General features: G+C 66.8%; 49 protein-coding genes. 30 read left to right on the forward strand and 19 right to left on the reverse strand.

Going from position 1 to position 51,623, the window contains the following annotated elements; all coding sequences use genetic code 11:
• Nucleotides 1-8: 8 nt before the first annotated feature.
• Both RT697_RS05325 and ompR read right to left on the reverse strand, forming a co-directional pair.
• A complete protein-coding gene (locus RT697_RS05325; RefSeq protein ID WP_313697351.1) occupies nucleotides 9-1,436 on the reverse strand; it encodes an ATP-binding protein in 1,428 nt (475 codons plus the stop codon).
• A 4-nt stretch (nucleotides 1,437-1,440) separates the two neighbouring features.
• Nucleotides 1,441-2,175, reverse strand: coding sequence for a two-component system response regulator OmpR (gene ompR, locus RT697_RS05330; protein WP_003813882.1), 735 nt, complete (start codon nucleotides 2,173-2,175; stop codon nucleotides 1,441-1,443).
• A gap of 131 nt (nucleotides 2,176-2,306) precedes the next feature.
• Here ompR and tsaB point away from each other — a divergent pair, with 131 nt between their 5' ends.
• Entirely contained in the window at nucleotides 2,307-3,563 is a 1,257-nt protein-coding gene (gene tsaB / locus RT697_RS05335; RefSeq protein WP_313697317.1) for a tRNA (adenosine(37)-N6)-threonylcarbamoyltransferase complex dimerization subunit type 1 TsaB, read from the forward strand.
• Complete coding sequence (locus tag RT697_RS05340) at nucleotides 3,560-4,588, forward strand: uracil-DNA glycosylase family protein (RefSeq protein ID WP_313697318.1); 1,029 nt, start codon at nucleotides 3,560-3,562, stop codon at nucleotides 4,586-4,588. Before tsaB ends, RT697_RS05340 begins: the two co-directional genes overlap by 4 nt.
• Nucleotides 4,589-4,661: 73 nt before the next feature.
• Here RT697_RS05340 and lplT read toward each other — a convergent pair whose 3' ends face one another.
• Nucleotides 4,662-5,975, reverse strand: coding sequence for a lysophospholipid transporter LplT (lplT, locus tag RT697_RS05345; protein ID WP_056568239.1), 1,314 nt, complete (start codon nucleotides 5,973-5,975; stop codon nucleotides 4,662-4,664).
• 264 nt (nucleotides 5,976-6,239) lie between these two features.
• Here lplT and smc point away from each other — a divergent pair, with 264 nt between their 5' ends.
• From smc to ligA, 3 genes are read left to right on the forward strand one after another with little or no spacing between them, the layout of a single operon-like run.
• Nucleotides 6,240-9,773: a chromosome segregation protein SMC gene (gene smc, locus RT697_RS05350; protein WP_313697319.1), complete on the forward strand. Its 3,534-nt coding sequence runs from the start codon at nucleotides 6,240-6,242 to the stop codon at nucleotides 9,771-9,773.
• Nucleotides 9,774-9,819: 46 nt separating this feature from the next.
• Entirely contained in the window at nucleotides 9,820-10,893 is a 1,074-nt protein-coding gene (locus RT697_RS05355) for a cell division protein ZipA C-terminal FtsZ-binding domain-containing protein (protein WP_313697320.1), read from the forward strand.
• Complete coding sequence (gene ligA / locus RT697_RS05360) at nucleotides 10,893-12,992, forward strand: NAD-dependent DNA ligase LigA (RefSeq protein ID WP_313697321.1); 2,100 nt, start codon at nucleotides 10,893-10,895, stop codon at nucleotides 12,990-12,992. Before RT697_RS05355 ends, ligA begins: the two co-directional genes overlap by 1 nt.
• Before the next feature lie 319 nt (nucleotides 12,993-13,311).
• On the opposite strand, the gene RT697_RS05365 is transcribed toward ligA, so the two are convergent.
• Genes RT697_RS05365 through msrB form a run of 4 tightly spaced genes read right to left on the reverse strand, consistent with a single transcriptional unit; the run spans nucleotide 13,312 to nucleotide 15,364 of the window.
• Complete coding sequence (locus RT697_RS05365) at nucleotides 13,312-14,088, reverse strand: peptidylprolyl isomerase (RefSeq protein WP_056568229.1); 777 nt, start codon at nucleotides 14,086-14,088, stop codon at nucleotides 13,312-13,314.
• 17 nt (nucleotides 14,089-14,105) lie between these two features.
• Nucleotides 14,106-14,375, reverse strand: coding sequence for a BolA family protein (locus RT697_RS05370; protein WP_313697322.1), 270 nt, complete (start codon nucleotides 14,373-14,375; stop codon nucleotides 14,106-14,108).
• Nucleotides 14,376-14,381: 6 nt separating this feature from the next.
• Nucleotides 14,382-14,966 carry a septation protein A gene (locus RT697_RS05375; protein WP_313697323.1) on the reverse strand — a complete coding sequence of 195 codons (585 nt, stop codon included), beginning with the start codon at nucleotides 14,964-14,966 and terminating at the stop codon, nucleotides 14,382-14,384.
• Nucleotides 14,966-15,364, reverse strand: a complete 399-nt coding sequence (msrB, locus tag RT697_RS05380) for a peptide-methionine (R)-S-oxide reductase MsrB (RefSeq protein WP_056568221.1) — start codon at nucleotides 15,362-15,364, stop codon at nucleotides 14,966-14,968. The genes RT697_RS05375 and msrB overlap by 1 nt, the downstream gene beginning before the upstream one ends.
• A gap of 52 nt (nucleotides 15,365-15,416) precedes the next feature.
• Between msrB and RT697_RS05385 the strand changes: the two genes are divergently transcribed.
• The 7 genes from RT697_RS05385 to RT697_RS05415 all read left to right on the forward strand — a co-directional run bounded on the left by RT697_RS05385 (nucleotide 15,417) and on the right by RT697_RS05415 (nucleotide 22,527).
• Nucleotides 15,417-16,094: an ABC transporter ATP-binding protein gene (locus tag RT697_RS05385; protein WP_313697324.1), complete on the forward strand. Its 678-nt coding sequence runs from the start codon at nucleotides 15,417-15,419 to the stop codon at nucleotides 16,092-16,094.
• Nucleotides 16,091-16,687, forward strand: coding sequence for an energy-coupling factor transporter transmembrane protein EcfT (locus RT697_RS05390; RefSeq protein ID WP_313697325.1), 597 nt, complete (start codon nucleotides 16,091-16,093; stop codon nucleotides 16,685-16,687). The genes RT697_RS05385 and RT697_RS05390 overlap by 4 nt, the downstream gene beginning before the upstream one ends.
• A gap of 38 nt (nucleotides 16,688-16,725) precedes the next feature.
• Entirely contained in the window at nucleotides 16,726-17,283 is a 558-nt protein-coding gene (locus RT697_RS05395; RefSeq protein ID WP_313697326.1) for a biotin transporter BioY, read from the forward strand.
• A 262-nt stretch (nucleotides 17,284-17,545) separates the two neighbouring features.
• On the forward strand, nucleotides 17,546-18,709 hold the full coding sequence (locus RT697_RS05400) for an ABC transporter substrate-binding protein (RefSeq protein ID WP_313697327.1): 1,164 nt from the start codon (nucleotides 17,546-17,548) through the stop codon (nucleotides 18,707-18,709).
• A gap of 177 nt (nucleotides 18,710-18,886) precedes the next feature.
• Complete coding sequence (locus RT697_RS05405; protein WP_313697328.1) at nucleotides 18,887-19,924, forward strand: branched-chain amino acid ABC transporter permease; 1,038 nt, start codon at nucleotides 18,887-18,889, stop codon at nucleotides 19,922-19,924.
• Between the two features lie 6 nt (nucleotides 19,925-19,930).
• Nucleotides 19,931-21,766: a branched-chain amino acid ABC transporter ATP-binding protein/permease gene (locus RT697_RS05410; protein WP_313697329.1), complete on the forward strand. Its 1,836-nt coding sequence runs from the start codon at nucleotides 19,931-19,933 to the stop codon at nucleotides 21,764-21,766.
• Nucleotides 21,766-22,527 carry an ABC transporter ATP-binding protein gene (locus RT697_RS05415; protein ID WP_191576773.1) on the forward strand — a complete coding sequence of 254 codons (762 nt, stop codon included), beginning with the start codon at nucleotides 21,766-21,768 and terminating at the stop codon, nucleotides 22,525-22,527. Before RT697_RS05410 ends, RT697_RS05415 begins: the two co-directional genes overlap by 1 nt.
• 83 nt (nucleotides 22,528-22,610) lie before the next feature.
• Here RT697_RS05415 and RT697_RS05420 read toward each other — a convergent pair whose 3' ends face one another.
• The 3 genes from RT697_RS05420 to RT697_RS05430 all read right to left on the reverse strand — a co-directional run bounded on the left by RT697_RS05420 (nucleotide 22,611) and on the right by RT697_RS05430 (nucleotide 25,770).
• Nucleotides 22,611-23,327, reverse strand: coding sequence for an IclR family transcriptional regulator C-terminal domain-containing protein (locus tag RT697_RS05420; RefSeq protein ID WP_313697331.1), 717 nt, complete (start codon nucleotides 23,325-23,327; stop codon nucleotides 22,611-22,613).
• 19 nt (nucleotides 23,328-23,346) lie between these two features.
• Nucleotides 23,347-24,243: an NAD(P)-dependent oxidoreductase gene (locus RT697_RS05425; RefSeq protein WP_313697332.1), complete on the reverse strand. Its 897-nt coding sequence runs from the start codon at nucleotides 24,241-24,243 to the stop codon at nucleotides 23,347-23,349.
• Between the two features lie 72 nt (nucleotides 24,244-24,315).
• Entirely contained in the window at nucleotides 24,316-25,770 is a 1,455-nt protein-coding gene (locus tag RT697_RS05430) for an aldehyde dehydrogenase (protein ID WP_313697333.1), read from the reverse strand.
• Nucleotides 25,771-25,943: 173 nt separating this feature from the next.
• Between RT697_RS05430 and RT697_RS05435 the strand changes: the two genes are divergently transcribed.
• The 18 genes from RT697_RS05435 (at nucleotide 25,944) to RT697_RS05520 (ending at nucleotide 43,070) form a co-directional block, all read left to right on the forward strand.
• A complete protein-coding gene (locus RT697_RS05435) occupies nucleotides 25,944-26,912 on the forward strand; it encodes a tripartite tricarboxylate transporter substrate binding protein (protein ID WP_312430450.1) in 969 nt (322 codons plus the stop codon).
• A 75-nt stretch (nucleotides 26,913-26,987) separates the two neighbouring features.
• Nucleotides 26,988-27,968, forward strand: coding sequence for a tripartite tricarboxylate transporter substrate binding protein (locus RT697_RS05440; protein WP_312430449.1), 981 nt, complete (start codon nucleotides 26,988-26,990; stop codon nucleotides 27,966-27,968).
• A 105-nt stretch (nucleotides 27,969-28,073) separates the two neighbouring features.
• Nucleotides 28,074-29,561 (forward strand): acyl-CoA carboxylase subunit beta, encoded by a 1,488-nt coding sequence (locus RT697_RS05445; RefSeq protein WP_409517402.1) that lies wholly within the window; start codon nucleotides 28,074-28,076, stop codon nucleotides 29,559-29,561.
• 20 nt (nucleotides 29,562-29,581) lie between these two features.
• Nucleotides 29,582-30,940, forward strand: a complete 1,359-nt coding sequence (locus RT697_RS05450) for an acetyl/propionyl/methylcrotonyl-CoA carboxylase subunit alpha (RefSeq protein ID WP_313697335.1) — start codon at nucleotides 29,582-29,584, stop codon at nucleotides 30,938-30,940.
• A gap of 56 nt (nucleotides 30,941-30,996) precedes the next feature.
• Nucleotides 30,997-31,209: an acetyl-CoA carboxylase biotin carboxyl carrier protein subunit gene (locus RT697_RS05455; protein WP_105237757.1), complete on the forward strand. Its 213-nt coding sequence runs from the start codon at nucleotides 30,997-30,999 to the stop codon at nucleotides 31,207-31,209.
• A 7-nt stretch (nucleotides 31,210-31,216) separates the two neighbouring features.
• Nucleotides 31,217-33,304 carry a 3-hydroxyacyl-CoA dehydrogenase NAD-binding domain-containing protein gene (locus RT697_RS05460; RefSeq protein WP_313697336.1) on the forward strand — a complete coding sequence of 696 codons (2,088 nt, stop codon included), beginning with the start codon at nucleotides 31,217-31,219 and terminating at the stop codon, nucleotides 33,302-33,304.
• A 51-nt stretch (nucleotides 33,305-33,355) separates the two neighbouring features.
• Nucleotides 33,356-33,754 (forward strand): Zn-ribbon domain-containing OB-fold protein, encoded by a 399-nt coding sequence (locus RT697_RS05465; protein WP_313697337.1) that lies wholly within the window; start codon nucleotides 33,356-33,358, stop codon nucleotides 33,752-33,754.
• Nucleotides 33,754-34,926, forward strand: coding sequence for a thiolase (locus tag RT697_RS05470; protein WP_313697352.1), 1,173 nt, complete (start codon nucleotides 33,754-33,756; stop codon nucleotides 34,924-34,926). Before RT697_RS05465 ends, RT697_RS05470 begins: the two co-directional genes overlap by 1 nt.
• 19 nt (nucleotides 34,927-34,945) lie before the next feature.
• Nucleotides 34,946-35,638, forward strand: coding sequence for a 3-oxoacid CoA-transferase subunit A (locus tag RT697_RS05475; protein ID WP_056568172.1), 693 nt, complete (start codon nucleotides 34,946-34,948; stop codon nucleotides 35,636-35,638).
• On the forward strand, nucleotides 35,628-36,299 hold the full coding sequence (locus tag RT697_RS05480; RefSeq protein WP_313697338.1) for a 3-oxoacid CoA-transferase subunit B: 672 nt from the start codon (nucleotides 35,628-35,630) through the stop codon (nucleotides 36,297-36,299). The genes RT697_RS05475 and RT697_RS05480 overlap by 11 nt, the downstream gene beginning before the upstream one ends.
• Before the next feature lie 164 nt (nucleotides 36,300-36,463).
• Nucleotides 36,464-36,859, forward strand: coding sequence for a hypothetical protein (locus RT697_RS05485; RefSeq protein WP_313697339.1), 396 nt, complete (start codon nucleotides 36,464-36,466; stop codon nucleotides 36,857-36,859).
• Nucleotides 36,856-37,704 carry an alpha/beta hydrolase gene (locus tag RT697_RS05490; RefSeq protein ID WP_313697340.1) on the forward strand — a complete coding sequence of 283 codons (849 nt, stop codon included), beginning with the start codon at nucleotides 36,856-36,858 and terminating at the stop codon, nucleotides 37,702-37,704. Before RT697_RS05485 ends, RT697_RS05490 begins: the two co-directional genes overlap by 4 nt.
• 49 nt (nucleotides 37,705-37,753) lie before the next feature.
• On the forward strand, nucleotides 37,754-38,917 hold the full coding sequence (locus RT697_RS05495; protein ID WP_313697341.1) for an ABC transporter substrate-binding protein: 1,164 nt from the start codon (nucleotides 37,754-37,756) through the stop codon (nucleotides 38,915-38,917).
• 18 nt (nucleotides 38,918-38,935) lie between these two features.
• Nucleotides 38,936-39,805, forward strand: a complete 870-nt coding sequence (locus RT697_RS05500) for a branched-chain amino acid ABC transporter permease (protein ID WP_291381271.1) — start codon at nucleotides 38,936-38,938, stop codon at nucleotides 39,803-39,805.
• Between the two features lie 3 nt (nucleotides 39,806-39,808).
• Entirely contained in the window at nucleotides 39,809-40,783 is a 975-nt protein-coding gene (locus RT697_RS05505; RefSeq protein ID WP_313697342.1) for a branched-chain amino acid ABC transporter permease, read from the forward strand.
• Nucleotides 40,780-41,562, forward strand: coding sequence for an ABC transporter ATP-binding protein (locus RT697_RS05510; RefSeq protein WP_313697343.1), 783 nt, complete (start codon nucleotides 40,780-40,782; stop codon nucleotides 41,560-41,562). The genes RT697_RS05505 and RT697_RS05510 overlap by 4 nt, the downstream gene beginning before the upstream one ends.
• Nucleotides 41,549-42,262: an ABC transporter ATP-binding protein gene (locus RT697_RS05515; RefSeq protein WP_313697344.1), complete on the forward strand. Its 714-nt coding sequence runs from the start codon at nucleotides 41,549-41,551 to the stop codon at nucleotides 42,260-42,262. Before RT697_RS05510 ends, RT697_RS05515 begins: the two co-directional genes overlap by 14 nt.
• A gap of 1 nt (nucleotide 42,263) precedes the next feature.
• Nucleotides 42,264-43,070 carry an N-acyl homoserine lactonase family protein gene (locus RT697_RS05520; RefSeq protein ID WP_313697345.1) on the forward strand — a complete coding sequence of 269 codons (807 nt, stop codon included), beginning with the start codon at nucleotides 42,264-42,266 and terminating at the stop codon, nucleotides 43,068-43,070.
• 11 nt (nucleotides 43,071-43,081) lie between these two features.
• Here the strand turns inward: RT697_RS05520 and RT697_RS05525 are convergent, their stop codons facing one another.
• From RT697_RS05525 to rsxB, 9 genes are all read right to left on the reverse strand, one after another.
• Nucleotides 43,082-43,927, reverse strand: coding sequence for a branched-chain amino acid aminotransferase (locus tag RT697_RS05525; RefSeq protein WP_313697346.1), 846 nt, complete (start codon nucleotides 43,925-43,927; stop codon nucleotides 43,082-43,084).
• Nucleotides 43,928-43,997: 70 nt separating this feature from the next.
• The gene (locus tag RT697_RS05530) at nucleotides 43,998-45,020 is read right to left on the reverse strand and encodes an ABC transporter substrate-binding protein (protein WP_313697347.1); all 1,023 of its coding nucleotides are present in this window, start codon (nucleotides 45,018-45,020) and stop codon (nucleotides 43,998-44,000) included.
• A gap of 112 nt (nucleotides 45,021-45,132) precedes the next feature.
• The gene (locus RT697_RS05535; protein WP_175122984.1) at nucleotides 45,133-46,116 is read right to left on the reverse strand and encodes a branched-chain amino acid ABC transporter permease; all 984 of its coding nucleotides are present in this window, start codon (nucleotides 46,114-46,116) and stop codon (nucleotides 45,133-45,135) included.
• Nucleotides 46,113-47,000, reverse strand: coding sequence for a branched-chain amino acid ABC transporter permease (locus RT697_RS05540; protein ID WP_313697348.1), 888 nt, complete (start codon nucleotides 46,998-47,000; stop codon nucleotides 46,113-46,115). Before RT697_RS05540 ends, RT697_RS05535 begins: the two co-directional genes overlap by 4 nt.
• Before the next feature lie 99 nt (nucleotides 47,001-47,099).
• Nucleotides 47,100-48,314: an ABC transporter substrate-binding protein gene (locus tag RT697_RS05545; RefSeq protein ID WP_056568137.1), complete on the reverse strand. Its 1,215-nt coding sequence runs from the start codon at nucleotides 48,312-48,314 to the stop codon at nucleotides 47,100-47,102.
• A 64-nt stretch (nucleotides 48,315-48,378) separates the two neighbouring features.
• Nucleotides 48,379-49,089 carry an ABC transporter ATP-binding protein gene (locus RT697_RS05550; RefSeq protein WP_062840538.1) on the reverse strand — a complete coding sequence of 237 codons (711 nt, stop codon included), beginning with the start codon at nucleotides 49,087-49,089 and terminating at the stop codon, nucleotides 48,379-48,381.
• The gene (locus RT697_RS05555) at nucleotides 49,086-49,859 is read right to left on the reverse strand and encodes an ABC transporter ATP-binding protein (protein WP_175122982.1); all 774 of its coding nucleotides are present in this window, start codon (nucleotides 49,857-49,859) and stop codon (nucleotides 49,086-49,088) included. The genes RT697_RS05550 and RT697_RS05555 overlap by 4 nt, the downstream gene beginning before the upstream one ends.
• 352 nt (nucleotides 49,860-50,211) lie before the next feature.
• Complete coding sequence (gene nth, locus RT697_RS05560; protein WP_312430407.1) at nucleotides 50,212-50,847, reverse strand: endonuclease III; 636 nt, start codon at nucleotides 50,845-50,847, stop codon at nucleotides 50,212-50,214.
• Nucleotides 50,844-51,482, reverse strand: a complete 639-nt coding sequence (gene rsxB, locus RT697_RS05565; RefSeq protein ID WP_313697349.1) for an electron transport complex subunit RsxB — start codon at nucleotides 51,480-51,482, stop codon at nucleotides 50,844-50,846. The genes nth and rsxB overlap by 4 nt, the downstream gene beginning before the upstream one ends.
• Between the last annotated feature and the right edge of the window lie 141 nt (nucleotides 51,483-51,623).

The following is a 51,623-nucleotide window of genomic DNA, read 5'->3' on the forward strand; positions in this document are numbered from 1 at the left end:
ATTCTACGCTATGGATTATCGTTGTCTAATTGATAATTCCTAAACTTGGCTTTGGGCAGCTCTATCCGTGCGGTCAGTCCGCCGCCCTCTCGGGGCAGCATTCGAAGCGATCCGCCGACGTGCTTGAGCAGGCGTTCGACGATGGCCAAACCCAGACCCGCGCCGCTGACGCCGGTGCGCGCCGCCTCGCCGCGCGAGAACGGGCGAAGCAGGCGGTCCACGTCCTCAGGCGCGATGCCGGGGCCGCGATCGGAGACCTCGATGACGATCATGCTGCCTTCGGCCTGCAGCGTCATGTTCAGGTGCGCCATGCCGTCGTCGGACGAGCGGCCGTAGCGGCGCGCGTTCTCGATCAGGTTGCTGACGATGCGCTTCAGGTCCAGCGCGGTGATGCGGGCGCGCAGGCCGGGTTCCAGCGCCGCGTCCAGCTCGCCGCCCAGCGAGGCAGTGTGGCTGCGCTCGCGTTCGTACAGTTCGGCCAGCACGGCGGAAATGTCGGTGGCAAGCTGCGGCAGGGTGCCGGCGGGACGGGCGTACTCCATGAGCTGCCCGATGCTGTGGTCGATCTGGCCCAGGTCTTCGTCGATGGCCTGCCGCGCGTCTTCCGACACGCCGCTCAGCTCGATTTCCAGACGCATCCGGGCAAGTGGCGTGCGCAGGTCATGTGAGATGCCCGCCAGCATGAGCTCGCGGTCGGCCTCGGCCTGGCGCAAGTCCTTGGCCATGCGGTTGAACGACGCATTCAGATCGCGGATTTCCAGTGGTCCTTGTTCGGGCAGGGCCGCTGGCGTTTCGCCGCGCGACAGCACCTGCGCGGCCCGCGCCAGCCTGGATAGCGGACGGTTGACGAAGCCCACGCTGACCGCCGCGCCGACCAATGACAGCAGCAGCGCGGTGGCGCCCCAGCCCAGCCACTCGATGCCGCCTGTCAGGCCGATCTGCTCACGCTCGAACACCAGCCAGTACAGGTCCTTTTCGATCTGGAAGCTGACCCAGAACCCGGGCACCTGGTTCACGCCCCACGCAATCTGCGTTTCCGGGCCGAAGCGCGTGCGGATGTGCTGCGCCACACGCTGCCAGTAGTCGTCGTCGGGGAGGGCTTCGGCGAAGTCGGTGACCTCGCGCGGATAGACCTGGATGCCTTCATTGGTGGCCAGGTCGAGGAGGAGCTTGCTGCGTTCGCCGTTATGCGAATAGATCAGCGCGGTGCGCGTGATGTTGACGGCCGTGATCACCCGCTGCGCCATCTGATTGGCGCGCGGTCCCAGCTCCATGCTGAAAAATACTTGAAGCCACGCGCCCAGGCTGACCAGCATCAGCGCGGCGAGCAAAAGGAACGTGCGGCCGAACAAGCCGAGCCGCAAACGTGATGTCAGGTTCCTGAATGTTCTGCGCAAGCGCGGCACGACGCTGCGCTCCTGCACTGGGCGGGCCAGCCGATCAGCTACCACCGTCCGGAACGAACACGTACCCCAGACCCCAGACGGTCTGGATGAATACGGGCTTGGACGGGTTCGGCTCGATCAGTTTGCGCAGACGCGAGATCTGGACGTCGAGGCTGCGATCGAAGGCTTCGTATTCGCGGCCGCGGGCCAGTTCCATGAGTTTGTCGCGCGACAGGGGAATCTTCGGATGGCGCGCAAAGACCTTGAGCACCGAGAATTCACCCGTGGTGATGGGCACCTGTTCGCCGTTGCGCGTGAGCGTGCGGGTGGACAGATTCAGCACGTAGGGGCCGAAGGCGATGGATTCGTTTTCCTGGCTGGGCGCGCCGGGGTGTTCCTCGGTGCCGCGGCGGCGCAGAATCGCATTGATGCGCGCCAGCAGTTCGCGAGGATTGAAGGGCTTGGACAGGTAATCGTCCGCGCCCATCTCAAGGCCGACGATGCGGTCGATTTCTTCCGCCTTGGCCGTGAGCATGATGATGGGGGTATTGTCGTGGCCACCGCGCAGCCGGCGGCAGATGGACAGGCCATCTTCGCCGGGCAGCATCAGGTCCAGCACGAGCAGGTCAAAATGCTCACGTTGCCAGAGTTTGCCCATCTCTTTGGCGTCTTCGGCGACGAAAACGTTGAAACCCTGTTCGGACAAGTACCGGCGAAGCAGATCGCGCAAGCGCGGATCGTCGTCAACGACGAGGATTTTTCGGGTGGGGGTGGTGTTTTGCGTATTCATGGCCGGAAATGTAACAGTGACAAGAACCGGGGGCTAGAGGGCGTTCACAAGATATTACACATTGCGAACCCTGGTTGAAATCCCCCTTACACCCGGGGGTAACAACGGCTTATTTCGTACAATCTGCATCTATGGAACTAAACCTGCTGGCACTGGAAACTTCGTCGTCACGTTGTGGCGTGGCCCTTTTGCGGGCGGTCGGCGGCCGCCTGGAGATCAGCGTTCGCGAACACGAGGGATCCCAGGAACACGCCGAGCGCCTACTGCCTATGGCCGATGCGCTGCTCGCCGAGGCCGGCATCGCGCCGTCGGGGTTGCATGCCGTGGCGTTCGGGCAGGGGCCCGGCGGCTTCACCGGGCTGCGCGTGGCCTGCGGCGTTGCCCAGGGCATGGCCCTGGGGCTGGGCATCCCGGTGTTGCCTATTGTTTCGCACCAGGCCGTGGCGGCCGACGTCGACGGCACGTCCGCCGACGCCGTGGTCGTCGCCCTGGACGCCCGCATGAACGAGGTCTACCTGGCAGTCTACCGCCGCGGCGACGCCGCGGGCGATGAATCTGTCTGGGAAACGCTCCAGGCCCCGATGCTGATTGCCGCCGCCGAGGTCGTGCCGTGGACGGCGCACCATCTGCCGAATTGGTCGGCCCGGGCTGGCCAACCGCTGACACCGCTGCTGGCCGGCGATGCCTGGGAAGCCTATTCGGCCGACATGTCCGCGCCCGCCGAATGGCGCCGAGCCGCCGAGGCCCAGCGGCCACAGGCGGCCAGCGTGGCGCGGCTTGCCCGCCAGGGCTGGCTGCGCGGCGAAATGCTGGCCCTGGAGCTGGCCGCGCCGCTCTATGTGCGCGACAAGGTGGCGTTCACCACCGCCGAGCGCCTGCGCGGCGAGGGCGGCAATCCCAAGGCCCGGCCGTCGCTCACCCCGCCGGTCCCGCAGCCCATGACGGATGCCGACCTGGACGAGGTCGTGGCGCTGGAGGCGCAGGTGCAGGCCTTCCCCTGGACCCGCGGCAATTTCACGGACGCGCTGGCGTCGGGCTATGGCGCCTGGACGCTGCGGCGCGAAGGCAAGCTGGCCGGTTTCTGCATCCTGATGTTTGCGCCGGACGTGGCGCATCTGCTGGTGATCGCAGTGGCGCAGGACTTGCATCGCCAGGGGCTGGGCGGCGTGATGCTCGACTGGTGCGAGCAGCAGGCGCGCGAACGCGGCCTCGAAGGCCTGCTCCTGGAAGTGCGGCCGTCCAACACGTCCGCCATCAGTTTCTATAAGGGCCACGGCTATCTGCAGATCGGCATGCGCCGGGCCTATTACCCGGCCGAGAAGGGCGGTCGCGAGGACGCCATCGTCATGCAGAAGCGCTTTGGCGAACCCGGCGGAGCACCGGCATGAGCCCGATGGACGCCGCGCCGCGCCCTGCGCCGCCCCGCATCAACCCGTTGCAGCGCATCTGGCTGCGCGAGCTCGGCATGGAGCGGCTGTGGCTGCGCACGCCGCCTGCCGTGCCGGTCGCCAAGACGGCTGTCGCAGGGTCTGGCGCCGTGCCGGGCCAGGCGCCGGCTGGCGTATCCCCTGGCGGTCCGAACGCTGCACCGCATTCCCCCATCGTCGCGCCGTCTCCCGTCGAAGCGCGGCGCGACGCCCCGGCTGCGCCGGTTGCTGAAGCCGCCCCGGACGCCACGCCCGCCGTTGTCCCCGCCGTTGCGCGCGCCGCCCCGGCAGAGCCGGCAACGGGCCGTGCATCGGCTATTCCGGCTTCTATCCTGAACCGCACCGGTCCCCCGCCGCGTCCCGCGCCGAAGGTCGAAGTCCAGGAAGAGGCGCCGCCGCCCATTCCGGTGGCCGAGGCCGTCAAGGATGCCAATCTGGAGCAGTTGGCGGCGCAGGTCGTGGCCTGCGCGGCGTGCGGCCTGTGCCAGGGACGCCGCCATGCGGTCGTCGGGCAGGGCGCCCAACCCACTCGCTGGCTCGTGGTGGGCGAAGCCCCGGGCGAACAGGAAGACCGCCAGGGCCAGCCTTTTGTGGGGCGGTCCGGCCAGTTGCTGGACGCCATGCTGGCGGCGGTGGGCATGAGCCGCGAGCGTGACGTTTTCATCACCAACGTCATCAAGTGCCGTCCGCCGGGCAACCGCAATCCCAAGCCCGAGGAAATCGCGGCCTGCAGTCCGTACCTGATGCGCCAGATTGCGTTGCTGAAACCCGAGCGCATCCTGGTGCTTGGCCGGTTTGCGGCGCAGACGCTGCTGGGCACCGACGCCACCATCGGCAACCTGCGCGGCCGCGTCCATCATCTGAAGACGGATGAAGGTGCTCAGATTCCGGTCATTGTCAGCTACCACCCCGCCTATCTGCTGCGCAGCCCGTCCGAGAAGGCGCGCGCCTGGCAGGATCTGAAGCTGGCCGCCCGCGAACTGTAGCGGGCAGCGGGCAAAAAAAACCGGGCGTCTGCCCGGTTTTTTGTTGCTGCATCAAGCACTTGGCGCGTTTGCCTCAGTGCGTCGAATCCAGCGCGCGGCCGTGGCCTTCCTGGCCGATCTGGTCATGCAGGTCGGGGTTGGCCTGCATGTTGCGCTTGCTCCAGCGCATGAACACCACCATCAGCACGGCCACGACGGTGCCGAAGATGACGATGATGACGTTGATCGGCAGTTGCAGCCACAGCAGCAGCGTGTACATCGCCACCATGAGCAGGATGTTGAGCTGTTCGTTGAAGTTCTGCACGGCGATCGAATGGCCCGCCGACAGCAGCACGTGGCCGCGGTGCTGGAGCAGGGCATTCATCGGCACCACGAAGAAGCCAGCCAGGCCGCCCGTCAGCAGCAAGAGGAGATAGACGCTCCAGGGCTGATAGACCAGCGGCATCAGCAGCACGACGAGACCCATCATGGCGCCGACCGGCAGCACGGCGAGCGCGCGGCGCAGTGGAATGCGGCCGGCCAGGATCGACCCGACCACCGTGCCCAGCGCCGCCACGCCCATCAGCATGGACGCCTTGTCGAGCTGGTAACCCAGATGGCTGCGGCCCCATTCGATGACGATGAGCTGCAGCGTGGCGCCGGCGCCCCAGAACAGGGTGGTGACGGCCAGGGAAATCTGGCCCAGCTTGTCCTTCCACAGCACGCAGACGTAACCCCAGAAGGTGCGGATCAGGCGCACCGGGTTCTTCTGCTGGGGCGGATAGCGCACGTGCGTGCGCGGGATCATCAGGTTGCACAGCGCGGCCAGCAGGTAGACGAAGGCGATGACCAGGATCGCGGCTTCGGCCGGCGTGTGGACCAGGCTGCCGATGAAGGAATGGCTGAGCAGGGCGGTGGACACCGACGAGGAAATCAGGAGGCCGCCCAGGACCGTGCCCAGGATGATGGAGAAGACCGTCAGGCCCTCGATCCAGCTGTTGCCCTTGACCAGCATGGTCGGCGGCAGCATTTCGGTCACGATGCCGTACTTGGCCGGGGAGTAGGCGGCTGCGCCGATGCCCACCACGCCGTAGGCGGCGCAGACCAGCCATGTTTGGTATTCGGGGGCGACACCGATGCTGGCGTACGAGAACATCAGCAGACAGCCGGCCACCTTCAGGGCATTGGTGGAGAACATCACGCGGCCCTTGGGATAGGAATCCGCGATGGCGCCGACGAATGCGGCCAGCACGACATAGGCCAACGCGAATGACCATTTCATCATGGGCGCCAGCCAGTCAGGGCCGTGCAACTCCTGAATCAAGGCGATCGCTGCGATGAACAACGCGTTGTCCGCCAATGACGAGAAGGCCTGCGCCGCCATGACCAGATAGAAACCACGTTTCAAGAATGTCCCCGTTCTTCGGCCAGAGCCTGGCCAGTCCGCGTGAAAATTATGTGTCGTGCCAAAAAGTGTCAGGGAGTATAGCCGGAGCATTGCGGCCAGCCATTGCGCGTTTGCCCGCGGGTTGCCCGACCCCAACGTCTGGGTTCAGACCGCCTGCGGTATCATACGACCCATATGAGAGCCGGCCCTTCTTGGGCCGGTTTGCAATCTGTGCGGCAGGTCCGTTAACGCCTTTCGTTCAACCCACCCCGTCGTCATCGTACTGTGCGCCTTACTCAGCTCAAACTCGCCGGCTTTAAGTCCTTCGTCGATCCCACCGTCATCCCCGTGCCCAGCCAGCTGGTCGGCGTGGTGGGTCCCAATGGCTGCGGAAAGTCGAACATCATCGACGCCGTTCGCTGGGTGCTTGGCGAGGCCAAGGCGTCGGAACTGCGCGGCGAGTCCATGCAGGACGTCATTTTCAACGGGTCGGGCAACCGCAAGCCGGCCGCCCGGGCCTCGGTCGAAATGGTGTTCGACAACAGCGAGGGGCGCGCCGCCGGCCAGTGGAGCACCTACGCCGAAATCGCGGTGCGCCGGGTCCTGACCCGGGACGGCACCAGCAGCTATTTCGTCAACAACCAGCAGGTCCGCCGCCGCGACATCCACGACATCTTCCTGGGCACCGGCCTGGGCGCTCGTGGCTACGCCATCATCGGGCAGGGCATGATCAATCGCCTGATCGAAGCCCGCCCCGAAGAACTGCGGGTCTTCCTGGAAGAAGCGGCTGGCGTGTCGCGCTACAAGGAACGCCGCCGCGAGACCGAAAACCGCCTGTCCGACACGCGCGAGAACCTGACCCGCGTCGAAGACATCCTGCGCGAATTGAACAGCCAGCTTGAAAAGCTGGAAGCCCAGGCCGAAGTGGCCACGCGTTACCGCGAACTTCAGGCCGACGGCGAAAAGAAGCAGCATTCGCTGTGGTTCCTGAAGGAAACCGGGGCGCGCGAAGAGCGCGCCAAGAAAACCCAGGAAATGGCGCAGGCCCAGAACGAACTGGAAGCCGCCATTGCCGGGCTGCGTGCCGGCGAGGCCGCGCTGGAATCCCGGCGCCAGGCCCACTACGCCGCCAGCGACGCCGTCCATACCGCCCAGGGCGCCCTGTACGAGGCCAATGCCCAGGTCAGCCGCCTGGAAGCCGAAATCCGGCATGTGGTCGATTCCCGCAACCGCCTGCAGGCCCGCCGCGACCAGCTCCAGCAGCAGATCGCGGAATGGACCAGCCAGCGCGAGCATTGCACAGAACAGATCGCCCAGGCCGAAGACGACCTGGCCGCCGCCGCCGCCCGCACCGAAGAAGCGCGTGCCACCGCTGAAGACGCGCAGGCAGGCCTGCCCTCGGTCGAGCAGCGTGTGCGCGAAGCCGCCGCCGGCCGCGACGAGATGCGCGCGGCCCTGGCCCGCGTCGAGCAGAACCTGGCGCTGGTCGCGCAGACGCAGCGCGACGCCGACCGCCAGATGCAGAACCTGGAACAGCGCCGCGAGCGCCTGCAACAGGAACTGCGCGAACTGCACAGCCCCGATCCCGAGCGCCTCGAACAGCTGGCCGGCGACCGCGCCGCGGGCGAAGACCAGCTCGAAGCCGCTCAGGAAGAACTGGCCACGCTGGAAGGCCGCGTGCCCGAAGCCGACGCCGAGCGCAGTCGTGCCCAGGGCGGTGCCCAGACCGAAGCCCAGAATCTGGCGCGCCTGGAAGCCCGCCTGTCCGCGCTCGTGAAGCTGCAGGAAGACGTGCAGAAGCAGGGCGCGCTGGAACCGTGGCTGGCCAAACATGAACTGGCCGGGCTGTCGCGCCTGTGGCAGAAGCTGCACGTGGAACCGGGCTGGGAAACCGCCCTGGAATCGGCGCTGCGCGAGCGCATGGCCTCGATGGAAGTGCGCAACCTGGACTGGGCGCGCGCCTTTGCCGACGACGCACCGCCCGCGCGGCTGGCGTTCTATCAATTGCCTGTCGCGGCGCCCGCACCCACGGCGCCCCCCGGTTTCACGCCGCTGGCCAGCCTGCTGCGCATCACCGACCCCGACCTGCGCACGCTGCTCAATGAATGGTTGGCCAATGTCTATACGGCCAATGACCTGACCCAGGCCCTCGCCGTGCGCGCGACCCTGCCCGCTGGCGCCGCCTGCGTGGTCAAGGCCGGCCACCTGATCGACGCGCACAGCGTGCGCTTCTACGCGCCCGATTCCGAACAGGCCGGCCTGCTGGCCCGCCAGCAGGAAATCGAAAACCTGCAGCGCGAGATCAAGGCCCAGCAACTGATCGCCGATCAGGCGCGCGCCGCGGTTGCCCGCGCGGAAGCCGCATGGCAGCAGGTGTCGCAGGCCATTTCCCCGGCGCGCACCCGCGTGGCCGAGGTCACGCGCCGCGTGCACGACATCCAGCTGGAACACTCCCGGCTGCAGCAGCAGGCCGAGCAGTCCGGCGAGCGCGCCTCGCGCCTGCGCCAGGACCTGGAAGAAATCAAGGCGCACGAGGAAGACCTGCGCGCCACCCGCGAAGAGGCCGAGGCCCGCTTCGAAGCGTTGGACGAAGAACTGGCCGAACATCAGTCCAAGTTTGCCGACGCTGAAATGGACGGTGAGACGCTGGCCGCGCAGGCCGAGGCGGCCCGCACCCGCCTGCGCGAACTCGAACGCGCCGCCCAGGAAGCCGAATTCGCCGAGCGCGGCATCCAGGTGCGCATCACCGACCTGCAGCGCAACCAGCAACTGGCGGCCGACCAGAGCCAACGCGGCGCGGTGGAACTTGAACAACTGATGGGCGACCTGACCGAGCTGGATGCATCCGCGTCGCAGGCCGGCCTGCAGGACGCCCTGGAAGCCCGCGCCGAACGCGAGGAAGCGCTGTCGCGAGCCCGCCAGGAACTCGAAAACCTGGCCGCCTTGCTGCGCGGCGCCGACGAAGACCGCCAGCAGCAGGAGCAGACTCTGGAGCCGCGCCGCGCGCGCATCATGGAACTGCAACTGCAGGAGCAGGCGGCCCGCCTGGCCGAAGAGCAGTTCACCGAACAGCTCAACGCACGCGAAGTCGACCGCGAGGAACTTGCCCAGTTCCTGGCCAACCAGCCCGACGAATGGCGCCGTGCAAGCTGGCTGCAGCAGGAAGTCGGCCGCATCTCGCGTCAGATCGAAGCGCTGGGCTCGGTCAACCTGGCGGCGCTCGACGAACTGAATACGTCGCGCGAACGCAAGGGCTTCCTCGATTCGCAGCACGCCGACCTGATGACCGCCATCGAGACCCTCGAAGACGCCATCCGCAAGATCGACCGCGAGACGCGCGAACTGCTGCAAGAGACGTTCAACATCGTCAACGGCCATTTTGGCGAACTCTTCCCCAAGCTCTTCGGCGGGGGCGAGGCCAAGCTCAGCATGACGGGCGAGGAAATCCTCGACGCCGGCGTGCAGGTGATGGCGCAGCCGCCGGGCAAGCGCAACAGCACGATCCACCTGCTGTCGGGCGGCGAAAAGGCGCTGACCGCGACTGCGTTGGTGTTCGCGCTGTTCAAGCTGAACCCCGCGCCGTTCTGCCTGCTGGACGAGGTGGACGCGCCGCTGGACGACGCCAACACCGAACGCTATGCGAACCTGGTCGCCAACATGAGCGAGCAGACACAGTTCCTCTTCATCTCGCACAACAAGATCGCGATGCAGATGGCAAAGCAATTGATCGGCGTAACCATGCAAGAGCAAGGGGTTTCGCGTATCGTTGCGGTAGACATAGACTCGGCCGTCCAGATGATGGCCTCCGAAGCGGCATAAACCCAATATTGAGAAAGGCGCCGCCTTCCAGGCGCGGGATTTACACATGAGTGATTTGCAGATCGGGCTGATTGCCCTGGGCGTCTTGCTGATACTGCTGGTGTTGGGATTCAACTGGTGGCAGGACCGTCGCGTCCGTCGCAAGATGCAGAGCCATTTCCCCACCTCCGAACAGGATCCGCTGCTGGGCGCGGGTGTGGGAGGCGCAAGCGCCGCCCCGGCCGGCGTTTCCCGCCGCGAGCCCGGCATGGGCGGCGAACCTGCGCGCGTCCAGCCCGGCCAGCCTGCGCCGGTCGACCCGGGCAGCGATGCCGACGACGCCGAAGAACCCGATCCCGCCTGCGAAGTGGTCATCGAAGTCAACTTCGCCGAGCCCGTGCGCGGCGCCGATCTGCTGCCCTATATGCAAAGCCTGCGCAGCGTGGGCCGCAAGCCCATGCGCGTGTTTGCCGAAACCGACCAGCGCCGCCACCGCGCGCGCGTCCATTCGGGCGAGTCCTATGCGTCCATGCAGCTCGCCGTGCTGCTGGCCAACCGCAGCGGTCCCCTGACCGCCATCGAATGGTCGCAAGCCTGGGCGCGCGCCCAGGACATGGCCGAACGCTTCGACGCCACGATTGAAGGTCCGGACCAGCAGGCTGTGCTGGAGCAGGGCGCTCGCCTGGACGACACCTGCGCGGCACTGGACACACAGGTCGGCCTGACGCTGCTGCTGGGCTCGGCCCAGCCGGCCGCTGAAGTGCTGGCCGTGGCGCGCGACATTGGTTTCGTTGCCGACGGCAATCGCCTGGCCTGGCCCAACGAGAACGGCGTGGCCCGCTTCACGCTGGCCCGCGCGGACGGCGCGGCCTTTGATGCCGGCATGGGCGGCATCGAGCGCCTGTACCTGCTGCTGGACGTGCCGTGCAGCCCGGCCGACACGCGAGCCTTTGGCCGCATGGTCGACGTGGGCCGCGACCTCGCGTCGCGCCTGCGCGCCGAGCTGGTCGACGATCAGGGCAAGCCCCTGGCCGACGGTTCCGAAACCGTTATCGACGAGCGCCTGCAGGTTCTGTTCGGCCAGCTTGAACAAGCGGGCCTGCCCGCCGGCAGCGAGCGCGCCCAGCGCGTGTTTGCCTGATGGCCAGCGGGTCCGGCGAGAATCCGGCGCAAGCCGCCGCGCGGCTGCGCGCCGAGATAGAGCAACACAACGTCCGTTATTACGTCTACGACGAGCCCTCCGTCTCGGATGCCGAGTACGACGGGTTGATGCGGGACTTGCAGGCCCTCGAGGCCGAGCATCCGGATCTGGTCACGCCGGAGTCCCCCACGCAGCGCGTGGGTGCGGCGCCGGTGTCCGCGTTTGGCAGCGTGCGCCACGTGGTGCCGATGCTGTCGCTGAACAACGCGTTTTCCGAAGAGGAAGTCGCCGCCTTCGACCGCCGTGTCACCGACACGCTGCGCGGGGCGGGCCTGCTGGGTCCGGCGCAGCAGCCGGACTACTTCTGTGAACTCAAGCTCGACGGCCTGGCGATCAGCCTGCGCTACGAGGACGGCCGCCTGGTGCAGGCCGCCACCCGCGGCGACGGCCAGGCGGGCGAGGACGTCACGTCCAACATCCGCACGATCAAGGCGATTCCGCTGCAACTGAAGGGCGCGGCTCCGAAGGTGCTGGAGGTGCGCGGCGAGGTGCTGATGAATCGCGCCGACTTCGAAAAACTGAATGCGGCCCAGGCCAAGCGCGACGAGAAGATCTTCGTCAATCCGCGCAACGCGGCCGCCGGCAGCCTGCGCCAGCTGGATCCGCGCATCACGGCCAAGCGGCCGCTGCGCTTTTTTGCTTACGGATGGGGCGAGGTCCAGGGCCTGCCCGGCTCGCAGAGCGGCCTGTTCGATGAGGCCTCGGCCGGCGCGGATCAGGCCTCGCAACTGCCCGAAAAATCCCACGGCGCCATGCTGGAATGGCTGGCCTCGCTGGGCCTGCCGGTCAACGTGGTGCATAACCACCGCGCAAGCGGCGCGGAAGGCCTGATGGACTTCTACGCCAAGGTCGGCGCCTTGCGCGCGAACCTGCCGTATGACATCGACGGCGTGGTCTACAAGGTGGACTCCCTGCCGGCGCAGAAGGTGCTGGGCTTCGTGGCGCGTGCGCCGCGCTTTGCCTTGGCGCACAAATTCGCCGCCGAAGAGGCCACCACGACGCTGGTCGACATCGAAGTGCAGGTGGGCCGCACGGGCGCCATCACCCCGGTCGCGCGGCTCAAGCCCGTGTTCGTGGGCGGCGTCACCGTCACCAACGCCACGCTGCACAACGAAGACGAGATCCGCCGCAAGGACGTGCGCATCGGCGACACGGTCATCGTACGGCGCGCGGGCGACGTGATACCCGAGGTGCTGGCCCCGGTTTTGGAAAAGCGGCCCGACGACGCGCGGGAATTCGTCATGCCGACGGAATGCCCGGTCTGCGGATCGGCCATCGAGCGCCTGGAAGGCGAGACCATCGCACGCTGCACCGGGGGCCTTTTCTGCGGCGCTCAGCGCAAGCAGACGCTGTGGCACGCCGCCAGCCGCAAGGCGCTGGATATCGAAGGCCTGGGCGAAAAGCTCGTGGACCAATTGGTCGACAGCGGCCGCGTCAAGACGCTGGCCGACCTTTACAGCCTGCGTCCGCTGGAACTGGTGGGCCTGGACCGGATGGGCCAGAAGTCCGCCGACAATCTGGTGGCCGCCATCGAAAAGGCGCGCTCGCCCAATCTGTCCCGCCTGCTGTTCGCGCTGGGTATCCGGCACGTGGGCGAGACCACGGCGCGCGACGTCGCGCGGCACTTCGGCAGCATCGACGCCATCATGGATGCGGACGAGGACGCCTTGTCGTCGGTGCCCGACGTGGGGCCCGTCGTGGCCGCGTCGATTCGCCATTTCTTCGCCGAGCAGCACAATCGCGACGTGATCGGGCAGCTCAAGGCGCAGGGCGTGAATCCCGTGGCCGAAGCCGCGCCGCAGGCCGACACGCTGGCCGGCAAGACCTTCGTGCTGACGGGCACGCTGCCGAACTGGACGCGCGAAGAAGCCTCGATGCACATCCAGGCGGCCGGCGGCAAGGTCAGCGGCTCGGTGTCCAAGAAGACCGCCTATCTGGTGGCGGGCGAGGATTCCGGCAGCAAGCTGACCAAGGCTCAGGAGCTGGGTGTGCCGGTGCTGGATGAAGACGGGTTGAAGGCGCTCTTGGGCGTTTCCTAGCCTGGACGCTGCCGCGTTTGAATGAAGGGCTGCACGCCACCGGCGTGTGGCCCTTTTTGTTGCTTGCTTGGGACGGTGTCAGACACCCGGGGGAGATGGTCGTCAGCTTGAGGCGGCGTCTCATAGGGTGTCTGACACCTGGGTCGAGTTTGCGGCGGCGCCTCAGGGGTGTCTCGCTTGGGATGGTGTCTGACACCCCGAAGAGATAGTCGCCAGCTTGCGGCGGCGTCTCGTGGGGTGTCTGACACCTGTGCACGTTGCCGAGCGCGCAAAAAAAAACTGCCCGCGATCGGCGGGCAGTTTTTCAGCAGAGCGGGCCTTATTGAATCTTGGCCTTTTCGCGCAGTTGCTTCTGGTAGTCGGCCAGGGTTTGCTGGCGCAGCATTTCTTCCAGTTGCGGACGGACTTGATCCATCGGCGGGAATTCGACCGGACGGGTGTCGTCGACCATGATGATGTGCCAGCCGAATTGGGTCTGGACCGGCTTGTCGACCAGTTGGCCCTTCTTCAGTTGCGTCACGGCTTGCGCGAACGGCTGCACGTAGTTGGTCGGGGGAGCCCAACCCAGATCGCCACCCTTTTCGGCGCTGCCAGGGTCCTTGGAGTTCTTCTTGGCCAGGTCGTCGAACTTGCCCTTGTTGCTCTTCAACTGGGCAAGCAGGTCGTTCGCCTTCTTCTCGTCTTCGACGAGGATGTGGCGGACCTTGTATTCCATCTTGCCGGCCTGTTCCTTCTTGATCTTTTCGTATTCGGCGGTGACCTGGGCGTCCGTGACCGGGTGCTTGGCCAGGTAGTCGGCCATCAGGGCGCGAACCAGGATGCCTTGGCGGGCCAGTTCGATTTCGGTCTGGACGTCAGCCTGCTTGGCGATGCCGCTGGATTCGGCGGCTTGCACGAAGATCTGACGGTTGATCATTTCCTGCTTGACCTGTTCGCGCAGTTGCGGCGAATCGGTGGCGCCCTGGCCGACCAGGAGCTTGACGAATTGATCCAGGCTCTTTTGCGGAATGGCTTTACCGTTGACGGTAGCCACGTTTTGCGCAAAAGCAGGCACGGCGATGACGCAGGCCGCAGCCAGCATGACGATGCGTTTCATGAATATCCTTTTACTTTCTATTTGGGAGCCTGGGCGTCAAGCGCAAGCGCATGAATCGGATAGGGGATCAAATCTTGCAAATGATGATACACCAGCCGGTGCCGCGCAACGGCGGAGAGCCCCGCAAAGCAAGGCGCTACGATGATTACGCGATAGTGGCCGGCGCCGTTTTTACTGCCTTCGTGGCCGGCATGCAAATGGGAGTCGTCCAGGATGTCCAGACTGACGGGTTCCAGGACGGCGAGGCGTTCCCGGATCAGGGCGATGCGGTCGATGTTTTCTGACATGAAAGCTCAGGGCTTGCCGGGCGGCGTGGCGTCCGTGCCGGCCGGCGTGTTTTCTTCGGTCTGGATGTGCTTGCCCAGCCACAGCGACTGGCCAATGACGAAGACGATCATCAGTCCCATCAGGCCGAAGGCCTTGAAACTGACCCATTGCGACTCGGTGAAGTGACCCGAAAACGCAACGTACAGATTGAGCGCGCCGGCGATCAGGAAGAAGCCGGCCCAGATCAGGTTGAGCTTGTCCCACGCCGCATCCGGCAGCTGGATCTGCTTTTCCATCAGGCGGCGGATCAGGTTGCGCTTGAACAACAGGCGGGCAAAGACCAGCGCGCCGCCGAACATCCAGTACAGCACCGTGGGCTTCCATTTGATGAAGACGTCGCTGTGCAGCCAGATGGTGGCGCCGCCGAACACCAGGATGACCGTCAGGTTGATCCAGTGCATGGCTTCGGTGGGGCGGCCGGTGGCCTTGAGCCAGACGATCTGCGCCACGGCAGCCGCCATGGCGACGCCCGTGGCCGTGAAGATGTCCGTATACCTGTAGGCGATGAAGAACAGGAGCAGCGGAAAGAGGTCGAACAGGAACTTCTTCATCAGTCTTCTAGGGGCTCAAACGTCATCGACAGGGAATTGATGCAGTAGCGCAGGCCGGTGGGCTCGGGGCCGTCGGGAAAGACGTGGCCCAGATGCGCGTCGCAGACGTTGCACAGGACTTCGGTGCGGACCATGCCGTGCGTGGTGTCGCGTTCTTCGCGGACCAATTCGGGGTCCAGCGCCTGGAAGTAGCTGGGCCAGCCGCAGCCGGCGTCGAATTTGGTGTCGGATGCGAACAGCGCGGTGCCACAGCCGACGCAGCGATAGATGCCAGGGGTGAAAGTATCCCAGTAGCGCCCGGTGAACGCGCGTTCGGTACCCTTTTGACGGGTGACCACGTATTCTTCGGGGGAAAGCTGGGCGCGCCATTCGGCGTCGGTTTTGCGTACTTTTTCCATATGAGCTCTTGGAGTCGCGATGCCCGAAATGGTTCGGGCATAATCCCGCCCCATGTTAATCGAGTTTGACCAGGCGGTAGTGTCCACGCCCCAGGCGGAAGTGTTGCGCGGGGTGAGCACCACCCTGGCCGAACGCCGCATCGGCATCGTCGGTCCCAACGGCGCCGGCAAGAGCACGCTGGCGCGCCTGGTCAACGGTCTGGTGATGCCGTCTTCGGGCAGCGTTCGCGTGGACGGGCTGGATACGCGGCAGGACTTGAAAGCCGTGCGCGCGCGCGTCGGCTTCGTGTTCCAGAACCCCGAAAACCAGATCGTCTTTCCCATCGTGCGCGAAGACCTGGCGTTTGGCCTGAAGCGTCTGGCGCCCGACCGCCAGCAGCGCGAGGCGCGCATCGACAGCCAGCTGGCCCGCCTGGGCGTGGGTCACCTGGCCGACCGCAGCAGCCACACGCTGTCCGGCGGCGAGCGCCAACTAGTGGCGCTGGCCGCCGTGCTGGTCATGGAGCCCGCCCTCATCGTCTTTGACGAACCCACCACCCAGCTTGACCTGCGCAACCGCAACCGGGTACGCGCCGCCATCGATGGGCTGCCCCACGACGCCATCGTCGTCAGCCATGACCTGGAATTGCTTGAAGACTTCGACCGCGTGCTGGTCGTGCGCGACGGCGCGATCGCGGCCGACGACACGCCCGCCGCGGCGCTGCGCTGGTACCGGGAACACTGCGGATGATGGAGCCCCTGTACGTCGCGGGCGACACGCCGCTGCACCGGCTGCCGGCGTGGGGGAAACTGCTGGCGCTGATGGCGGCCGGCGCGGGCCTGTTCGTACTGCGCGATCCGCTCTGGCTGGCGTTTGCCTTTGGCTTCTCGGTGGCGCTGGTCTGGTCCACGGGCGTGGCCGCGGCGGCCGTCTGGCGTCAGGTGCGTGGGCTGCTCTGGGTGCTGCTGGCCGTGGCATTGTTCACCGGCTGGTTTCAGGGGCCGCTGGAGGCGCTGGCCGTCGTGCTGCGCGTGGCGGCGATGGTGGGCCTGGCCCTGGCCGTCACGTTGGCCACGCGCACGTCCCACCTGATCGCCGTCTGCGAGCGGGCATTGCGGCCGCTGGAGCGCACGGGTCTCGTCGATGCCGAAAAGGTGGCGCTGGCCCTCGCGCTGACGCTGCGCTTCGTGCCCGAGATCTGGCGCAATTTTCAGGAGATCCGCGAGGCGCAGGCCGCGCGCGGGCTGGGCGCGAATCCGGTCGCGCTGATCGTGCCGCTGATCGTGCTGACATTGAAGCGGGCCCAGGAAGTCTCTGAAGCGATCGACGCGCGCAGCGTCTGAGGGCCGCGCGCCCTGAATTCATATCCAAAGGGGAAACCATGAAATCCAACAATACGGTACTGGTGGCGCTGTTCGCGGCGCTGATCGTCGTGCTGAGCCTGATGCCGCCCATTCCGATGCCCGGCATTCCCGTGCCCATCACCTTGCAGACGCTCGGCGTCATGCTGGCCGGCGCCATGCTCGGCCCGGTGCGGGGCGCGCTGGCGTGCCTGCTGTATCTGGCGCTCGCGGCGATCGGCCTGCCGGTGCTGCCGGGCGGGCGCGGCGGCCTGGGGGCGTTCTTTGGCCCGACTGGCGGATTTCTAGTCGGCATGGTGGCCGGCGCATTCGTGATCGGCTGGTTGGCGCGTCGCCTGGCCGTGCGCGGTTCGGGCACCTGGAAGGGGCTGGCGGGCTATGTGGCCGCCTGCGTCGTCGGCGGCATCGTGGTGGTGTATGCCTTTGGCGTGCCGTGGCTGGCGGCGGTGGCGAAGATGGACATGGCAAAGGCCGCGGGCGCGGTCGCGGTGTTCCTGCCCGGTGATCTGATCAAGGCCGTGGTGGCCGCGTGGGTGGCGTCGCGCGTCGAGCGGGTGTTTCCCATGCTGGGCCGTTGACCGTGAGCGGGCGCTGCAAAAGACCCCAATCCTCCCAAGGGAATCCCCCAACATGACGCCTGCGACCCTTTCAAGTACAAGTTCGCCATTAACAAATGCGTTCGCCAAATCACGATTTCCGTAGCACATCAGGGAATTACCGTAGTTGCGCTACGTCATCTGATACTGTTTTAACCATATAATATTTTTTTCTGTATAACTTTAAACAGGCTCGCTTCGCCTCGTTCGAGGCACATAAGAGCCAAACACAGGAGACAAAAACATGCGCAAGCACTTCGGCTTGTCCGCGGCCGCCGCCGCTGTAGCCCTGACTCTGCCGCTTCTGGCGAGCGCACAGGTCAAGGTTGGCGTGACGGTGTCCAGCACCGGCCCCGCCGCCTCGCTGGGCATCCCCGAGCGCAACACCGTGGCCTTGCTGCCCAAGGAAGTCGCCGGCCAGAAGATCGAATGGATCGTGCTGGACGACGCCACCGACACCACGCAGGCCGTCAAGAACTCGCGCAAGCTGGCTTCCGACGACAAGGTCGACGTGCTGATCGGCACGTCCATCACGCCGGGCTCGCTGGCAATGGTCGACGTGGCTGCCGAAGCCAAGGTGCCGATGATCAGCGTGGCCGCCAGCGCCAAGATCGTCGAACCCGTGGACGACAAGCGCCGCTGGGTCTTCAAGACCCCGCAGAACGACGCGCTGATGGCCGGCGCCCTGGCCGACGCGATGTCCAAGTCCAAGGTCAAGACGCTGGGCTTCATCGGCTTTGCCGACGCCTACGGCGACGGCTGGCTCGACGTGATGCAGAAGGCCGCCAAGGCCAAGGGCATCGAGATCGTCGCTGTCGAAAAGTATGGCCGCACCGACACCAGCGTGACGGGCCAGGTGCTCAAGCTGGTCGGCGCCAAGCCCGACGCCATCCTGATCGCCGGCGCCGGCACTCCGTCCGCGCTGCCGCAAAAGGAACTGAAGGCCCGCAACTACGGCGGCACCATCTATCAGACCCACGGCGCCGCCAACAACGACGTGCTGCGCGTCTGCGGCAAGGACTGCAATGGCATGCTCCTGCCGGCCGGCCCGCTGCTGGTCGCCGCGCAACTGCCCGACAGCAACCCGGTCAAGAAGTCGGCCCTGGCCTATGTGGAAACCTACGAAAAGGCCAACGGCGCCGGTTCGACCAACACGTTCGGCGGCCACATGTGGGACGCCGGCCAACTGGTCGTTGCCGCACTGCCCGTGGCCCTGAAGACGGGCGCCAAGCCCGGCACGCCGGAATTCCGCGTTGCCATGCGCGACGCCCTGGAAGGCGTGAAGGACCTGGCCGTGTCGCAAGGCGTGTTCAACATGTCGCCCACGGACCACGCCGGCTTTGACGAGCGCTCGCGCGTCATCGTCAAGGTGGAAAACGGCAAGTGGGTCTACCAGCCCGACCTGTAATTCCCCTGGATCGCCCGAGCGCGGGCCGCCCCATCGCGGGCGTCCGTTGCGCGGGGGGCGGCACGCCGCCCGCCGCGCCGCGCCCGGCAGGACTTCGCACCGGCCTTTCCGGCCGGTGTGTCGTATCAGTGTTCCGGATGGGGTCGGAACACCAAGAAACCACAAGGTAGTTGTTAGATGGATTCCTCAATTGCGCTGATCCTGCTGCAAGACGGTGTCGTCAACGGCGCCATCTATGCCCTCCTGGGCATGGCTCTGGTGCTGGTTTTCGCCGTTACGCGCGTCATTTTCATTCCCCAGGGCGAGTTCGTGGCGTTCGGCGCCCTGACCCTGGCCATGCTGGTGGACGGCAAAGTGCCGGGCACCGCCTATCTGCTGCCGTTGCTGGGCCTGGTGTGCCTGGCGCTTGAGCTGGTGCGCGCCGTGCGCACGCGTAGCGCCGCCGGCTTGCCCAAGACCCTCGCCACCTGCGTCGTGCTGCCGCTGGCGCTGTTCTGGCTGACCAAGAGCTACACCGGTCCCGAGAACTCGCTGTGGCTGAATATGCTGCTGACGCTGTTCCTGGTGATCCCGATGGGTCCGATGGTCTATCGCATCGTCTACCAGCCGCTCGCCGAAGCCACCGTGCTGGTGCTGCTGATCGTGTCCGTCGCCGTGCACTTCGCGCTCATGGGCCTGGCGCTCGTGTTCTTTGGCGCCGAGGGCTGGCGCACGCCGGCATTCGTGAGCGGACAGGTCGACCTGGGGTTCATGACGTGGTCCGCGCAGAGCCTGTTCGTGGTCGCCACGTGCGCGCTGCTCATCATTGCCTTGTGGGTGTTCTTCGGCAAGACGCTGTATGGCCGCGCGCTGCGCGCCACCGCCGTCAACCGCCGCGGCGCGCGCCTGGTGGGCATCAGCACCAACATGTCGGGCTCGCTGACGTTCACGCTGGCCGTGGGCATCGGCGCCATGTCCGGCATGCTGATCGCGCCCATCACCACGGTCTATTACGACACGGGCTTCCTCATCGGCCTGAAGGGCTTCGTCGGCGCCATCATTGGCGGCCTGGCCAGCTACCCCATCGCGGCGGCAGGTTCGCTGCTGGTCGGCGTGCTGGAATCCTTCTCGTCGTTCTGGGCCAGCGCATACAAGGAAGTGATCGTCTTCACTCTGATCATCCCGGTTCTGGTCTGGCGTTCGTTCAGCACCCATCACGCGGACGAAGAGGAATAACCAGCCATGAACCGCATTCTGCTTGCCGTTTTTCTCGTCGTCCTGGCGGGCCTGCCGATGGTGTCGGCCACGCCCGAGTTCTGGGTGACGCAACTGAACTACATCGGCCTGGCCAGCCTGGTCGTGCTGGGCCTGGTGCTGCTGACCGGCGTCGGCGGCCTGACGTCCTTCGGCCAGGCCGCGTTCGTCGGCCTGGGCGCGTACACCACCGCCTACCTGACGACGCAGTACGACGTGTCGCCCTGGCTGGCGCTGCCCGCGGGCCTGATCCTGACCGCCGTCGTGGCTTACCTGCTGGGCGCGATCACGCTGCGCCTGTCGGGCCACTACCTGCCGCTGGGCACCATCGCCTGGGGCCTGTCGCTGTATTACCTGTTCGGCAATATCGACTGGCTGGGCAAACACGACGGCATCGCGGGCATCGAGCCCATCAGCATCTTCGGCATGTCGCTGGCCAACGGCCGCCACATCTATTACCTGATCTGGGTCTGCGTCCTCCTGGCGCTGTGGGCCACGCGCAACCTGCTCAACTCGCGTCCCGGCCGCGCCATCCGCGCGTTGAAGAGCGGGGCGGGCATGGCCGAGTCCATGGGCGTCAACACCGCGGCCTACAAGATCGTGATCTTCGTGTGGGCGGCCCTGCTGGCCTGCGTGTCGGGCTGGCTTTATGCCCACATGCAGCGCGCCGTCAGCCCCAGCCCGTTCGGCCTGAACTACGGCATCGAGTACCTGTTCATGGCGGTGGTCGGCGGCGCCGGGTATGTGTGGGGCGCCTTGCTGGGCTCCAGCGTCATCCTGGTGCTGAAGGATCAGCTGCAGAACCTCCTGCCCAAGCTGCTGGACACCAACGCCAACTTCGAGATGATCGTCTTCGGCGTGCTGCTGATCCTGATGCTGCAATACGCGCGCAACGGCCTGTGGCCGATCCTGGCGGGCTGGTGGGGCAGCATCACCGGCGCCAACGGCTCGCGCCGCAACCTGGCGCCGCCCCCCGCGGCCCCGGCCCTGCCGACGCGCGAGCGTCCGCAACCCGGCCAGGTCGTGCTGGAAGTGGACGCCATCCGCAAGGAATTCGGCGGCCTGGTGGCGGTGAACGACATCACCTTCAAGGTCAGTTCGGGCGAGATCATGGGCCTCATCGGCCCCAACGGCGCCGGCAAGAGCACGACCTTCAACCTGATCAGCGGCGTGCTGCCGGTGACGCGCGGCCAGGTCACGTTCATGGGCCAGCGCATCGACAACCGCTCGGCGCGAGAGATCGCCAAGATGGGCGTGGGCCGCACGTTCCAGCACGTGCAGCTGCTGCCGGGCATGACGGTGCTGGAAAACGTGGCGCTGGGCGCGCACCTGCGTTCGGACGTGGGCGTGCTGTCGGGCGCGCTGCATTCGGACCGCGCCCGCGAGGCGCAGTTGCTGCATGAAGCCGCTGAGCAGCTCAAGCGCGTGGGCCTGGGCGAATACCTGTACGAACAGGCGGGCAACCTGGCGCTTGGCCAGCAACGCATCCTGGAAATCGCTCGCGCGCTGGCGTGCGATCCCGTGCTGCTGCTGCTGGACGAACCGGCCGCCGGCCTGCGCTACAAGGAAAAGCAGGACCTGGCGCGCGTGCTGGAACAGCTTCGCGCGGAAGGCATGAGCATTCTGCTCGTTGAACACGACATGGATTTTGTGATGCGCCTGACCAACCACCTCGTGGTGATGGATTTCGGCACGAAGCTGGCCGAAGGCGTGCCGGCCGACGTGCAAAAGAACCCGGCGGTGCTCGAAGCCTACCTGGGCGGCATCGACGATGACCTGCCCGAAGCGGACCAGGCCAAGCCCGTGCCTGCGGGAGGCGTGTGATGAGCGCAACGAATTCCCCCGTTCTGGAAGTCAGCAACCTGTCGGCCCGCTACGGCAAGGTCGGCGCGCTGGCAGGCGCCACGCTCAGCGTGCCGGCCGGCAGCATCGTCACCGTGATCGGCGCCAACGGCGCCGGCAAGTCCACGATGCTCAACGCCATCATGGGTTCGCTGCCGCAGACCGGCCACGCCGCCGGCACCGTGCATTACGCCGGGTCGGACGTGTCTGGCTGGATGGTCGAACGCCGCGTGGCGGCGGGCATGTCGCTGGTGCCCGAGCGCCGCGAGCTCTTCGGCACCATGTCCGTCGAAGACAACCTGCTGCTGGGCGGCTTCCGGCGTTACCGGGCCCGCGAAAGCGGCTGGCGCGACACGCTGAACGAAGTGTTCGATCTGTTCCCGCGGCTGCGCGAACGCCGGGCCCAGCAGGCCGGCACGCTGTCCGGCGGCGAACGCCAGATGCTGGCCGTGGGCCGCGCGCTGATGGCCAAGCCCACGTTGCTGATGCTGGACGAGCCCAGCCTGGGCCTGGCGCCGCGCATCGTGCGCGAGATCTTCCACATCATCGCGCGCCTGCGCGAGACCGGCGTGGCGATCCTGCTGGTCGAGCAGAACGCCCGCGCGGCCTTGCAGGTGGCCGACTACGGCTATGTGCTGGAAACCGGCGAGGTCATCCTGCACGGACCGGCGCGCGAACTGGCCGGCGATCCGAAGGTCATCGAAAGCTATCTGGGGTTGGGCAAGGGCGCCGAGGCGGCCTGACGCCATGCGGGATAAAGAAAACGCCGGCTGCCGCGAGGCACCGGCGTTTTTTTACACGCGTGTCTGCTGTTATCGGTCTGCCGTCACTTGCCCGACGGCCAGCGCCCGCCCAGTGCGCGCGTGGCTTCCGCCGCGGCGTCCTGCACAAGCTTGCCCATCTTCTTGACGGCGGCGGGCGAGTAACGCTCTTTCGGACCCGACAACGAGATGGCGCCGCAGATGTCGCCGTCCGGTCCGAAGACCGGGCTGGCCACCGCCGCGCAATTGGGGTCGCGTTCGCCCATGGAGGTGAGCATCAGCCCGGCCTGCGACGGCGGCTGGCCGTCAACCAGATACGCGGTGAGCAGCTTGCCGGCCGCGCCCTTGTCCAGGGGCAGCAGGTCGCCGACGCGGATGCGGTCCAGCGTGGAATGATGCGAGTCCACGCGCAGGAGGCACACGCGCGACTGCGCGTCGTGGTAGACGTGAAAGGACGCGCTTTCGGTGCCTTTGTCGACCAGCCCCTGCAGCAGCGGCAGGATGGTTTCGGTCAGGCGGTAGGTGGCCTCGTAGGCGCGCCCCAGATGGTGGGCATACGGCCCCAACGCATAGCGCCCGTCGGCGCGGCGCACCACGAGGGCGGCCTTTTCGAGTGAAGCGATGAGCCGCAAGAGCGTGCTCTTGTAGAACCCCGTGGCCCGGGAAAGATCGGCAAGCGTGATGGGATCGGTGCGTTGCGCGACGGCCCCGACGATGGTCAGGGCGCGTTCGACGGCGGCGACGCCGTCGGTGGAATTATCCTGAGTAGGGGTACGACTCATTGGAATGATAGGGGGGTGATTACGCGGTGGTTCCCGAGTCCGGATCGATCACCCGGCTGATGACGGGGAAATAGCGGTTGCCGTGCCCCTGGGCGAGCGCCGCGTCGAACCAGTGATCCACGTTGCGGGCTCCCAGCGCCTGTACGCCGGTCTGTTCTGCCAGCGCCAGCGCGTAGCGCAGGTCTTTGCGGGCGTAGTCCACAGGGAAGGCTTTTTCGGGAAAGTCTGCGGGCAGAATAGCCTTTAAGCCGTGGTTGCGCAACGCGAAGCTGTCCGCCGAACCGCGTGTGAAGGTCTCCAGCAGGACGCGCGGATCGACCCCCGAACGGCGTGCGATCGCGCGGGCTTCGGAAAGCGCGACCACCGTTTCGAACAGCACCATGTTGTTCAGGATCTTGACGACCTGGCCGCTGCCGACCGGGCCGCAATGCGTGATTTCGTTGGCAAACGTGGAGACCAGCGGCTTGACGCGCGCGAACGTGTTTTCGTCGCCGCCGATCATGACCGACAGCGTGCCGGCCTCGGCCGCGGCGCGCGTGCGGGCCACCGGCGCATCGATGAAGGTCGCGCCCTTGGCCGCAAATTCCCCGGCCAGTTCGCGCGTCACGTCGACGGGCGAGGTGCTCAGGTCCACGATCAACTGGCCGCTGCGCGCGTTCGCCAGCAGGCCGTCGGCGCCGCGGGCAAGCTGCGCCACGACTTCGCCGGACGGCAGCGACAGGAACACCACGTCGCATTCGCACATGATCTGCTGGGCGGTCGCCGCCGTGACGTTGTGCGCGGCCAGCCGTTGCAGGGGGGCGGGATCGTTGTCGCAGCCCAGCACGGGCACGCCGCCCTTGACGGCCAGATTGCGGCAGATGGGTTCGCCCATGACGCCCAGGCCGATGAAGCCGGCTCGTTGAAATTCAGGCATGAGGATAGTCTCCGATGAAGTGTTGGAGGGGCCGCGCCGGCGGCCCCGGATGATGTTGGGGTAAGGGGCGGCCTACATGCCGAAGTAGATGCCCTTGGATTGCTGATACAGGCGCAGCCCGCTCACGCCCTTTTCGCGCCCGATGCCGCTTTGCTTGAAGCCGCCGAAGGGCGTGGAGATGGACAGCTGCTTGTACGTGTTGATCCAGACGCTGCCCGCTTCCAGGCGCCGGGCCACGCGCCAGGCGCGCCGGTAGTCCGGCGTCCAGACGCCGGAGGCCAGGCCATAGGCGCTGTCGTTGGCCTGATCGATCAGATCGTCTTCGTCATCGAACACCAGCGCGCACAGCACCGGTCCGAAGATCTCTTCGCGCACGACGTGCGCGTCCCGCGACAGGCCGCCGAGGATGGTGGGGCGGTAGAACGCGCCGGTCTCCAGCGCCTTGCCCTCTGGACGCGCGCCGCCCAGCAGCACCTCTGCGCCGTCGCGGCGTGCGCCATCGACCATGCCTTCGATCTTCTCGCGATGACCGAAGGACGCGATCGGGCCCATCTGCGCGCCGTCGGCGTCGGGCAGGTCCACCTTCAGGCGGCTGGCGCGCGCCACGAGCTTCTCGATGAAGGCCTGGGCGATGCTGCGCTGCACGTACAGCCGGGATCCGGCCACGCAGGACTGGCCACTGCCTTCGAAGATGCCGCCGATGACGCCGTCAATCGCGGCGTCCTGGTCGGCGTCTTCAAACACGATGTGCGGTGACTTGCCGCCCAGCTCCAGCGCCACGGGCATCAGCTTTTCCGCGGCGGCATGCGCGATGGCGCGGCCGCTGCCGGTGCCGCCCGTGAACGACACCATGCGCACGCCGGGGTGCTCGACCAGACGCCGCCCCACGGTGGCGCCCAGACCGGTCACCACATTCAGGATGCCCGGCGGCAGGCCGGCCTCGAGGGCAATGCGGCCCAGCGCCAGCGCCGGCGACGAGGTGACCTCGGAAGGCTTGAGGATCACGGCGTTGCCCGCGGCCAGCGCGGGCGCCACCTTCTGCGCCTCCATCGTGAGCGGCGAGTTCCACGGCGTGATCGCCACGACCACGCCATAGGGGTCGTAGTGCGTCATGGACAGATAGTTGCCGCGCGCGGGCGTGACCTCCGCGCCCAGCGTTTCGCACACGCCGGCGTAGTAGCGGAACGTGGCCGCCGCGCTGGCGACCTGCGCCTTGCACTCGGCCCAAACCTTGCCGTTTTCGATCATCTGCAGCCGCGCGAGCAGCGGCGCGTTCTGGTCCATGCCGTCGGCGATGCGGCGCAGGATCGCGGCGCGCTGGTGCGGCAGCATGTCCCGCCACGCCGGTTGACGTTGTGCGTCCCAGGCGGCTTGAACCGCCTGGTCGACCTGCGCATCCGACGCCGCGCTGATCCGGTAGTTGCGGGCGCCGGTGGCGGGGTTGATGGATTCGAAGGCGGCGGCGTCCTGCGCGATCCATTCGCCGCCGATCAGCATGGGTTTAAGGGTTTCCGATGATTCGGACATGAAGTGTCGTTCCTCTCTTGATGGCTCTGTTTCGCGCCGGCGGCAAGCGGCCGGCGCGCATTTATTCGTTGACAGCCCGGGTTTGAAAAAATATAAAATAGAATAAGCGTTCTGCACAATGAAACGACAAGAATAAACCAAACTTTCAATCGATGACAAGAGGAGACCTACCCATGCAACGCAATTGGCTGCGTGCGCTGGCTTGTGCCGCGACGCTGTTCACGGCGGCGGCGCACGCCGACACCTACCCTTCGAAACCCGTGTCGATGATCGTGCCGTATCCGGCCGGGGGCGCCACCGACGTGGTCGCGCGCGCCGTGGCCGAACGGCTCACGCAGTCGTGGGGACAATCGGTCATCGTTGAAAACCGCGCCGGCGCCGGCACGACGATCGGCGCAAGTTCCGTGGCCCGCGCGCGCGGCGACGGCTACACGCTGTTCATGACGACGTCCGCGCACACGATCAGCGGCCACCTGTACAGCAAGCTCAGCTACGACCCCGTCAAGGACTTCGCGCCGATCACGCTGGTGACCAAGGTGCCGCTGGTGCTGGTGGTCAACCCCGCCATTCCGGCCAAGACGCTGCCGGAGTTCCTGGCCTACCTGAAGCAGAACGGCGGCGCGGTGAACTTTGCCTCGCCGGGCAACGGCACGGCGCAGCACCTGAGCGGCGAACTTTTCAAGATCGCCACGAAATCGACCATCACGCACGTGCCGTACCGGGGCGACGCGCCGGCCTTCACGGACCTGGCGGGCGGGCAGGTGCAGATGATGCTCGCCACCATCACGTCGGCGCTGCCGCTGATCGAGTCCGGCAAGCTGCGTGCGCTGGCTGTCGCCAACGGTAAGCGGGTGCAGGCGTTGCGCGACGTGCCGACGTTCGCCGAGGCGGGCATGCCCGGCTTCGAGGCCGCGACCTGGTTCGGCATCCTGGCGCCCGCCGCCATGCCGCAGGAACAGGCGCAGCGCATCTATGAAGACGTATCGAAGATCGTCGCGACGCCCGAAATGCAGACCCGCATCGAAGGGCTGGGCGGCGAAGTCGTCAACAGCACGCCCAAGGCGTTCGCCGCCTTCATGCAGCAGGAAGAGGAGAAGTGGGGCCAGGCCGTCAAGGCTTCCGGCGCCGTCGCAGCGCAGTAGACACCAACGCAATCCGCAGCCGCGCGCCAACGCAGCGCCCGGCGCGGATCCATGCAATCACGGAGGAGACACATCATGACAGTTGCAAAATGGCTGGCAGCAGGCGCGTTCGCCTGGTGCGCCGCAGTGCCGGCAGTGGCAAGCGCGGCCGACTATCCCAACGCCCCGGTCAAGTTCGTCGTGGGCTTCAGCCCCGGCAGCACGATCGACATCGTGGCGCGCATCGTCGGCGACGCGCTCGCCACCCGCATGGGCCAGACGTTCGTGGTCGAAAACCGGACGGGCGCGAACGGCATGATCGCCGCCCGCATGGTGGCGCAGGCCAAGCCCGACGGCTACACGATCCTGGTCAGCAATTCCAGTTCGATCACCGTCAACCCCTTGCTCTACAAGGATCTGCAGTACCACCCGCTGAAGGACTTCGAGCCGGTGACCACCGTGGTGTCCGTGCCTTTCATCCTGACCATCAACGCCGAGAATCCGCGCGTGGCCGGCGTGAAGGACGTCAAGTCGCTGGTCGACCTGGCGCGGCGCAATCCCAACACGGTCAGCTACGGGTCGGCCGGCAACGGCAATCTGATGCACCTGGCGGGCGCGCAGCTGGCCACGATGTCGGATGTGCAGATGCTGCACGTGCCGTACCGCGGGGCCGCGCCGATGGAGGCGGGGCTGTTGTCCAAGGAAGTCGATTTCGGCTTTGACACGCTGTCGGGCGTGCCGCTCATCAAGGCGGGCAAGCTGAAGGCGCTGGCCGTATCCACCGCGCAGCGCTGGCATGACCTGCCGGATGTGCCCGCCGTGGCCGAGCTGGGCTACCCGGACTTCGACATCTCATTCTGGGTCGGCGTGTTTGCGCCGGCGGGCACGCCGCCCGCCATCGTGGACCGCCTTAACCGCGAGATCGCCGCAGCGGCCAAGGATCCCGCGGTGCGCGCGCGGCTTGCGGCGCAGGGCAATCCCTCGACGCAATCGCCCAAGGAGTTCCGGCAAAAGATCGCCGACGAACTCAAGCAGAACGAGACGCTCATCAAGCGCGCAAACATCAAGATCGACTGAGCCGCGGCGGCGGTGGCCGCGCGGGCAACTGGCAGGAAGGAGCACAAGGTGTCCTGGGAAAAAGAACTGCAGGAATTGGCGCTGCGCAAGGAACTGGCGGCGCGCATGGGGGGCGAGGCGAAGGTGCGCCGGCACCGCGAGAACGGCAAGCTGCCGGTGCGCGAGCGGATCGAAAAAATGGTCGACCCGGCGTCATTCCGGGAAGTGGGGGCGCTGGCGGGCAGCGGCGACTATGACGCGCAGGGGCGCCTGACGGACTTCACGCCATCGAACCTGCTGATCGGGCGCGCCAAGGTGCAGGGCAGACCTGTCGTCGTCGCGGCCGACGACTTCACCGTGCGCGGCGGCGCCAACGACGGGGCGGTCGGCGACAAGCTGGTGGAATCCGAGCGCATGGCGCAGGACCTGCGCGTGCCGCTCATCCGGCTGGTCGACGGCACGGGCGGCGGCGGATCGGTGCGCAACATCGAGATCAAGGGCCACACGCTGCTGCCCAAACTGCGCATGTGGCCGCTGATGGCGCAGAACCTGGCGACAGTGCCCGTCGCGTCGCTGGCGCTGGGATCGGTGGCCGGCCTGGGCGCGGCGCGCGTGGCGGCCAGCCACTACTCGGTCATGGTGCGCGACACCTCGCAGCTCTTCATCGCGGGTCCGCCCGTCGTCGCCCGAATCGGCCAGAACCTGGACAAGAATGAGCTGGGCGGCAGCGATATCCATACCCGCAATGGCGTGGTGGATGACGAGGCGGAATCCGAAGAAGACGCCTTCGCACGGGTGCGCCGCTTTCTTTCGTACCTGCCGCGTTCCGTGCATGAGCTGCCGCCGCGCGCGGCCGAGCCCGGCCGTGCAGGCGCCCAGGACTGGCTGCGGGACGCCATTCCGGCCGACACGCGCGCCGTGTACAAAATGCGGCCGATCCTTGAGGCGCTGGTCGACGGGGGGTCGTTCATGGAGATCGGCAAACGCTGGGGCCGCGCCGTCATCACCGGGCTGGCCCGCATCGATGGCTGGCCGGTGGCGGTGTTTGGCAGTGACCCCTATCACTACGGTGGCGGGTGGGATGGCCCGGCCGCCGAAAAATTCACCCGCTTGCTGGACCTGGCCGAAACGTTCCATCTGCCCGTCGTCAACCTGGTCGACGTGCCCGGGTTCCAGATCGGGCTGAACGCCGAGAAGGCCGGCGCCATGCGGTACGGCGTGCGTGCGCTGACGGCCGTCGCGCAATCCACGGTGCCGTGGTGCTCGATCATCGTGCGTAAGGCGTTCGGCGTGGCGGCGGGCGGGCACCAGAGCGCGGGCCGCTTCAACTTCCGCTACGCATGGCCGTCGGCCCAGTGGGGCTCGCTGCCGGTGGAGGGCGGACTGGAGGTTGCCTACAAGGCGGAGATCGAGGCCGCCGAGGACCCGCAGGCCAAGATGCGTGAGATCGAAGCGCGCGTCCGCAGCCTGACCTCGCCCTTCCGCAGCGCCGAAGCCTTCGTCGTGGAAGACATCATCGATCCCGCCGCCACCCGTCAGGCGCTGGAGGAATTCGTGGAGCTGGTGGCGCCGCTGCGCGAACCCGGCCCGCGCGCCTTCGGCTACCGACCGTGACGCCGCGCCAGGAGCCCAACATGAAACGAGTCATCGTGGCCAATCGCGGCGCCGTCGCCCGGCGCGTCATCCGCGCCTTGCGCGGCCTGGGCATCGAATCGGTCGCCGTCTATTCCGAGGCCGACCGTGATCTGCCGTATCTGTCCGAAGCGGACCTGACCGTTCCGATCGGTGCATCGCCCGCCACGCAGAGCTACCTGAACCAGGAAACGCTGCTGCGCGTGGCGCGTGAATGCGGTGCGGATGCCCTGCACCCCGGTTATGGCTTCCTGTCCGAGAACGCGGCGTTTGCCGAGGCCGTGGAGCAGGCTGGCCTGATCTTTGTCGGCCCGTCGCCGCGCTGGATCCGGATGCTGGGACACAAGACCCAGGCGCGCGACGCCATGCGGGCGCTGGGGATGCCGATGGCGCCAAGCAGCGACGTGCTGGGGGACGACATTGCGGCGCTGCGCCGCGCCGCCGAAGACCTCGGGTATCCGGTGCTGATCAAGCCGGCGTCGGGCGGCGGCGGCATCGGGATGCTGGCGCTGGAGGGGCCGCAGGATGCCGAAGCGCAATGGTCGCGCGCGCGGCAGATCGCCGAACGCAGTTTCGGCGGCTCGGACCTGTATCTGGAAAAGCTGCTGCGCGACCCGCGCCACGTCGAGTTCCAGTTCCTGGCCGATCGCCACGGGCAGGTGCGCTGCCTGTACGAACGCGACTGCTCCACGCAGCGCCGCCACCAGAAGGTGCTGGAGGAAGCGCCGGCGCCTGCGCTGCCGCGTGCGGCGGTCGAGGCCATGGGCGCGCGGCTGGAGACCATGCTGGCGGGAATGGGCTACGACGTGATCGGCACGGTGGAGATGCTGTACACGCCCGATTCCGGCTTTTCGTTTCTTGAAATCAACACCCGCCTGCAGGTCGAGCACGCCGTGAGCGAAGCGGTGACCGGCGTGGATCTGGTGGCGGCGCAACTCAGGCTTGCGGCCGGTGAGCGCATGCAGGACGTGCTGCCGGCCGTGCCGCAGCTGAATGGCCACGCCATCGAGGCGCGCGTGTATGCCGAAGATCCGGTGCGCTTCCTGCCGTCGCCCGGCCCGCTGCGTGTATTCCAGCCGCCGGAGATGCCCGGCGTGCGCATCGAAACCGGCTACGCGGAAGGCTGCCGCGTCTCGAGCCACTACGACCCGATGCTGGCGAAGGTGATCGCGCATGCCGCGACGCGCGACGCGGCGCTGGATCTGCTGGCGGCCGCGCTGGGGCAGTTCCGCGTCGAAGGCGTCAAGACCAACATTCCTTTTGTGCGCCGGGTGCTCGAAGACCCGGCTTTCCGCGCGGGGCAGGTCAGCACCGGGCTGGTGGGACGCATGCTCGAAGCGGCCCAGTCACAGGCCGCGTAGATCCCTCGCAGTTGTCATACCGAAACAGTCATACCGATAACGATCAGGAGCAGGCAATGTTCAAAGTGGAAACCCCCGTGGTGGGCCGTGTGGTCGCCGTCACCGTCAGCCCCGGCCAGCGCGTCGAGGCAGGCGACAGCGTCGCCAAGGTCGAATCGATGAAGATGGAAATCCCCGTGGAAGCGGAGCGCGCGGGCGTGGTGGCGCGCGTGCTTGTCAACGAGGGCGACGAGGTGGACGAAGGCCAGGCCGTGGTCGAACTGGAGTGACGCGGCCATGCTGATCCACACGGAACGCAGGGAAGCGGGGCGCGTCGCGTTGCTGACGTTGCGCAATCCGCCGGTCAACAGCCTGAGCGCGGCGCTGCGCGCCGAGCTGCACGCGGCCATCGACGCCGCGTTGGTTGACGAGGCGGTGCGCGCGCTGGTGCTGGCGGGCGATGGCGATTTCTTCTGCTGCGGCGCGGAGATTCGCGAATTCAACACGCCGCTGCCGGCGCGTGAGCCGACGCTGCGGTCGCTCATCGCACAGATCGAGGGCGCGGCCAAGCCCGTGGTGGCGGCGATTCATGGCGCGGCGCTTGGCGGGGGCCTGGAACTGGCGCTGGGCTGCCACTACCGCGTGGCGCAGGCCGGCGCATCGTTGGGGCTGCCCGAAGTGAAGCTGGGCGTGCTGCCGGGCGGGGGCGGCACGCAGCGCCTGCCGCGACTCGTGGGCGTCGAACGGGCGCTGTCCATGATCGGCGGCGGGGATCCCGTCGACGCCCAACTGGCGGCGGCGTGGGGACTGGTCGACCAGGTCTGCGCGAAGGATCTGATCGAAGAGGCGTCGGCCTACGCGTTGGCCGTCGCGGACGCACCGCTGGCCCCGCGCATCGTGGGTGCACGGCCGGTGGCGACACCCGCCGATCCCGGCGTCTACGAACGCGCCCGCCAGGAGGCCGCGCGGCGCTTCCGCGGCTGCGTGGCGCCGCTCGCCTGCGTGGATTGCGTGGAATACGCCGCGCGTTCAACGCTGAATGAAGGACTGGCGTACGAGCGTGAACGCTTCCTGGAACTGGTGAACGGACCGCAGTCCAAGGCGCAGCGGCATCTGTTCTTCGCCGAGCGCGCCGCGGTGAAGTTGCCGCCCGAATGGCGCGCCCAGGCGCCGATCGGCACGGTGGGCGTGGTGGGCGCGGGCACGATGGGCGGCGGCATCGCCATGAGTCTTGCCAACGCGGGACTGGACGTGGTTCTGGTCGAACGCGACGCGCAGGCGCTGGCGCGCGGGTGGGACGTGATCACGAAGAACTATGCCGCCACCGCTGCCAAGGGCAAGCTGAGCGCCGCGCAGGTCGAGGAACGCCAGGCGCGCATCCGCACCAGCCTGCACCTGGACGATCTGCGCGAAGCGGATCTGGTCATCGAGGCCGCCTTCGAGGACATGGCCGTCAAGCGCGAGATCTTTCAGGCGCTGGACCGCGTCTGCAAATCCCCCGCGATCCTGGCGTCGAACACGTCGCGGCTGGATATCGACGAGATCGCCGCTTTCACGGGACGTCCCGCGCAGGTGCTGGGCATGCACTTCTTCAGTCCCGCGAACGTCATGCGGCTGCTCGAGGTGGTGAAGGGCCGCGAAACCGATGGCAACGTCGTCGCCGCCGTGTTCCGGCTGGCGCGCAAGATGGGCAAGCTGCCGGTGCTGGTCGGCGTGTGCGACGGGTTCGTCGGCAATCGCATGGTCAGCCCGTACACGCGCGAGGCGCACTTCCTGCTCGAAGAAGGCGCGACGCCGGCGCAAGTGGACGGCGCGCTGCAGCGTTTCGGGCTGGCGATGGGACCGCTGCGCATGGCCGACATGGCGGGACTGGATATCAGTTGGGCGTTCCGCAAGCGCATGGCCCCCACGCGGCCGGCGCACCTGCGCTATTCGCGCGTGGCCGACCGCCTGTGCGAGCAGGGCCGCTTCGGACAGAAGACGGGCAGTGGCTTTTACCGCTACGAGGCCGGCAGCCGCACGCCGCTGGAAGACGCCGATGTGCTGGCGCTGATCGAGACCTGCGCACGCGAAGACGGCATTGCGCGACGTGTCATTTCGGACGAAGAGATCGTGCAGCGCACGATGTATGCGCTGGTCAACGAAGGCGCGCGCATCCTGGAAGAGGGCATTGCGCGCCGCGCGTCGGACATCGATGTCATCTACGTGAACGGCTACGGATTCCCGGTGCATCGGGGCGGTCCCTTGTTCTACGCCGAGCAGCAGGGGCTGGCGCAGGTGCTGGCGACGATCCGGCAGTTTCACGCGGCGCACGGCGAACTCTGGCGTCCCGCGCCTTTGCTGGAACGGCTGGTCGCGCAGGGTCAAACCTTCGCGGACTTGTAATGAACAGGGGCGCCGTGGATGCGTCCCGCAGAAGAATCAGGAGACAGGGCAATGCAGAGGGAAATGGAGGGCGCCGCGCCAAGCGGGCCGCAGGAACAGTTTTTTTCGAATCTCGCCGAGGGCCGCTTCCGGATCCAGCGTTGCGCGGCCTGCGGCGCGCATCAGTTCTTTCCGCGGGTGCTGTGCATGCACTGCGGCGCGCAGGATCTGGCGTGGACCGAGCCGTCGGGCGCGGGCACGGTCTATTCGTTCAGCATCGTGCGGCGCAAGCCTGATGCAGGCGGCGACTACAACGTGGCGCTGGTCGATCTGCAGGAGGGTGTGCGGATGATGAGCCGCATCGACGGCGTCGCGCCGGAGAGCCTGCGCATCGGCATGCCGGTCCGGGCGCGCGTGCTGCGCGGCGAAGGGCAGCCGCTGGTGGTGTTCATTCCGGCGGAGGTCGCATGATGTCGTTGGAATCGCTGCGCGGACAGGTCGCCATCGCGGGGGTGGGACATGCGGGCCTGGGCGAAGCCCACGGGTTTACTGAAATGGAAGTGCTGGCGCAGGCCGCCGCACGCGCGGTTGCGGATGCGGGCCTGACCATGCGCGACATCGATGGGCTGGCGACGTGCAGCTCGTCGGCCACGATGTGGAGCATGCCGGTCGCCGAGTACCTGGGCCTGAAGCCGCGCTACATCGAGGCCACGATGCTGGGTGGATCCAGCTTCGTCTCGCACCTGCTGCCGTCGGTGATGGCGCTGGTGTCCGGGCAGTGCAATGCGGTCCTGGTCTGCTACGGCAGCACGCAGAAGACGGCGGTGTTCGGCCGCAAGGAGGGCGTCAAGGCGCGCACGCTGTTGGATCCGCAGCCGTTCGAGTACCCGTACTCGCCCCTGTCGCCCGTGACGTCCTACGCGCTGGCGGCCGCCCGGCACATGCATCAGTACGGCACGACACGCGAGCAGCTTGCCGAAGTGGCGGTGGCGGCACGGGCCTGGGCACGCCTCAACCCTGAGGCGGCGATGCGCGACCCCCTGTCGATCGCGGACGTGCTGGCTTCGCGTCCGGTGTCCGATCCCCTGACCGTGCGCGACTGCTGCCTGGTCAGCGACGGCGGCGGCGCCTATGTGATGGTCCGCGCGGACCGCGCGCGCCAGTTGAAGCAGCCCCCCGTTTATGTGCTGGGCAGTGCGACGGCGGTGTGGAACCGCCAGATTTCGTCCATGGAGGACCTGACCGTCACCGCGGCTGCGGAGTCGGGCAAGCGCGCGCTGGCGATGGCGGGCCTGACGGTGGCCGACGTGGACGTGGCCGAGCTGTACGACGCCTTCACGGTCAACACGCTGCTGTTCCTGGAAGACCTGGGCTTTTGCAAGAAGGGCGAGGGCGGGGCCTTCGTGCAGGGCGGGGCGATTGCCCCCGGCGGCCGGTTGCCGGTCAACACCAATGGCGGCGGACTGTCGTGCGTGCATCCCGGCATGTACGGCATCTTCCTGGTGATCGAGGCCGTGCGCCAGCTTCGGGCGCAGGCGGGCGAACGGCAGGTGCCAGGCGCCGACATCGCGCTGGTGCACGGCAACGGCGGCACGTTGTCCAGCCAGTCCACCGCCATTCTCGGCGGCCCGGCCACGCACTGAGATTCCAGGAGAAAGAGCCATGCTGGACAAGACAGTTGATTCCCTGGCGGCCGCGGTGGCGGGCGTGCAGGACGGGGCGGTGATCCTGATCGGCGGATTCGGCGCCTCGGGCGTGCCGACCGAGCTGGTCTGCGCGTTGCTGGATCAGGGCGCGCGCGAGCTGACCATCGTCAACAACAACGCGGGCAACGGCAAGCGCGGGCTCAGCGAGCTGGTGCAGGCGGGCCGGGTGCGCAAGATGATCTGCTCGTTCGCGCGCTCGTCCGACCGCAAGAACCCGAACGCCGCGGCCTTCGCGGACGCGTACCGGGCCGGCAAGGTCGAGCTTGAATGCGTTCCGCAGGGCACGATGGCCGAACGCATGCGCGCGGCGGGCGCTGGGCTGGGTCCATTCTTCACGCCCACGGCCTTCGGCACTCCGCTCGCGCGGGGCAAGGAAACCCGCGTCATCGACGGCGTGGGCTACGTGCTGGAGTCGCCGCTCAAGGGCGACTATGCATTCGTCAAGGCGCGCACGGCGGATCGCTGGGGCAACCTGGTGTACCGCTACGCGGGCCGCAATTTCGCGCCGGTCATGTGCATGGCCGCCGCCACGACGGTGGCGCAGGTGGACGAGATCGTGGACCTGGGCGGAATCCCGCCCGAACACGTGATGACGCCGGGCATCTTCGTCAAACGGGTGGTGCAGGTGGGAGCGGGTCATGGGCTTTGAAAAACTCAGCCGGCGCGACATCGCGCGCCTGGTGGCGGCGGACATCGAGGACGGCGCCTACGTCAATCTGGGCATCGGCATTCCGACGCAGGTCTCGGCCTTTCTGCCGCCGGGCCGGGACGTGATCCTGCACACCGAGAACGGGATCGTCGGAATGGGGCCGGGCGATCCCGGCGCGCCGCTGGACCTGGACCTCATCAACGCCAGCAAGGAGGCAGTGACCCTGTTGCCGGGCGCGTCCATCACGGACCACGTGGTGTCGTTCGCCATGATGCGCGGCGGCCATCTGGACCTGACGGTGCTGGGCGCGTTCCAGGTGTCCGAAAAGGGCGACCTCGCCAACTGGGACACGGGCGCGGCCGACACCATACCGGCGGTTGGCGGGGCCATGGATCTCGTGGCCGGGGCGCGCCAGGTCTACATCACGATGGAGCACGTCACCAAGGACGGGCAGCCCAAGATCGTGCGCGAATGCACCTACCCGCTGACCGGCGCCGGGGTCGTGGACCGCATCTATACGGACCTGGCCATCCTGGACGTGACGCCGGCAGGCATGCAGGTCAGGGCGATGGTGGCGGGGCTCACGTTCGACGAGCTGCAGGCCCTCACCGGCTGCCCGCTCGCGCTGGATCCTGGCTGGCGGACGCTCTCGGCGCAATAGCGGACCGCCGCGCCGGGCGGCAGCGCCGGCGGTCAGCAGCGCTGCCAAGACAGCGATTCCCGTGATTTCCCCGTGTTGACACGGCCAGTTTTCAATCCTTAGAATGTTCTTACAGAAAGAATAAGCGTTCTGCATATAAGAACGCACCAAAAAGGGAAGAGACAATGCAAACCCAAGCCATGCCCCCGCGCGACGCGGGCGGCGCGCAGCTTGCGCAGCGTTTTCGTGACAGCGCGCTGTCGTTTTCGCGGCCGCGCCAGGTCGACATGGATCTGCTGGTCCGGTTCGGCGCCCATCCGGTCCTCGTGCGCATCCGCGACGGGCGCGTCACGGCGGCCGAGGTCCCCGCGGCCCCGCTGCCTTCGTGCGACGTCGCAATGCAGGCTTCGGAAGCCGCCTGGTCGCACTTCTGGCAGGCCGTGCCGGACGCCGGCTGGCACGACATCTTTGCGCTCGCCAAGCGCGGCGAATTGCGCATCGACGGCAATCTCCAGCCGCTGATGGCGCATCTGCAGTTCGTCAAGGATCTGCTGGCCTCGGCGCGGGAGGTGCAGGCATGAGCGCCGCACTGGAACCCATCGTCGGCCGCTACGTGTCGTTCGACATCGCAGGCCGGCGCTGCCGCGTCTATTTCGAGGAAGCGGGCGAAGGCATACCGCTGGTGTGCCTGCACACCGCCGGCGCCGATGGCCGTCAGTACCGGCACATGATGTGCGACCCGGACATCACCTCGCGCTATCGCGTCATTGCGCTCGACCTGCCGTGGCACGGCAAGTCGTATCCGCCCGAAGGCTGGCAGGACGAGGAGTACCGGCTTTCCACGGACCTGTACGTCGAGACCGTGATGGCCTTCTGCCATGCGTTGGCGCTGGACCGGCCGGCGCTCATCGGCTGCTCCATCGGCGGGCGCATCGTGCTGCAGCTCGCGCATCTGCATTCCCGTGATTTCCGTGCGCTGATCGGCGTCGAAGCCGCCGATCACCAGGCGCCCTGGTACGACACGTCATGGCTGCATCGCGGCGACGTGCATGGCGGCGAGGTCTGCGCGGCGCTGGTGTCCGGGCTGGTCGCGCCCCAGTCGCCCGCCGTGCATCGCCACGAAACGCTGTGGCAATACATGCAGGGCGGTCCCGGCGTGTTTCGCGGCGACCTGCACTTCTATCGCGTGGACAGCGACGTGCGAGGCCGCCTGGATGGCATCCGCACCGACCTGTGTCCGCTCTACCTGCTGACAGGCGAATACGACTTCTCCTGCACGCCGGAAGACACCCTGCGCACCGCCGCCAGCATCCCGGGCGCGCAGGTGACCATCATGCGCGAATTGGGACATTTCCCGATGAGCGAAAACCCCGAGCAGTTCCGCGGCTACGTGCTGCCGGTGCTGGACGCCATCGCCCGCCAATAGAGCAGGCATTACCGACGGGCCGCTGGGGCCCGCATCCTCAGGAGACAACATGCGTTATCCGATCATCCTGGCCGGCGCTTTCGCGCTGGCCGCCGCAATACCGGCCCACGCGCAGGAAACGCTGAGGCTCGGCGCGCTGGTCACCCTGTCCGGCGCGGGCGCCGCCTGGGGGCAGGGCATGAAAAACGCCGCGGAGGTCGCGGCCGATCAGGTGAACGAGGCGGGCGGTCTGGAAGTGGGCGGCAAGAAGTACCGCGTGCAGGTCGTGGCCTATGACGACAAGTACCAGGCGAACGAGGCCGTCACGGTGGCGAACCGCCTGGTGTTCGAGGACAAGGTGCGCTACGTGATCGGTCCGGTGGGCTCCGCGCCGGTGCTGGCGATCCAGCCGATGACCGAGAAGAACAAGGTCATCCTGTTGACGCTCGGCTTCACCTCCAAGGCGCTGGCCGCCGACAAGCCCTACACCTTCCGCCCCAACGTCACGACCGCCGAAGTCTCGCAGCCGCAGATCGACTGGCTGGTCAAGGCGCAAGGCCTGCGCAAGGTCGGCGCGCTGTTTCCCAACGACGAGACCGGCCAGCAGATCGCGCTGGACCTGGAGGCCGCCTACAAGAAGGCGGGCGCGGCGCTGGCCACCAAGGAGTTCTTCGAGCGCGACCGCGTCGACTTCGTGCCCCTGCTGACCCGCATGATGGCGCGCGGCATCGACGCCATCGAGCTGGACGGCAATTCCCCCACCACGGCGGGCCTCATCGTCAAGCAGGCGCGCGAACTGGGCTTCGAGGGCAAGATCGTGCGCACGGGCGGTCCGGCCACGCAGGAGATCGTCAACGTGGCGGGCAAGCAGGCGACCGAAGGCATGCTGGTCCACACGCCGATCGATCCGGACCTGCCCGCCACGCAGGCCTACGCCAAGCGCTACGCGGCCAAGTACAAGCACGCGATGAACGGCTTCAGCCCGGCTTTCTATGACGGCACCAACATGCTGTTCGAGGCCATGCGCCGCGCGGGCACGGTGGAAGATACCGAGCGGGTGCGCATCGAACTCGAAAAGCTGGACGGCTTTGAAGGCTCGCTGGGCAAGCTGAGCTGGACCGGCCAGGCCAGGTACGGCATCAATCACCAGCTCAATGCGCCGTTCTACGTGGCCGAGGTCAAGGATGGCCGCGAGGTCATCCGCGCCCGCTGCACGGTCGAGGGTTGCCGCTAGCGCGGCGGAGGGCACGACGTGGATTGGAGCATTCTGCTGGCGCAGGCCACGATCAACGGCTTGATCGTGGGACTGCTGTACCTGCTGATGGCGGTGGGCTTCACGCTGGTGTTCGGCGTGATGCGCATGGTGAATTTCGCGCACGGCGAGTTCTACATGCTGGGCGCGTTCGGCGCGTACTACCTGACCACCCAGGCGGGGCTGACCTTTCTGCCGGCCGTGGCGCTTACCTTCGCGCTGGCGGTCGCCGGGGGCGCGGTGCTGGAATGGGGTGTGCTCAAGCCGTTCCGGCGCGACGAATTGAACGGCATGATCGCCACCATCGGCTTGGCGATGATCCTGCAGAACCTCGCGCTGATGTTCTTCGGACCGGACCCGCTGTCCATGCCGGCCGTCGCCCAGGGCACGGCGCGCATGGGCAAGCTGGTCGTGCCGCTGTCGCGCGTGTACGTGGTGTTGTTCGCGCTGCTGGCGCTGGCATTGCTGTACGGCTTTCTGAAGCATTCGCGGCCCGGGCGCGCGCTGCGCGCGGTGGTCGAGGACTTCGAGATCGCCGCGATCCAGGGCATCCGCTCGCGCATCTACTACCCGCTCGGCTTCGGCCTGGGCGTGGGGCTGGCGGCCGTGGCAGGCGCATTGATGGCGCCGCTGTTCTCGGTGTCGCCCTTCGTGGGCGCCACGCCGCTGCTCAAGGCGTTCATCGTGGTGATCCTGGGCGGACTGGGCAGCATTCCGGGCGCCGCCGTCGCGGGGCTGGCGCTGGGGCTGGCGGAAAGCTACGGCAGCCTGCTGTTCGAAAGCAGCACCGCCGACATGCTCATCTTCGCCATCGTGATCGTCATGCTGGTCGTGCGGCCCAAGGGGCTGCTGGGCCGGGGGGAGGCATAAGCCATGACCGTACTTTCGCTTGAAGCCGGCATGGCGCGGCCCGCGCCCGTGCAATGGCTGTTGTGGCTGGCCCTGGCGGCCGCCGCCGTGACGCCGTGGTTCGCTGGGCCGTTCGTGCAGCACCTGGCCGTGCTGACCTGCCTGAACGTGCTCATCGTCAACGGCCTGGCGCTGATCGCGCGCTGCGGCCAGCTTTCACTGGGCCATGCCGCGTTCGTCGCGGTGGGCGCCTACGGCTCGGTGCTGGCGGCGCGTCATCTGGGCTGGAGCTTTCTGCCGGCCACGCTGGCGGGCGTTGCCATCACCGCAGTCGTTGCGCTGGCGCTGGGCGCCATCATCCTGCGGCTGAAGGGCGTGTACTTCGTGCTGGTGACGTTTGCCTTCGGCGAGCTGGTTCGGCTGGCGCTGCTGGACGGCGCGTCCTGGTCGGGCGGCGCCAACGGGATCGCGGGCATCCTGCCGGCCGAACTGGCGGGCTGGGTGTTCGACAGCCGTGCCAGCTTCTACGGTCTGGCGCTCGCCGTGGCGCTGGGGTCCGTGGCGCTGCTGGCCGCGGTGGCCCGGCGTCCGTTCGGCCATGCCATCGACGCGGTGGCCGAAAACCCCGCGTTGGCCGAGTCCACCGGCCTGTCCGTGCAGCGCATCCAGCTCTGCTCCTTGGTGGGCGGCTGCGCGCTGGCGGCGGCCGGCGGCGCCTTGCAGGCGCGCTACGTCGGCTATGTCTCGCCGGAATCGTTCAACGCCAGCATCTCCATCAGCTTCATCATCATGCTGGTCATCGGCGGCCGGCGTTCGGTCTGGGGCGGGCTGATCGGCGCCATGGTGCTGACGCCGCTGCCGGAACTGTTCCGCGGGGCGGTCCAGACGCAGCACATCTTTTACGGCGCGGCGCTGATCCTGATCCTGCGTTTTCTGCCCGCGGGCCTGGCCGGCCTGCCGGGGCCTTGGCAAGCGCGCCGCCGCAAGGAGTCGCAATGAACCAGCCTTTATTGCAGGTGACGGGCCTGTCCCGCAGCTTCGGGGGGCTGGCGGCCTTGCGCGGGCTGACGTTCTCCATCGCCAGCGGCGAGATCGTGGGCCTGATAGGTCCGAACGGCGCCGGCAAGACCACAGCCTTCAACGTCATCAGCGGCGCCATGCCGCCCAGCGCCGGCACGGTGCAATTCGACGGCAGCGACATCTCGGGCGCGCCGCCCAGCCGTGTCGTCGTGCATGGGCTGGCCCGCACGTTCCAGTCCACGTCCACCTATCCCGGCGTGACGGTGGCCGAGAACATCCATCGCGGCATGCTGTCGCGGGTCAGGCATTCGTGGCTGCGGCGGCTGGCCGGCCGCAGCGAAGACCTGCTGTCGGCCGACGAGGTCGCCCGCGAGGTCGATCGCCTGCTCACGCTGCTGGATCTGCAGGCCTGGCGCGACGCGCCGGCCGGATCGCTGGCCTACGGCCTGCAGAAGAAACTGGGCATCGCCGTCGCGCTGGCCTGCCGGCCGCGCATGCTGCTGCTGGACGAGCCGGCCGCCGGCCTGAACCATGAAGAATGCAACGAGCTTGGCCGTCTGCTGCGGCGGCTGCGGGACGAGGAGGGGCTGACGATGCTGCTGGTCGAACACCACATGGCGCTGGTCATGGAGCTGTGCCATCGCATCGTCGTGCTGGTCCAGGGCGAGAAGATCGCCGAGGGCACGCCGCAGGCCATCCGCGACAACCCCGCCGTGATCGAAGCCTATCTGGGAGCGCCCGACTATGCCCATGCTTGAAGTCCAGGATCTGAATGTGCGGTACGGGCAGCTGGAGGCGGTGCGCGGCGTCAGCTTCAACGTCGAGCAGGGCGAGATCGTCGCGCTGGTCGGCTCGAACGGCGCCGGCAAGAGTTCCACGCTCAAGGCGCTGATCGGCCTGGCGCCGGTGGCAGGCGGCCGCGTGCGCTTCGAAGGGCGCGACATTTCCCGGCTGGGGTCGGCCGCGCGCGTGTCGGCGGGCCTGGCGCTGTCGCCGGAAGGGCGGCGCCTGTTCGGCCGGATGACCGTGCTGGACAATCTGCTGGCGGGCGCGCATGCGGTGGGGTCGCGTGCCGGCGTGCGGGCGCGGTTGGACGAGATCTATGCGCTCTTTCCGCGGGTGCAGGAGCGGCGCGCGCAGCTTGCGGGCTCGCTATCGGGTGGCGAACAGCAGATGGTGGCCATCGGTCGTGCGATGATGGCGCAACCCCGTCTGCTGATGCTGGACGAGCCGTCGCTGGGCATCGCGCCCAAGATCGTGGCCGAGATTGCGGGCGCCATCCAGCGCATCAATCGCGATAGCGGCATCGCCATCGTGCTGGTGGAACAGAACGCGCGGCTGGCGCTGCGCCTGGCGCATCAGGCCTACGCGTTCGAGCATGGCGAGGTGGTGCGCAGCGGCAAAGGAGCCGAGATGCTGGCGGATCCCTTCGTGCAGAAGGCCTACCTTGGAGTCTGAAATGAATGCGCCAGACGCGCTACCCGAGTACGAGATCTACGCCGTCCGCTACGCAAGCATGGCACGCCAGCGCCGCGACAACTTCCTGGGCGGCGATCCCCACGACGGCGACATGCCCATGGATTTCTTCGTGTGGCTGGTCCGCGGCGCGGGTCGCGTGGTGCTGGTCGACACGGGCTTCAACGCCGGCATGGCGCGCCGGCGCCGGCGCGAGCTCATCCACTGCCCGATCGGCGCGCTGGCGGCGTTGGGCGTTCAGCCCGGGGATGTGCAGCACGTGGTGCTGACGCATCTGCACTACGACCACGCCGGCAACCTGGACCTGCTGCCCGAGGCGACCTTCCACGTGCAGGACGACGAGATGGACTACGCCACGGGCCGCTGCATGTGCTTCGAGCCGCTGCGTCACGCGTACGCGGTTGAGGATGTGGTGTCGCTGGTCCGGCGCGTGTACGAGGACCGCGTGGTGTTCCATGACGGCGATGAGGCGCTGCTGCCGGGTATCGAACTGCTGAAGATCGGCGGCCACACCAAAGGGCTGCAATCGGTGCGGGTGCACACCGCGCGCGGCTGGGTGGTGCTGGCGTCAGATGCCAGCCACTACTACGAGAACATGGAGCGAGGGCGGCCGTTTCCCATCGTCTACAACACCGTGCAGATGCTGTCGGGTTACGCCAAACTGCATGCGGCCGCGCAATCGGACCAGCATGTGGTGCCGGGCCACGACCCGGCGGTGCTGCAGCGCTATCCCCGCTTTGAGGATTCCCCCCACGTGGCGATGTTGCATCTGCCGCCGCGGGGGGATTGAGCCGGCGGCGATCAGCCGCGGCGCGTGCTTTCCGCGTACTCCATGTACAGCTGATGCGCGCGGCGCGCGATCGGGCCGTACTCCAGCGGACGATCCTCGACGCGGTTCACGTGCACCACCTTGCCGTAGTTGCCCGACGAAAACACTTCGTCGGCCGCTTCGACGTCGGCGCGGGTCAGGCTGCGTTCCTGCACCTCGATGCCGTCGGCCTTCAGCAGCGCCAGCACGCGGCGGCGCGTGATGCCGTTCAGGAAGGTGCCGTTGTCCACGGGCGTGGAGACGACGCCGTCCTTGGCCAGCCACAGGTTGCTGGTGGCGAACTCGGCCAGGTTGCCCGCGCCGTCCAGCATGATGGCGTTGTCGAAGCCCTTTTCGGCGGCTTCGCGGATGGCGCGTTGGCCGTTGGGATACAGGCACGAGGCCTTGGCGTCGGTGGGCGCCATGTTGGGCCACGAGCGCGCAAAGCTGGAGAAGCAGGCGGAAAAGCCCTGGTCGCCCGGCATCGGCACCTTGAACACGTGCAGCACGAACTGGGTCTTGTCGGCGTCGGGCAGCAGGAAGCCATCGGCGCAGAAGAACATGGGCTTGATGTAGAGCTCGGACCCCTCGGGGAAGCGCGCCACGGCCTGCAGGCACAGGTCCTGGATGGCTTCCCAGGTCATCTGCGGCTTCATCAGCATCTTTTCCGCCGAGCGCACGACGCGCTGGCAGTGCAGGTCCAGGTCGGGCGTCAGGCCGCGGAAGGCGCGCGCGCCGTCGAAGACCATGCTGGCCATCCAGAAGGCGTGGTCGGCCGGGCCGAGCAGTTTGGGGTTTTCAGTGGTCCAGTGACCGTTGTGCCAGAACAAGGCATCCATGATTGTCTTCCTTCGCTTGAATCGGGTTGGCCTCTGCCGGCCGAGCCGCCAGAATACATGAGCCGGCGCGTTATTCCTTGGCCAGCGCCGCCTGCACGCGGTCCGCAACATCCGCGGGCATCCATTGCCGCCAGACGGGCGCGTACTGCTTGAGGAAATAACGCGCGGCGTCCTCGGGTTCCTTGCCTTCGTTTTCCAGCCACCCCAGCGTGGCGTCGATGGCGTCGTCCGGCACCGTCAGCTTGGTCAGGAACTCGGTGACGCGCGGCGCCTGTTTGGCGAACTGGGCGTTCATGCCGGTGACCACCGGATTGGGCTTGAACTGCGTGGCTACGGGATCGGCGCATTTCGGGTCGGTCATGCAGGTATAGGCGGCCTGGTCGAACGCCGGCAGTTCGAGCTTGACCAGATCCAGCGCGCCGACCAGCGACGTGGGCGTCCAGTAGTAGAAGACGATATCGCGCTTGCGCTTGTAGGCCGAGACGATCGCCGCCTTTTGCGCGGCGCCGGAGCCGGGCGCGAACAGGGAGTAGTCCTTGTCCAGCTTCAGCGCACGCAGCAGGTTGTCGTTCAGCGTGCCGCAGGCCCAGCCGGCCGGGCAGCCATAGATGCGGCCGCGGCCCGGGTCCTCGGGGTCGGCAAACACTTCCTTGAATCGCGCCAGGTCGGCGGCGGACTTGAGGTCCGGGTGGCGTTCGACGGTGTAGCGGGGCACATACCAGCCTTCGCCGGCGTCATAAACGTGGCCCACGCCCAGCACCTTGCTGCTGGCCAGCGCCTTCTTCCAGGCGCCTTCGATCTGGCCGGGCCAGACCTCGGGTGTGACGTCGACGTCGCCGCGTTGCAGCGCGGCCAGCATGGGCAGGGTCTCGCCGATCTCGACAGACGTCTTGCAGCCGTAGCCATGTTCCAGCACGAAGCGTTCGATGCCGGCAAGCACCAGGTTGGATTCCCAGTTCAGGCCACTGAAACGGATGGGCCGGTCGACTTCGCATGTCGGAGCGGCGGGCGCGGCGTGGGCCGCGGCGGGGGACAGCAGGGCGGCGGCCAGCGCGAGTGCGCCGAAGCCGGGAACGAGATGCGTGATGCGCATGGTCGGCACCTGTGTAGTGAGGTGCCTGCCATTGTACGAGGCGATCGCGCACGCCCCAATGCAACGGGGCCGCTATGCGCGGCCCCGGGGGTCAAACAACCGAAGATTCAGATCATGCGCGGGCAGTGCGGCGGCGGTTGAAGAGGGCGCCCAGTTCGCCCACGATGCCGCGGCGGAAGGCCAGCACGCAGATCACGAAGATCAGGCCGCTGACGATCGTGACCGATTCGCCCAGGCGCAGGAACCATTCGACGCCGGTCAGGTTGGCCATCATCTGGCCAAAGTCGCCCACCTTGTTCTCCAGCAGCACCACGATGAACGCGCCCAGCACGGGGCCTGTCAGCGTGCCCAGGCCGCCGATCAGCGTCATCAGGATCACCAGCCCGGACATCTGCCAAGTGGCGTCCGACAGCGTGGCCGACACGAACACCAGCGTCTTGGTGGCGCCCGCCAGGCCGGCCAGCGCGGCCGACAGCACGAAAGCCACCAGCTTGAAGCGGTCCACGTCGTAACCCAGGGAGATGGCGCGCGGCTCGTTTTCGCGCAGCGCCTGCAGCACCTGGCCGAAGGGCGAGTTCACCGTGCGCCAGATGATGAAGTAGCCAATGATGAAGATGGCCATCACCAGGTAGTACAGGTTGATGTCCTTGGACAGGTCGACCAGTCCCAGCAAGGTGCCGCGCGGGACGCTTTGCAGGCCGTCTTCGCCGCCGGTGAATTTGGCCTGCAGGAAGAAGAAGAACACCATCTGCGACAGCGCCAGCGTGATCATCGAAAAATAGATGCCGCTGCGGCGGATGGCAAGCGCGCCCATGGCCAGCCCCAGCAGTGCCGCCACGGCCACGCCGAACAGCAGCCCCAACTCGGTCGGCAGGCCCCAGACCTTCATGCTGTGCCCGGCCGCGTAGGCCGCGCTGCCCAGGAACGCGGCGTGGCCGAAGGACAGCAGCCCCGTGAAGCCCAGCAGCAGGTTGAAGGCGCACGCGAAGAGGGCGTAGCACATGACCTTCATGGCGAAGATCGGATACACGCCGGCGAAGGGAAGCAAGGCCACCACGATGGCCAGGACCGCATAGCCCAGGAATTGACGATTCATTTTTCTTTTCCGAACAGCCCGGCCGGGCGGATCAACAGAACAATGGCCATGATGATGAAGACGACCGTGCTGGACGCTTCGGGCCAGAACACCTTGGTCAGGCCCTCGATCACGCCCAGGCCAAGTCCGGTGACGATGGCGCCGAAAATGGACCCCATGCCCCCGATCACGACCACCGCGAACACGACGATGATGAGGTTCGAGCCCATCAGCGGCGAAATCTGCAGCACCGGCGCGGCCAGCACGCCGGCAAAGCCCGCCAGCGCGACGCCGAAGCCGTAGGTCAGCGTGATCATGCGCGGCACGTTCACGCCGAAGGATTCCACGAGGCGCGGGTTCTCGGTGCCTGCGCGCAGCAGGGCGCCCAGACGGGTGCGTTCAATGACATACCACGTGGCAAAGCAGACGATGATCGACGCCGCCACGACCCAGCCGCGATAGTTCGGCAGGATCATGAAGCCCAGGTTGGTCGCGCCGCGCAGGGCCTCGGGCGTGGGATAGGGCTGGCCCGACACGCCGTAGAAGCTGCGGAACAGCCCCTCGATCAGCAGCGTCAGCCCGAAGGTGAGCAGCAGCCCGTACAGGTGGTCGAGCTTGTAGAGATGCTTGAGCAGCAGTTTTTCAATGATGATGCCGAACAGCCCCACGATCAGCGGCGCCAGGATCAGCATGACCCAGTAGTTCAGGCCAAAGTACGAAAGCCCCATCCATGCGACGAACGCGCCCAGCATGTAGAGCGCGCCGTGGGCGAAGTTGATGACGTTCAGCAGCCCGAAGATGACGGCAAGTCCGAGCGACAGCATTGCATAGAAGGAACCGTTGACCAGGCCCAGTAACAGCTGGCCGAACAAGGCCTGTATGGGGATGCCGAAAATGTCAGTCATCTTGGGAAAGTCCTGCGCGGTACGGAAGGAAGCGAGCTAGTCAGGAGGAGTGCGGCCGGGCCATCGGCCCGGACCGCATCCAGGATCACATGGGCTGGTTTATTTCTTGACCAGCTTGCAGGTGGACTCGGACAACTTGGTGTAGACCTCGTCGCCAGGCAGCGTCGCCACCACCTTGTAGTAGTCCCACGGGCCCTTGGATTCGGCCGGGGTCTTCACTTGCATCAGGTACATGTCGTGGACCATGCGGCCGTCTTCGCGCACGACGCCGCCTTGGGCGAAGAAGTCGTTCACCTTGTTCGACTTCATCCACTTCATCACGTCGTCGCCGTTATCCGAGCCGGTGGCCTTGACGGCGTTCAGGTAGAACATTGCCGACGAGTAGTCGCCCGCCTGCAGCATGGACGGCTTGCGGCCGACCTTGGACTCGAACTTCTTGGACCAGGCGCGCGAGGCGTCGGATTGATCCCAATACCAGCCGTCGGTCAGGTACATGCCCTTGGTGGCATCCAGGCCGAGCGAGTGCACGTCGTTGATGAACACCAGCAGGCCGGCCAGCTTCATGGTCTGCGTGACGCCGAATTCGTTGGCGGCCTTGACCGTGTTGATGGTGTCGCCGCCGGCATTGGCCATGCCCAGGATCTGCGCCTTGGACGATTGCGCCTGCAGCAGGAAGGACGAGAAGTCCGAGGCGCCCAGCGGTGCGCGCACCTGGCCCTTCACCTCGCCGCCCGCGGCCTTGACGACCGCCATCGTGTCGCGCTCAAGCGCGTGGCCGAAGGCGTAGTCGGCGGTCAGGAAGAACCAGCTCTTGCCGCCGTCCTTCACCACCGCCGAGCCGGTGCCGCGCGCCAGCGCCACGGTGTCGTAGGCGTAGTGCACGGTGTACGGCGAACATTGCGCGTTGGTCAGGTCGGACGAGCCGGCGCCCACCGCGATGAAGGGCTTCTTCTTTTCCGCGGCGACCGCTGCCATGGCCAGGCTGGTGGCCGAGTTCGTGCCGGCGATGATGACGTCGACCTTCTGCTGGTCGAACCATTCGCGGGCGCGAGCCGAGGCCACGTCGGCCTTGTTCTGGTGGTCCGCGGAAACGATTTCGATCTTCTTGCCGTTGACCGTGCCGCCGAAGTCCTCGACAGCCATGCGCACGGCTTCCAGGCCCGCCTTGCCGTCGATGTCGGAGTACACGCCCGACATGTCGGTGATGAATCCGATGCGGATGACATCGTCGGAGATACCTTGAGCGTGGGCGGTTGCCCCCGCGAATCCCAGGCCCGCCATGGCCAGTGCAGCAGTGATGGTGTGCAGCTTCATGGGATGACTCCTCTTCCCTACATTGTGGTGTTTGCCGGGGTTCCGGCGGATGACACAGGTTGCTTTAGACGCCCAGCAGTTCGTTGAGCGTGTCCTGTTTTTCTGAAAGTTCGGCGGCTTCGAAGTGCTCGACGATCTGGCCGTGCTCCATGACGTAGAAGCGGTCGGCCAGCGGCGCGGCGAAGCGGAAATTCTGTTCCACCATGACGATGGTGTAGCCCCGCTGCTTGAGCGCGGTGATCATGCGGGCCAGCGCCTGCACGATGACGGGCGCGAGACCTTCGGAGATTTCGTCCAGCAGCAGCAGGTTGGCGCCGGTGCGCAGGATGCGCGCGACGGCGAGCATCTGCTGTTCGCCGCCCGACAGGCGCGTGCCGGGGGAATTGCGGCGCTCCTGCAGGTTGGGGAACATGTCGTAGATCTCGGCCAGCGACATGCCGCCGCCGAGCGAGCCGACAACCGGCGGAAGCAGCAGGTTCTCTTCGCAGGACAGGCTGGCGAAGATGCCGCGTTCCTCGGGGCAATAGCCGACGCCCAGGTGGGCGATCTTGTAGGTGGGCAGGTCGATGGCTTCGGTGCCATGGATGCGGACCGAACCCTTGCGCGAGCCGGTCAGGCCCAGGATGGCGCGCAGCGTCGTGGTGCGGCCGGCGCCATTGCGGCCCAGCAGCGTGACGACTTCGCCCTGTCCCACGCGCATGTCCACGCCGTGCAGGATATGCGATTCCCCGTACCAGGCATTCAGGCCCGAGATTTCGAGTGCGGGGGTGCTCATGCGTGCGCTCCTTGAAGTTCGCCGTCGGTCGTGCCCATGTAAGCCTGCATCACGGCCGGATGGCGGGAGACTTCGGCGTAGGAACCTTCGGCCAGCACCGATCCGCGCGCCAGCACGGTGATGGTGTTGGCGATGGAGGACACGACATTCATGTTGTGTTCCACCATGAGGATGGTGCGCCCGGCGCTCACGCGCTTGATCAGTTGCGTGACGCGGTCCACGTCTTCGTGGCCCATGCCCTGGGTGGGTTCGTCCAGCAGCATCAGCTCGGGCTCCATCGCCAGCGTGGTGGCGATCTCGAGCGCGCGCTTGCGGCCGTACGGCAGGTTGACCGTGGTTTCGTCGGCAAAGCCGCCCAGGTCCACCTGTTCAAGCAGCGCACGCGCGGGCTCGTTCAAGGCGGCCAGGCGCTTGTCGCTTTGCCAGAAGTGATAGGACAGCCCCGTCTTGCGCTGCAGGCCGATCCGCACGTTCTCGAGCACGGTCAGGTGCGGGAACACCGCCGAGATCTGGAACGACCGGATGATGCCGCGCCGTGCAATCTGCGCGGGGCGCTCGCCGGTGATGTCGATGCCATTGAACTTGATGCTGCCCGACGTGGGCGCCAGGAATTTGGTCAGCAGGTTGAAGCATGTGGTCTTGCCCGCGCCGTTAGGCCCGATCAAGGCATGAATCTCGCCCCGCTTGATACGCAAATCGACCCCGTTGACCGCGACGAAGCCGCGGAACTCCTTGGTGAGGCCTTTTGTCTCCAGGATTGTGTCATCCATGTTCGCTGCACCAGCGTTGTATTTATATGGTCTCTGCCTGGCGTCATTGCGTCAGGCCCCCGCAGGGTTCGAAAACTGTTTTCGTGCGTAGTTTTCTTATGAGTTGCCGGCGAGTATGCGGACGTCGCAATCAAAATTCCATGAGGGTTTGTCATAGGTTTTGCACTGCGGAAAGGGCAATTGTCGGCACGCCGACAATGCAGCGCGCGCATGGGGAGAAAGCCTTTCCAATATGGAAATGCGTTGCAGCAATTACGCGTTGATCGTCATCAAGATGTCACGCGGAATAGGCGAGGGAAAACCCGGTTTTCCGCTCGCATAATCCGCTGCGCGCTTGCACGCGCCGGATGCTTTATGCAGGGGTTTTCTGCTTGAATTCGCAGAGATCGGAAATGCCGCATTGCGGGCACTTCGGTTTGCGCGCCACACAGACGTAGCGGCCGTGCAGAATCAGCCAGTGATGCGCGTCCAGCAGATATTCCTGCGGCACGAACTTCATCAGTTTCAGTTCGACTTCCAGCACGTTTTTTCCGGGCGCGATGCCGGTGCGATTCGAGACACGGAATATGTGCGTGTCCACCGCCATCGCCGCTTGCCCGAACGCGGTATTGAGCACCACGTTGGCGGTCTTGCGGCCCACGCCGGGCAGGGCTTCAAGCGCCTCGCGCGTCTGCGGGACCTGGCCGCCATGCTGCTCGATCAGGATCTTGCAGGTGGCGATCGCGTTCTTCGCCTTCGTGCGGAAGAGGCCGATGGTCTTGATGTAGTCGGCCAGTCCTTCCTCGCCCAGCGCCGCCAGCGCTTCGGGCGTGCCGTACTGCGGGAAGAACTTGCGCGTGGCGATGTTGACCGACTTGTCCGTGGCCTGCGCCGACAGCAGCACGGCAATCAGCAGCTGGAACGGCGTGTCGTATTCCAGTTCGGTGGTGGGCGTGGGATTGGCCGCGTGCAGGCGGGCAAAGATCTCTCGGCGTTTGGCGGCGTTCATGACTGCGTGGGATTGCGGCGGGCCCGGGCGCGGGCCAGTGCGGATTCGATGGCGGAGCGCTTGCGGTCTTCCTTTTCCTCGGAAGCGGGCGCGGCGGGGGCGGGCGCTTCGGATATCTCCGGCGCCATCAGGCGCGCATTGTCGGCCGCCAGGCGCTCGGCGCGCGCCAGGTGGTTGCGATGGCGCTGGCGGCTGATCGCGGCGTCCTCGCTGGTCCACGCGCGGCCGGCGGGCACCATCTCGATGCAGTCCACCGGACAGGGCGCCACGCACAGGTCGCAGCCCGTGCACCAGTCGTCCAGCACGGTGTGCATGTGCTTGTTCGCGCCGACGATGGCGTCGACCGGACAGGCCTGGATGCACAGCGTACAGCCGATGCAATGCGATTCGTCGATGCGCGCGACCAGCAGCGGGCCTGGTTCGCCGCGCGACAGATCAAGCGGCAGGAGGGGCGTGCCGAGCAGCGCGGACAACTGCGCGATGCCGTCTTCACCGCCGGGCGGACAGCGGTTGATCGGCACGGCGCCTTCGGCGATGGCCTCGGCATACGGCCGGCAGCCGTCGTAACCGCATTTGGTGCATTGCGTCTGAGGCAGCAAGGCGTCAACGCGGTCGGCTAATGAGCGACAGGACATGTAAAGCCAGTAATGAAAAGGGGCCGCTCGGGCCCCGGGGGTACGGATCAGGTTGCCGGCGGCCGGCGCGGGGCCGTCGTCAAGCCGATTGCCGGATGAACTCGGCAATTTTAGGACAGATCATTTCGCGCCACCGGCGGC

This window comes from Achromobacter sp. (assembly GCF_032113835.1).
GTDB lineage: Bacteria > Pseudomonadota > Gammaproteobacteria > Burkholderiales > Burkholderiaceae_B > Achromobacter.

Coding starts and splice junctions, on each gene's coding strand:
- RT697_RS05400 (WP_313697327.1), top strand. CDS start 17,546: ATGCGCAAGCACTTCGGCTTGTCCGCGGCCGCCGCCGCTGTAGCCCTG.
- RT697_RS05485 (WP_313697339.1), top strand. CDS start 36,464: ATGCAAACCCAAGCCATGCCCCCGCGCGACGCGGGCGGCGCGCAGCTT.
- RT697_RS05425 (WP_313697332.1), bottom strand. CDS start 24,243: ATGCCTGAATTTCAACGAGCCGGCTTCATCGGCCTGGGCGTCATGGGC.
- RT697_RS05545 (WP_056568137.1), bottom strand. CDS start 48,314: ATGAAGCTGCACACCATCACTGCTGCACTGGCCATGGCGGGCCTGGGA.
- RT697_RS05460 (WP_313697336.1), top strand. CDS start 31,217: ATGCTGATCCACACGGAACGCAGGGAAGCGGGGCGCGTCGCGTTGCTG.
- RT697_RS05430 (WP_313697333.1), bottom strand. CDS start 25,770: ATGTCCGAATCATCGGAAACCCTTAAACCCATGCTGATCGGCGGCGAA.
- RT697_RS05555 (WP_175122982.1), bottom strand. CDS start 49,859: ATGGATGACACAATCCTGGAGACAAAAGGCCTCACCAAGGAGTTCCGC.
- RT697_RS05495 (WP_313697341.1), top strand. CDS start 37,754: ATGCGTTATCCGATCATCCTGGCCGGCGCTTTCGCGCTGGCCGCCGCA.
- RT697_RS05410 (WP_313697329.1), top strand. CDS start 19,931: ATGAACCGCATTCTGCTTGCCGTTTTTCTCGTCGTCCTGGCGGGCCTG.
- RT697_RS05515 (WP_313697344.1), top strand. CDS start 41,549: ATGCCCATGCTTGAAGTCCAGGATCTGAATGTGCGGTACGGGCAGCTG.
- RT697_RS05375 (WP_313697323.1), bottom strand. CDS start 14,966: ATGAAGAAGTTCCTGTTCGACCTCTTTCCGCTGCTCCTGTTCTTCATC.
- RT697_RS05520 (WP_313697345.1), top strand. CDS start 42,264: ATGAATGCGCCAGACGCGCTACCCGAGTACGAGATCTACGCCGTCCGC.
- RT697_RS05540 (WP_313697348.1), bottom strand. CDS start 47,000: ATGACTGACATTTTCGGCATCCCCATACAGGCCTTGTTCGGCCAGCTG.
- RT697_RS05480 (WP_313697338.1), top strand. CDS start 35,628: ATGGGCTTTGAAAAACTCAGCCGGCGCGACATCGCGCGCCTGGTGGCG.
- RT697_RS05415 (WP_191576773.1), top strand. CDS start 21,766: ATGAGCGCAACGAATTCCCCCGTTCTGGAAGTCAGCAACCTGTCGGCC.
- RT697_RS05340 (WP_313697318.1), top strand. CDS start 3,560: ATGAGCCCGATGGACGCCGCGCCGCGCCCTGCGCCGCCCCGCATCAAC.
- RT697_RS05385 (WP_313697324.1), top strand. CDS start 15,417: ATGTTAATCGAGTTTGACCAGGCGGTAGTGTCCACGCCCCAGGCGGAA.
- RT697_RS05390 (WP_313697325.1), top strand. CDS start 16,091: ATGATGGAGCCCCTGTACGTCGCGGGCGACACGCCGCTGCACCGGCTG.
- RT697_RS05395 (WP_313697326.1), top strand. CDS start 16,726: ATGAAATCCAACAATACGGTACTGGTGGCGCTGTTCGCGGCGCTGATC.
- ligA (WP_313697321.1), top strand. CDS start 10,893: ATGGCCAGCGGGTCCGGCGAGAATCCGGCGCAAGCCGCCGCGCGGCTG.
- tsaB (WP_313697317.1), top strand. CDS start 2,307: ATGGAACTAAACCTGCTGGCACTGGAAACTTCGTCGTCACGTTGTGGC.
- RT697_RS05550 (WP_062840538.1), bottom strand. CDS start 49,089: ATGAGCACCCCCGCACTCGAAATCTCGGGCCTGAATGCCTGGTACGGG.
- RT697_RS05535 (WP_175122984.1), bottom strand. CDS start 46,116: ATGAATCGTCAATTCCTGGGCTATGCGGTCCTGGCCATCGTGGTGGCC.
- RT697_RS05455 (WP_105237757.1), top strand. CDS start 30,997: ATGTTCAAAGTGGAAACCCCCGTGGTGGGCCGTGTGGTCGCCGTCACC.
- RT697_RS05440 (WP_312430449.1), top strand. CDS start 26,988: ATGACAGTTGCAAAATGGCTGGCAGCAGGCGCGTTCGCCTGGTGCGCC.
- msrB (WP_056568221.1), bottom strand. CDS start 15,364: ATGGAAAAAGTACGCAAAACCGACGCCGAATGGCGCGCCCAGCTTTCC.
- RT697_RS05420 (WP_313697331.1), bottom strand. CDS start 23,327: ATGAGTCGTACCCCTACTCAGGATAATTCCACCGACGGCGTCGCCGCC.
- RT697_RS05490 (WP_313697340.1), top strand. CDS start 36,856: ATGAGCGCCGCACTGGAACCCATCGTCGGCCGCTACGTGTCGTTCGAC.
- nth (WP_312430407.1), bottom strand. CDS start 50,847: ATGAACGCCGCCAAACGCCGAGAGATCTTTGCCCGCCTGCACGCGGCC.
- RT697_RS05435 (WP_312430450.1), top strand. CDS start 25,944: ATGCAACGCAATTGGCTGCGTGCGCTGGCTTGTGCCGCGACGCTGTTC.
- RT697_RS05525 (WP_313697346.1), bottom strand. CDS start 43,927: ATGGATGCCTTGTTCTGGCACAACGGTCACTGGACCACTGAAAACCCC.
- RT697_RS05530 (WP_313697347.1), bottom strand. CDS start 45,020: ATGCGCATCACGCATCTCGTTCCCGGCTTCGGCGCACTCGCGCTGGCC.
- RT697_RS05465 (WP_313697337.1), top strand. CDS start 33,356: ATGCAGAGGGAAATGGAGGGCGCCGCGCCAAGCGGGCCGCAGGAACAG.
- RT697_RS05510 (WP_313697343.1), top strand. CDS start 40,780: ATGAACCAGCCTTTATTGCAGGTGACGGGCCTGTCCCGCAGCTTCGGG.
- RT697_RS05505 (WP_313697342.1), top strand. CDS start 39,809: ATGACCGTACTTTCGCTTGAAGCCGGCATGGCGCGGCCCGCGCCCGTG.
- RT697_RS05405 (WP_313697328.1), top strand. CDS start 18,887: ATGGATTCCTCAATTGCGCTGATCCTGCTGCAAGACGGTGTCGTCAAC.
- rsxB (WP_313697349.1), bottom strand. CDS start 51,482: ATGTCCTGTCGCTCATTAGCCGACCGCGTTGACGCCTTGCTGCCTCAG.
- RT697_RS05365 (WP_056568229.1), bottom strand. CDS start 14,088: ATGAAACGCATCGTCATGCTGGCTGCGGCCTGCGTCATCGCCGTGCCT.
- RT697_RS05355 (WP_313697320.1), top strand. CDS start 9,820: ATGAGTGATTTGCAGATCGGGCTGATTGCCCTGGGCGTCTTGCTGATA.
- RT697_RS05445 (WP_409517402.1), top strand. CDS start 28,074: ATGGGGGGCGAGGCGAAGGTGCGCCGGCACCGCGAGAACGGCAAGCTG.
- RT697_RS05475 (WP_056568172.1), top strand. CDS start 34,946: ATGCTGGACAAGACAGTTGATTCCCTGGCGGCCGCGGTGGCGGGCGTG.
- RT697_RS05470 (WP_313697352.1), top strand. CDS start 33,754: ATGTCGTTGGAATCGCTGCGCGGACAGGTCGCCATCGCGGGGGTGGGA.
- RT697_RS05370 (WP_313697322.1), bottom strand. CDS start 14,375: ATGTCAGAAAACATCGACCGCATCGCCCTGATCCGGGAACGCCTCGCC.
- ompR (WP_003813882.1), bottom strand. CDS start 2,175: ATGAATACGCAAAACACCACCCCCACCCGAAAAATCCTCGTCGTTGAC.
- RT697_RS05450 (WP_313697335.1), top strand. CDS start 29,582: ATGAAACGAGTCATCGTGGCCAATCGCGGCGCCGTCGCCCGGCGCGTC.